This is a genomic window from Pseudomonas sp. 300, assembly GCF_055803035.1.
Genome location: NZ_JAVLRV010000002.1, coordinates 1730322 through 1787992, shown reverse-complemented (window position 1 = coordinate 1787992; position 57671 = coordinate 1730322). Strand labels below are relative to the sequence as shown.

49 protein-coding genes and 3 pseudogenes (1 of these 52 only partly in view) are annotated in these 57671 nt (G+C 58.5%); 39 read left to right on the top strand and 13 right to left on the bottom strand.

What is annotated here, in order from left to right; genetic code table 11:
- The 6 genes from Q7W83_RS14690 to Q7W83_RS14665 all read left to right on the top strand — a co-directional run.
- Positions 1 to 1946, top strand: the 3' portion of a protein-coding gene (locus Q7W83_RS14690) for a xanthine dehydrogenase family protein molybdopterin-binding subunit (protein ID WP_473656260.1). 1054 nt of this gene lie to the left of the window's left edge; 1946 of the gene's 3000 nt are visible here — the last part of the coding sequence; its start codon lies off the left edge, out of view; its stop codon occupies positions 1944 to 1946.
- Positions 1943 to 2749, top strand: coding sequence for an FAD binding domain-containing protein (locus Q7W83_RS14685; protein ID WP_429528917.1), 807 nt, complete (start codon positions 1943 to 1945; stop codon positions 2747 to 2749). The genes Q7W83_RS14690 and Q7W83_RS14685 overlap by 4 nt, the downstream gene beginning before the upstream one ends.
- A 2-nt stretch (positions 2750 to 2751) precedes the next feature.
- Complete coding sequence (locus Q7W83_RS14680) at positions 2752 to 3252, top strand: (2Fe-2S)-binding protein (RefSeq protein WP_064596717.1); 501 nt, start codon at positions 2752 to 2754, stop codon at positions 3250 to 3252.
- A 5-nt stretch (positions 3253 to 3257) separates the two neighbouring features.
- Positions 3258 to 4796 (top strand): AMP-binding protein, encoded by a 1539-nt coding sequence (locus tag Q7W83_RS14675; protein WP_473656259.1) that lies wholly within the window; start codon positions 3258 to 3260, stop codon positions 4794 to 4796.
- Between the two features lie 19 nt (positions 4797 to 4815).
- Positions 4816 to 5619, top strand: a complete 804-nt coding sequence (locus Q7W83_RS14670; protein WP_102615846.1) for an enoyl-CoA hydratase/isomerase family protein — start codon at positions 4816 to 4818, stop codon at positions 5617 to 5619.
- Between the two features lie 181 nt (positions 5620 to 5800).
- On the top strand, positions 5801 to 7153 hold the full coding sequence (locus tag Q7W83_RS14665; protein ID WP_102615845.1) for an MFS transporter: 1353 nt from the start codon (positions 5801 to 5803) through the stop codon (positions 7151 to 7153).
- Here the strand turns inward: Q7W83_RS14665 and Q7W83_RS14660 are convergent.
- A complete protein-coding gene (locus Q7W83_RS14660; protein WP_473656258.1) occupies positions 7146 to 7931 on the bottom strand; it encodes an alpha/beta fold hydrolase in 786 nt (261 codons plus the stop codon). The two genes, Q7W83_RS14665 and Q7W83_RS14660, sit on opposite strands and share 8 nt — an antisense overlap.
- Before the next feature lie 90 nt (positions 7932 to 8021).
- On the opposite strand from Q7W83_RS14660, the gene Q7W83_RS14655 reads away from it, so the two are divergent.
- Both Q7W83_RS14655 and Q7W83_RS14650 read left to right on the top strand, forming a co-directional pair.
- Positions 8022 to 8993, top strand: coding sequence for an XdhC family protein (locus Q7W83_RS14655; RefSeq protein ID WP_150653367.1), 972 nt, complete (start codon positions 8022 to 8024; stop codon positions 8991 to 8993).
- A gap of 188 nt (positions 8994 to 9181) precedes the next feature.
- Positions 9182 to 10036, top strand: a complete 855-nt coding sequence (locus Q7W83_RS14650; protein ID WP_150636601.1) for a helix-turn-helix transcriptional regulator — start codon at positions 9182 to 9184, stop codon at positions 10034 to 10036.
- Between the two features lie 102 nt (positions 10037 to 10138).
- On the opposite strand, the gene Q7W83_RS14645 is transcribed toward Q7W83_RS14650, so the two are convergent.
- Together Q7W83_RS14645 and Q7W83_RS14640 are read right to left on the bottom strand one after the other, a co-directional pair.
- On the bottom strand, positions 10139 to 10429 hold the full coding sequence (locus Q7W83_RS14645) for a DUF6388 family protein (RefSeq protein ID WP_183681695.1): 291 nt from the start codon (positions 10427 to 10429) through the stop codon (positions 10139 to 10141).
- Between the two features lie 69 nt (positions 10430 to 10498).
- Positions 10499 to 11113 (bottom strand): SPOR domain-containing protein, encoded by a 615-nt coding sequence (locus tag Q7W83_RS14640; RefSeq protein ID WP_224792435.1) that lies wholly within the window; start codon positions 11111 to 11113, stop codon positions 10499 to 10501.
- Between the two features lie 715 nt (positions 11114 to 11828).
- On the opposite strand from Q7W83_RS14640, the pseudogene Q7W83_RS14635 reads away from it, so the two are divergent.
- Positions 11829 to 13610 (top strand): annotated as a pseudogene (locus Q7W83_RS14635) (monovalent cation:proton antiporter-2 (CPA2) family protein).
- 3 nt (positions 13611 to 13613) lie between these two features.
- Here the strand turns inward: Q7W83_RS14635 and Q7W83_RS14630 are convergent.
- The gene (locus Q7W83_RS14630; protein WP_150636608.1) at positions 13614 to 14522 is read right to left on the bottom strand and encodes a LysR family transcriptional regulator; all 909 of its coding nucleotides are present in this window, start codon (positions 14520 to 14522) and stop codon (positions 13614 to 13616) included.
- Positions 14523 to 14631: 109 nt separating this feature from the next.
- On the opposite strand from Q7W83_RS14630, the gene Q7W83_RS14625 reads away from it, so the two are divergent.
- Complete coding sequence (locus Q7W83_RS14625; protein ID WP_150636610.1) at positions 14632 to 15639, top strand: zinc-binding alcohol dehydrogenase family protein; 1008 nt, start codon at positions 14632 to 14634, stop codon at positions 15637 to 15639.
- A 109-nt stretch (positions 15640 to 15748) separates the two neighbouring features.
- On the opposite strand, the gene Q7W83_RS14620 is transcribed toward Q7W83_RS14625, so the two are convergent.
- On the bottom strand, positions 15749 to 16732 hold the full coding sequence (locus Q7W83_RS14620) for an LLM class oxidoreductase (protein WP_150636612.1): 984 nt from the start codon (positions 16730 to 16732) through the stop codon (positions 15749 to 15751).
- 750 nt (positions 16733 to 17482) lie between these two features.
- On the opposite strand from Q7W83_RS14620, the gene Q7W83_RS14615 reads away from it, so the two are divergent.
- Together Q7W83_RS14615 and Q7W83_RS14610 are read left to right on the top strand one after the other, a co-directional pair.
- A complete protein-coding gene (locus Q7W83_RS14615; RefSeq protein ID WP_150636614.1) occupies positions 17483 to 18790 on the top strand; it encodes an OprD family porin in 1308 nt (435 codons plus the stop codon).
- 319 nt (positions 18791 to 19109) lie between these two features.
- Positions 19110 to 19925, top strand: a complete 816-nt coding sequence (locus Q7W83_RS14610) for a CmcJ/NvfI family oxidoreductase (protein WP_150636618.1) — start codon at positions 19110 to 19112, stop codon at positions 19923 to 19925.
- Between the two features lie 14 nt (positions 19926 to 19939).
- On the opposite strand, the pseudogene Q7W83_RS14605 reads toward Q7W83_RS14610, so the two are convergent.
- From Q7W83_RS14605 to Q7W83_RS14595, 3 genes and pseudogenes are all read right to left on the bottom strand, one after another.
- Positions 19940 to 20107: pseudogene (locus Q7W83_RS14605) on the bottom strand (LLM class flavin-dependent oxidoreductase); the annotation flags it as partial.
- 3 nt (positions 20108 to 20110) lie between these two features.
- Positions 20111 to 21211, bottom strand: coding sequence for a low temperature requirement protein A (locus Q7W83_RS14600; protein WP_473656257.1), 1101 nt, complete (start codon positions 21209 to 21211; stop codon positions 20111 to 20113).
- Between the two features lie 466 nt (positions 21212 to 21677).
- Positions 21678 to 21983, bottom strand: a pseudogene (locus tag Q7W83_RS14595) (TolC family protein); the annotation flags it as partial.
- A gap of 428 nt (positions 21984 to 22411) precedes the next feature.
- Here Q7W83_RS14595 and Q7W83_RS14590 point away from each other — a divergent pair.
- The 3 genes from Q7W83_RS14590 (at position 22412) to Q7W83_RS14580 (ending at position 26236) form a co-directional block, all read left to right on the top strand.
- Entirely contained in the window at positions 22412 to 25177 is a 2766-nt protein-coding gene (locus tag Q7W83_RS14590) for an ATP-dependent Clp protease ATP-binding subunit (protein WP_410017349.1), read from the top strand.
- 192 nt (positions 25178 to 25369) lie between these two features.
- Positions 25370 to 25804, top strand: coding sequence for a phosphate-starvation-inducible PsiE family protein (locus tag Q7W83_RS14585; protein WP_191630115.1), 435 nt, complete (start codon positions 25370 to 25372; stop codon positions 25802 to 25804).
- 228 nt (positions 25805 to 26032) lie between these two features.
- Positions 26033 to 26236: a hypothetical protein gene (locus tag Q7W83_RS14580; protein WP_133839504.1), complete on the top strand. Its 204-nt coding sequence runs from the start codon at positions 26033 to 26035 to the stop codon at positions 26234 to 26236.
- 189 nt (positions 26237 to 26425) lie between these two features.
- Here the strand turns inward: Q7W83_RS14580 and Q7W83_RS14575 are convergent, their stop codons facing one another.
- Positions 26426 to 26926: a cupin domain-containing protein gene (locus Q7W83_RS14575; RefSeq protein WP_150634314.1), complete on the bottom strand. Its 501-nt coding sequence runs from the start codon at positions 26924 to 26926 to the stop codon at positions 26426 to 26428.
- A 68-nt stretch (positions 26927 to 26994) separates the two neighbouring features.
- The gene (locus Q7W83_RS14570; protein WP_150634318.1) at positions 26995 to 27501 is read right to left on the bottom strand and encodes a transporter suffix domain-containing protein; all 507 of its coding nucleotides are present in this window, start codon (positions 27499 to 27501) and stop codon (positions 26995 to 26997) included.
- A 117-nt stretch (positions 27502 to 27618) separates the two neighbouring features.
- Here Q7W83_RS14570 and Q7W83_RS14565 point away from each other — a divergent pair, with 117 nt between their 5' ends.
- From Q7W83_RS14565 to Q7W83_RS14555, 3 genes are read left to right on the top strand one after another with little or no spacing between them, the layout of a single operon-like run.
- Entirely contained in the window at positions 27619 to 29145 is a 1527-nt protein-coding gene (locus tag Q7W83_RS14565) for an efflux transporter outer membrane subunit (RefSeq protein WP_473656256.1), read from the top strand.
- Positions 29138 to 30262, top strand: a complete 1125-nt coding sequence (locus tag Q7W83_RS14560; RefSeq protein ID WP_473656255.1) for an HlyD family secretion protein — start codon at positions 29138 to 29140, stop codon at positions 30260 to 30262. The genes Q7W83_RS14565 and Q7W83_RS14560 overlap by 8 nt, the downstream gene beginning before the upstream one ends.
- A complete protein-coding gene (locus Q7W83_RS14555) occupies positions 30252 to 31277 on the top strand; it encodes a DUF2955 domain-containing protein (protein WP_473656254.1) in 1026 nt (341 codons plus the stop codon). The genes Q7W83_RS14560 and Q7W83_RS14555 overlap by 11 nt, the downstream gene beginning before the upstream one ends.
- Here the strand turns inward: Q7W83_RS14555 and Q7W83_RS14550 are convergent.
- Together Q7W83_RS14550 and Q7W83_RS14545 are read right to left on the bottom strand one after the other, a co-directional pair.
- Positions 31262 to 31714: a hypothetical protein gene (locus Q7W83_RS14550; protein WP_473656253.1), complete on the bottom strand. Its 453-nt coding sequence runs from the start codon at positions 31712 to 31714 to the stop codon at positions 31262 to 31264. The genes Q7W83_RS14555 and Q7W83_RS14550 overlap by 16 nt on opposite strands.
- 64 nt (positions 31715 to 31778) lie before the next feature.
- Complete coding sequence (locus tag Q7W83_RS14545; protein ID WP_150634309.1) at positions 31779 to 32690, bottom strand: helix-turn-helix domain-containing protein; 912 nt, start codon at positions 32688 to 32690, stop codon at positions 31779 to 31781.
- A 161-nt stretch (positions 32691 to 32851) separates the two neighbouring features.
- On the opposite strand from Q7W83_RS14545, the gene Q7W83_RS14540 reads away from it, so the two are divergent.
- From Q7W83_RS14540 to Q7W83_RS14495, 10 genes are all read left to right on the top strand, one after another.
- On the top strand, positions 32852 to 34210 hold the full coding sequence (locus Q7W83_RS14540) for a glutamine synthetase family protein (protein WP_473656252.1): 1359 nt from the start codon (positions 32852 to 32854) through the stop codon (positions 34208 to 34210).
- Between the two features lie 155 nt (positions 34211 to 34365).
- Positions 34366 to 35454, top strand: coding sequence for a polyamine ABC transporter substrate-binding protein (locus Q7W83_RS14535; RefSeq protein WP_473656251.1), 1089 nt, complete (start codon positions 34366 to 34368; stop codon positions 35452 to 35454).
- Complete coding sequence (locus Q7W83_RS14530) at positions 35451 to 36752, top strand: NAD(P)/FAD-dependent oxidoreductase (RefSeq protein ID WP_473656250.1); 1302 nt, start codon at positions 35451 to 35453, stop codon at positions 36750 to 36752. The genes Q7W83_RS14535 and Q7W83_RS14530 overlap by 4 nt, the downstream gene beginning before the upstream one ends.
- A 223-nt stretch (positions 36753 to 36975) precedes the next feature.
- Positions 36976 to 37572, top strand: coding sequence for a paraquat-inducible protein A (locus Q7W83_RS14525; RefSeq protein WP_150634305.1), 597 nt, complete (start codon positions 36976 to 36978; stop codon positions 37570 to 37572).
- A complete protein-coding gene (locus Q7W83_RS14520) occupies positions 37569 to 38219 on the top strand; it encodes a paraquat-inducible protein A (protein ID WP_150634304.1) in 651 nt (216 codons plus the stop codon). Before Q7W83_RS14525 ends, Q7W83_RS14520 begins: the two co-directional genes overlap by 4 nt.
- Positions 38200 to 39855 (top strand): PqiB family protein, encoded by a 1656-nt coding sequence (locus Q7W83_RS14515; protein ID WP_150637052.1) that lies wholly within the window; start codon positions 38200 to 38202, stop codon positions 39853 to 39855. Before Q7W83_RS14520 ends, Q7W83_RS14515 begins: the two co-directional genes overlap by 20 nt.
- 17 nt (positions 39856 to 39872) lie before the next feature.
- Positions 39873 to 40433: a PqiC family protein gene (locus Q7W83_RS14510; RefSeq protein WP_150634302.1), complete on the top strand. Its 561-nt coding sequence runs from the start codon at positions 39873 to 39875 to the stop codon at positions 40431 to 40433.
- A gap of 141 nt (positions 40434 to 40574) precedes the next feature.
- Positions 40575 to 41588: an iron ABC transporter substrate-binding protein gene (locus Q7W83_RS14505; protein ID WP_150637057.1), complete on the top strand. Its 1014-nt coding sequence runs from the start codon at positions 40575 to 40577 to the stop codon at positions 41586 to 41588.
- Between the two features lie 3 nt (positions 41589 to 41591).
- Positions 41592 to 43190, top strand: coding sequence for an ABC transporter permease (locus tag Q7W83_RS14500; protein ID WP_473656249.1), 1599 nt, complete (start codon positions 41592 to 41594; stop codon positions 43188 to 43190).
- Positions 43187 to 44257, top strand: coding sequence for an ABC transporter ATP-binding protein (locus Q7W83_RS14495; RefSeq protein ID WP_150634299.1), 1071 nt, complete (start codon positions 43187 to 43189; stop codon positions 44255 to 44257). The genes Q7W83_RS14500 and Q7W83_RS14495 overlap by 4 nt, the downstream gene beginning before the upstream one ends.
- Here Q7W83_RS14495 and Q7W83_RS14490 read toward each other — a convergent pair.
- On the bottom strand, positions 44254 to 45144 hold the full coding sequence (locus Q7W83_RS14490) for a site-specific integrase (RefSeq protein WP_150634298.1): 891 nt from the start codon (positions 45142 to 45144) through the stop codon (positions 44254 to 44256). The two genes, Q7W83_RS14495 and Q7W83_RS14490, sit on opposite strands and share 4 nt — an antisense overlap.
- A 401-nt stretch (positions 45145 to 45545) precedes the next feature.
- Between Q7W83_RS14490 and arnB the strand changes: the two genes are divergently transcribed.
- From arnB to Q7W83_RS14435, 11 genes are all read left to right on the top strand, one after another.
- Positions 45546 to 46694 carry a UDP-4-amino-4-deoxy-L-arabinose aminotransferase gene (gene arnB / locus Q7W83_RS14485; protein ID WP_150634297.1) on the top strand — a complete coding sequence of 383 codons (1149 nt, stop codon included), beginning with the start codon at positions 45546 to 45548 and terminating at the stop codon, positions 46692 to 46694.
- Positions 46691 to 47710, top strand: a complete 1020-nt coding sequence (arnC, locus tag Q7W83_RS14480; RefSeq protein WP_150634296.1) for an undecaprenyl-phosphate 4-deoxy-4-formamido-L-arabinose transferase — start codon at positions 46691 to 46693, stop codon at positions 47708 to 47710. Before arnB ends, arnC begins: the two co-directional genes overlap by 4 nt.
- Positions 47707 to 49698: a bifunctional UDP-4-amino-4-deoxy-L-arabinose formyltransferase/UDP-glucuronic acid oxidase ArnA gene (arnA, locus tag Q7W83_RS14475; RefSeq protein ID WP_150634295.1), complete on the top strand. Its 1992-nt coding sequence runs from the start codon at positions 47707 to 47709 to the stop codon at positions 49696 to 49698. The genes arnC and arnA overlap by 4 nt, the downstream gene beginning before the upstream one ends.
- Positions 49698 to 50582, top strand: a complete 885-nt coding sequence (gene arnD / locus Q7W83_RS14470; protein ID WP_150634294.1) for a 4-deoxy-4-formamido-L-arabinose-phosphoundecaprenol deformylase — start codon at positions 49698 to 49700, stop codon at positions 50580 to 50582. Before arnA ends, arnD begins: the two co-directional genes overlap by 1 nt.
- Positions 50579 to 52228, top strand: coding sequence for a lipid IV(A) 4-amino-4-deoxy-L-arabinosyltransferase (arnT, locus tag Q7W83_RS14465; protein ID WP_473656248.1), 1650 nt, complete (start codon positions 50579 to 50581; stop codon positions 52226 to 52228). Before arnD ends, arnT begins: the two co-directional genes overlap by 4 nt.
- Complete coding sequence (gene arnE, locus Q7W83_RS14460) at positions 52225 to 52569, top strand: 4-amino-4-deoxy-L-arabinose-phosphoundecaprenol flippase subunit ArnE (protein WP_473656247.1); 345 nt, start codon at positions 52225 to 52227, stop codon at positions 52567 to 52569. Before arnT ends, arnE begins: the two co-directional genes overlap by 4 nt.
- A complete protein-coding gene (gene arnF, locus Q7W83_RS14455; RefSeq protein ID WP_150634291.1) occupies positions 52566 to 52967 on the top strand; it encodes a 4-amino-4-deoxy-L-arabinose-phosphoundecaprenol flippase subunit ArnF in 402 nt (133 codons plus the stop codon). Before arnE ends, arnF begins: the two co-directional genes overlap by 4 nt.
- Complete coding sequence (locus Q7W83_RS14450; protein ID WP_150637075.1) at positions 52964 to 54343, top strand: UDP-glucose dehydrogenase family protein; 1380 nt, start codon at positions 52964 to 52966, stop codon at positions 54341 to 54343. Before arnF ends, Q7W83_RS14450 begins: the two co-directional genes overlap by 4 nt.
- A 281-nt stretch (positions 54344 to 54624) precedes the next feature.
- Entirely contained in the window at positions 54625 to 56625 is a 2001-nt protein-coding gene (tssI, locus tag Q7W83_RS14445; protein ID WP_473656246.1) for a type VI secretion system tip protein TssI/VgrG, read from the top strand.
- Positions 56622 to 57488: a DUF4123 domain-containing protein gene (locus tag Q7W83_RS14440; protein ID WP_150634288.1), complete on the top strand. Its 867-nt coding sequence runs from the start codon at positions 56622 to 56624 to the stop codon at positions 57486 to 57488. Before tssI ends, Q7W83_RS14440 begins: the two co-directional genes overlap by 4 nt.
- On the top strand, positions 57485 to 57671 hold a 187-nt coding region (locus tag Q7W83_RS14435), incomplete at its 3' end, for a hypothetical protein (RefSeq protein WP_473656245.1). The genes Q7W83_RS14440 and Q7W83_RS14435, both read left to right, overlap by 4 nt.

Sequence of the window (57671 nt, the reverse complement as noted above, 5' to 3'; positions counted from 1 at the left end):
AAGTGCGCAACCGAGTGGTGCTGACCAACAAAACCCCTTCCGGCCTGAACCGTGGTTTTGGTGGCCCACAGGTGTATTTCGCCCTGGAGCGTCTGCTGCAACACATCGCCGTGCAGTTGAAGCTTGATCCGTTGGACGTGATCCGCCGCAACCTGGTGCCGGCCGATGCCTTCCCTTATCGCGCGGCCGCCGGTGCGTTGCTCGATTCCGGCAATTACCAGGCAGGCATTGCCTTGGCGGCGGCTGACGGTGGACTCGACGAGTTGCTCGAACGTCGTGATCAGGCGCGTGCCGAAGGCCGGATCTACGGCATCGGTTATGCCGCCGTCATCGAGCCTTCGATTTCCAACATGGGATACATCACCACCGCGATGACACCCGAAGAGCGGCGCAAGGCCGGTCCGAAAAACGGCGCTGTCGCCACCGCCACCATCAACGTCGGCCCATTGGGTGACGTCAGTGTGCACGTGTCCTCGGCACCGCAAGGGCAGGGCCATCAAACCACCGTCGCTCAGGTCGTCGCTGAAGTGCTTGGGGTTGCGCTGGAATCCATCGTGGTCAACGTCGAACTGGATACCCAGAAGGACGCTTGGTCGATTGCCTCGGGCAACTATTCCAGCCGCTTCGCCGGCGCTGTGGCCGGTGCCGTCTACAAGGCGGCGCTGAAGATCCGCGATCGCCTCGCCGCGATTGCCGCCGAGCAATTGCAGGCCAGCCCCGAAGATATTCGTTTCGCCGGCGGCAAGATTTTTGTGGTCAATGGCGGAGCGGTGGCGCCATTCCATCGGATTGCCGGTGCGACCCACTGGTCGCCGGGCCTGCTGCCGGAAGGTGAAAGTGGCGGACTGCGCGAAACCGCGTTCTGGAGCCCGCCGCAATTGGTGGCCCCGGACGACCAGGATCAGGTCAACAGCTCGCTGTGCTACGGCTTTGTCTTCGACATCTGTGGTCTGGAAATCGACCGCATGACCGGCGAGATCCACATCGATCGCTACGTCACCTGCCATGACGCCGGCCGCCTGCTCAACCCGGCGCTGGTCGATGGCCAGATTCGTGGTGGCTTCACCCAAGGCCTCGGCGCGGCGCTGATGGAAGAGTTCGCCTATGGCGAGGACGGCAGTTTCCTCTCAGGGACCTTCGCCGATTATCTGGTGCCGACCGCACCGGAAGTGATCGAACCGGTGATCCTGCACATGGAAACGCCATCGCCATTCACCCCGCTGGGTGCCAAGGGTGTGGGCGAGGGCAACAATATGAGCACGCCGGTGTGCATTGCCAACGCGGTGGCCGACGCCCTCGGTCGCTCGGACATCCGTCTGCCGCTGACGCCATCGAAAGTACGCACGCTAATCGGGATTGACGAGCCGCCACGGCCCGCAGGTATGGAGCCCGATGAAGACCTGGACGCAGCACCTGCCGGTGGACCGGCACTGCGGGCCAACGACTCGGTGGTGATTCCTGCTTCGCCGCAACAGGTGTTCGATACCTTGCTCGACCCGCAGACGCTGGCGGCGATTATTCCCGGTTGTCACGACCTCGTGCTTGAAGGCGAAAACCGTTATCGCGCAGACGTCACCGTCGGCGTCGGCATGATCCGTGCGCGCTTCGAGGCCAAGGTCGCCCTGAGTGATCTGGACCCACCGCATTCATTGCGTCTGTCCGGTTCCGGCAGCAGCTCGATGGGCTCGGCTCAAGGTCAGGCCAAGGTGCGTTTCGTCGAACTGGAAAATGGCCACACACGTCTGGAATACCAATACCAGGTGGCGGTCAGCGGCAAAGTCGCCGCGGTCGGCGGCCGAATGTTGCAAGGGGCCTCGAAAGTGATCATCGGACAAATCTTTACTCGCTTGTCGCAACGGGTCAGCGGCCAAGCCATCTCCACCGGCTGGTGGGCGCGACTGCGGGCCTCGCTTGGCGCGCTGTTTGGCAAGGGAGGTGCGCAATGAAACCGGCTGCTTTCGATTACGTTCGGGCTGACACCCGTCGTCAGGTGGTGGAGTTGCTCGCCGAGTACGGCCAGGACGCTCGCATCATCGCCGGTGGTCAATCGCTGATGGCGGTGCTGAACATGCGCCTGGCTCAACCCAAGTTGCTGATCGACATCAATCATGTGGCTGAGCTGGCCTATATCGAACTGCGCAAGGATTGCCTGGCGGTAGGCGCCGGGGTACGACAGGCGCAACTGCTGGCGCGTTCGACCCTGATGGACGAGGTGCCTTTACTGGCACTGGCGATGCCCTGGATCGGTCACTTCCAGACGCGTAATCGCGGCACGGTCTGCGGTTCGGTGGCTCACGCCGACCCCAGCGCCGAGTTGCCGCTGTGCCTGGTGACGCTGGGCGGCGAGATCGTTCTCGAGTCGAAAAAAGGCAAGCGCATCGTCAAGGCTGCCGATTTCTTCCAAGGCATTCTCACCACCGACAAGCGTGCGGATGAACTGGTCGTCGAGGTGCGTTTTCCGCTCAAACGCGAAGGCATCACCTATCGCTTCCGCGAAATCGCCATGCGCCACGGCGACTTTGCGATTGTCTCCCTGGCCGCGGCCATCGGCGCGGATCAGGTCGAGCTTGGCATCGGCGGGGTCGCTGACCGTCCACAACGTCGCAGTCTGCCTCGTGGTGCGGGGCTGCCGGACGCGCTCAATCAAACTGCCTGGTCGCTCGACGCACAAGACGATGTGCAGGCCAGCGCTGCCTATCGCCGCCAACTGATTCGCGAGCTGGGTCATCAGCTGATCGAAGGAGTCTGAACATGCGTGTAACTGCCGACCAAACCTTTCCGATTCGCCTGGAACTCAATGGCCGCTCCCGCGAAGCCCTGGCTGAACCGCGAACCCAACTCTGCGACTTCCTTCGCCACGACCTCGGTGCCACCGGTGTCCATGTCGGATGCGAACACGGTGTCTGCGGTGCCTGCACGGTGCTGGTGGACGGAGTCGCCATGCGCTCCTGCCTGATGCTCGCCGTACAGGGGCACGAGCGGCGTATCGAGACCGTCGAGTCCTTGGCCGACGACGACACACTGAGCGACCTGCAACAAGCCTTTCGCCGTCATCACGCCTTGCAGTGCGGCTTTTGCACTGCGGGCATTCTCATGTCCTGCGTGGATTTCCTGGAACGGGTACCCAACCCGGACGAGACCCAGGTACGCGACATGCTTTCGGGGCATCTATGTCGCTGCACGGGCTACACCGGCATCGTCCAGGCCGTGCTCGAAGTCGCTGCCCAGCGCCAAACGAACGAAGGGGTATAACAACAATGTTCGATCTCGGACGCAGTTTCCTCGCTGCCGTTGAACGCCGGCCGCACGCCGTGGCGGTCAGTGACGGTGCGTTGAAGAAAACCTATGAAGACTGGTTCGTCGATATCCAGAGTGCCGCTTGGGGCTTGCAATGCCTTGGGCTGCAACGCGGTGATCGACTGCTGGTTGCGATGCAAAACCGCTGGCAGATGGCAACCCTGCATTGGGCCTGTCAGTTTGCGGGCATCGTCATGACCCCGTTGAACTGGCGTTCGACCGCCGATGAACTGGGCTACTGCATCGAAGATGCGCAAATCCGTGCAGTGGCTTACGACGATGCTACCGTGACCGCCGTGGCCGGTTGCAGTGCCGCCACAAGGCTGCCACGGATCGCCACAGGTCTGCGTGCTGCCAACACCGACCTGAGTTTCGAGGAACTGTGTTCGCAGACCCCCTCCGGCATCATTTTGCAGGCCGACGCCGAAGACTTTTCACTGCTGCTGTACACCTCCGGAACCACCAGCAAGCCCAAGGGCGTGCCCCGTCGGCACCGTTGCGAACGTGCCGCGGCGGTGGCCCACGTCGCGCAAAACCTTTACCGCCAGGGCGAGTGCACGCTGGGTGTCATGCCGCTTTACCACACCATGGGCGTGCGTTCGTTGCTGTCCATGGCGCTGATCGACGGACATTTCGTCTGTGTGCCGAAGTTCGACGTGGAAGCGACGTTGCAGGCCATCGAGCGGGAAAAGGTCAGCAACCTGTACCTGGTGCCGACGCTCTACCACATGCTCATCGAACACCCGGCCTTTACCCGCGAGCGAGTCGCCAGTGTGGAGAAAATCGGCTTTGCCGGTGCACCGATGAGCGACGGTTTGATGCGTCGCGTCGAGCAGGCGTTCCAGCCGCAATTGTTCGTCAATCATTACGGCAGCTCGGAGATCTACACCTTCACCATCGACCAGCAAGCCAGCCGCAAACCCGGTTCGTCAGGGCGCAGTGCAATGAACCAGCGCGTGCGCGTGGTGCCGATTGATGCTGAAACGGCAGACGTGCAGGTCAACCCCTTGGAGGAGGGCCAGATCATCGCCGACCTGGCGAGTGACGAGGCGTTCGAAGGCTACCTGAACCGTCCCGAAGCGACCGCCAAGGCATTGCGTGACGGATGGTATTTCACCGGTGACATCGGCTACTTCGATCTGGAGGGCGATCTGTTCGTCACGGGTCGTGTCGATGACTTGATCATCACCGGCGGCGAAAACGTCAGTCCGGCAGAAATCGAAAACATGCTCTCTCTGCACCCGGCAGTAGAAGAGGTGGTGGTGGTCGGTCTGCCCGACGAGCAGTGGGGCAAGATCATTGCCGCATTTATCAAGCCGCGCGCCGAGGTCTCGGAAAGCGAGCTCGATGCACATTGCATCGCTTCGGGCCTGGCCAAATTCAAGCGGCCACGGCGTTACCAGTTCATCGATCAGATTCCCAAATCTCCAGTGGGCAAGGTGCTGCGGCGCGTGCTGCTGGCCGAATTTCAGGAACAGGCCTTGAAGGCCATCAGCTAATCATCCAGAGGACACTCTCATGCAACAACAAGCGATCCAGCAATTTCTCGACACTCAGTTCGATGGCTTCCAGGTTGAAGTCGATGTGTCCCGCGAGCGCGCTGATATCATCCTCAACCGGGCACCGTTGAATGTCATTTCCATGGGGCAGCGCGATCAACTGCGCCTGGTCTTCGAAGCCCTCGATGCACACAAAGATGTGCGTGTCATCGTGCTGCGTTCGGTGGGTGAACATTTCTCCAGTGGCGGCGACATCAAGGGGTTCCTCGAGGCATCGCCAGAGCACGTTTCGAAGCTGGCCTGGAATGTCGCGGCACCGGCACGTTGCGAAAAACCGGTGATCGTTGCCAACCGTGGCTACACCTTCGGCGTCGGTTTCGAACTGTCCCTGGCCTGCGATTTCCGCATTGCTTCGCAAACCACTCGCTACGCCTTGCCTGAGCAGAACCTCGGTCAGATCCCGGGCTCGGGTGGCTCCGCGCGTCTGCAGAAAATCATCGGCATCACCCGCACCAAGCACATGGTGATGCGCGCCAAACGCATCACCGGCGACCAGGCCTACGCCTGGGGTATCGCGACCGAGGTCGTGCCGGATACCGAACTGGAAAGCACCGTCGACGCGTTGGTCGATGAACTGCGGCGCTTCTCGCCGTTGGCTCAGCGCACGGCGAAAAAACTGATCAACGACAACGAAGATGCGCCGCTGACCGTCGCGATCGAAATGGAAGGTCACTGCTATAGCCGTCTGCGTAGCTCCAAGGACTTCAAGGAAGGCGTTGAAGCGTTTCACAGCAAGCGTACGGCCGTGTTTATCGGCGAGTAAATCGTACTGGCGAGCGGGCCCGGGAGTATGTTGGTAACAGCGTACGCCTTACGGAGCAGGGCCTGCCGCCCCTTCAATGCAACTGAAAGGGCACATCAAGGTTTCACCGCTGACCTGCTGATTACTCGCAACCCGTGCACCGGGATGCAGAACGTTCGATCACCGTTTGTGTGAGGCAACCATGACTACGACAACAACAATAACTGCATCACCCTCCAGCGCCGCTTGCGATACACCACAGATTCCACCGGGCAAGGCCTTGCTCGCGGCATTTGCCTCGACATTCGGCTGGGCGCTGGATTTGTTCGACCTGTTCATTCTGCTCTACGTGGCGCCCATCATCGGCCGCCTGTTCTTCCCCTCGGACACCCCGACCCTGTCGCTGGCCGCGGTATATGCCTCGTTCGCCGTGGCCTTGCTGGTGCGTCCGCTGGGCTCGGCGATCTTCGGCGCGTATGCCGATAAACACGGCCGCAAGCGTGCGTTGATGGTGTCGATGGTCGGCGTCGGTATTTCCACGGCACTGTTTGGCGCGTTGCCGACCATTCATCAGGTCGGCATATTGGCCCCGATACTGTTTTTGGTCTTGCGGGTGATACAGGGCATTTTCGTGGGTGGCATCGTTGCCTCCACTCACACCATCGGCACCGAATCCATCTCGCCGCGCTATCGCGGCTTGATGTCCGGGTTGATCGGTGGTGCCGGCGCCGGTATGGGCGCGCTGTTGGCGTCATTCACTTATCTGGTGTTGTCGGAGATCTTTCCCGGGGAAGAATTTGACGTCTGGGGCTGGCGCTTCATGTTCTTCTGCGGCCTGCTAAGCACGTTTTTCGGTCTGGTGATGTTCCGTTACCTGGAAGAGACCCCGGTCTGGCAGCAACTGCAACAAGCGCGCAAAACCAAGGGGCCGGCGGTAGTTGTCGTGTCGCCGCTCAAGCGTCTGTTCGGTCGCGAGTACCGCGGCGTGATGCTGGTCAACCTGCTGATTACGTTCGGAGGCGGTGCCACGTATTACCTGGCCTGCGGTTATCTGCCGACGTTGCTCAACGTGGTCGCCAAAGTGCCTCATGCGCAGACTTCGCAGATGCTCATGTACGGGTCGGTGGCAACCATTGTCGGAGCACTGGCCTTCGGTTACCTGAGCGACCTGATCGGTCGCAAGAAGACCTTCATGCTGCTGGGTGTGATCAACCTGGTGAGCCTGCCGATGATGTTTCTGGGTGTCGCCGAATCGGGTTCGCTGACCCGTACTGCGCTGTATTGCGTGGGTATAGGCTTCATAGGTGGGGCGATCATCGCGCCGATTCTGATCTTCCTCAACGAACGCTTTGCCACCGAGCTGCGAGCCAGCGGCACCGGATTGTCCTGGAACATCGGTTTCGCCCTCGGCGGAACCATGCCGACCTTTGTGTCCCTGGTCAGCGGCAGCCCGGCGCAGATCCCCATGGTGTTGGCGATGTTCGCCGTCGGTCTGTCGGTGATCTACCTGATCGGCAGCGTGGTGATTCCAGAAACCCAAGGCAATTTCAAGTAAAGGCGGGGAGGCGCTTCAGGAATTCGCAGATCAGCTGCAAGGTCTGCTCGGTCGCTTCGGTCTGGGGAAAGTGCCGACAGTTATCCAGCAACACACAGCGGCACGGTCCAGCGACCTGTCGCTGGATGACCACCAGTTGCTCGGGCGTGGCGTAGTGGTCTTCGCGACCCTGAATGACCAGCAACGGCTTTTCGATATAAGCCAACTGCGCTTCGAGATCATCCAAGGAAAAGTCCGGGTGCAACCAACTGTCGCTCCAACCGTGAAAAGCGCCATCGACATTTGTCCCATGGTGGCGTGCCAGGCGCTCGCGCAGTTCGCCCAGATGCCAAGCCTCGGTGGTGTGGCGAATGCCATCGAGGCTCTCGGCCTCGACAATCACGTGAGGGGCCAGTGCGATGCTGCCCAACACGCGTGGATCGTTGGTGGCGGCATAGGCAAGGACGATGGATGCGCCGTCACTGTGACCGAGCAAGACCACTTGCGGCAGTTGCAAGGCATCGAGCAATTGCCGCAGTTCCCGAGGGCCGTCGCTGCTCAGGTAGTTCAGCGGACGCGGCAGGGTTACCGGGCTCGATTGCCCATAACCCTGACGGCTGTAAGTGACCACACCGTAACCGCTGGCCTGGGCCAGGCGCAGGGGGAAGTCTTTCCATTGGTCGGCGCTGCCGAGGCCTTCGTGCAACAGCACCAGTGTCGGTCGCGATGGGTCAGCCGGAGGCAGTTGGCGATATTCCAGGCGCAGCGCCGCGAGTTGCAAAAACTGTTGTGGCGACATGTTGAATCAACGATTGAACAGGATTGCTAGCAGGTTACCGTAAACGTAACCCTGCATGCAGCACCACGCTTTGCTTGAGGTACAGAAAATATGCGTCATCTCGATGTTCAGGTGATCGACCAGGCACTGCAATGGGCTCGCGCCGGGCAGGCCCAGTGGCTATGTACGGTGCTCTCCACCTATGGCTCGGCACCGCGTGCGCCGGGTGCGATGCTGGTGACCAATGGCACAGGCGAACACGTCGGCTCGCTGTCGGGTGGCTGCGTCGAAGAGGAGTTTCTCGAAAGCCTGACGCGCGGTGAATTACGCGAACCGGCACAGATCGTCAGTTATGGCGACAGCGTCGAGCAACGCCACCGTCTACGATTGCCCTGTGGCGGCGTGCTGATCGTGCTGGTCGAGCACCGCGCTGCCAGTCTCGAATGGATCGCCCACCTGGAGAGTCTGCAAGCAGCGTTGCTGGGTCAGCGTCGTCTGCTGCGTCACGTCGAACTGAGCAGTGGTGCCTTGCGCCTGGACCCGGACACCGGACACGGCAGCGAGCGGGTGCTAGTCGTCGACGAAAGCGTGCGCATCAGCGTCGGCCCGGCGTTACGACTGATTCTGGCGGGGCTCTCGCCGGTCGCCGAATTCTGCGCCAGTTTTGCCCGCGCCATCGGCTGCGAAGTCATCGCCTGCGATCCCCGGGAAGAGATGCTGCAAGTACAACTCGAAGGTGTGGAGATGCAACGCGTGCTGCCCTCGATGTTCATTGCCGCCGGAGGTTGCCACGCGGCGACCGCGGTGGTGGCGCTGACTCACGATCCGCGAATCGATGACCTGGCGCTGATGGAAGCGGTGCACACTCCGGCGTTTTACATCGGCGCCATGGGATCTCAGGCAACGTCGGCCAAGCGCGCTGAGCGGCTGAAACGCATCGGTGGTCTGACGGATGAACAGATCGCCCGTTTACACATGCCCATCGGCCTCGATCTGGGCAGCAAGGCCCCGGCGGAAATCGCTCTGGCGGTGGTGGCCGATATCCTGCGCGTTTATCACGGCAAAGAACGCCATGCCTTGTAAGGCGGTTTTTCCGACGAACGTGGGGGCTGCGAAAGTCGAGGTAGACGCTCGGTCATTCGCGCGCGATAGTGGCCAGCCAAGTGTTGCTGAACCATGGACCGATCGACGGGCTTGAGAAATAGATACGCGCCCCGATGATATGCATTGAGGCCGATAACAATATCGCTTCAAGCGAGCGGAGGAATCTGATGTCGATTGCCCAACGGGTGTTCCACGGCAGGTTTGGCCGGGTCGCCTTGCTGAATATGGATCATTCGCTGGTCACCCATACCCATTCCGAATGCCATGTGCTGGTCAAAGTGTCCGGCGAGGACACTTACTTCAACGTTAACGGTCGGCGGGTTCCGCTCAGTGATCGCACGGCGGTGCTGGTCAACGCCTGGGAGCCGCATTTCTACGATCCGCAGCCGGGTGCGGGCGCCACCGTCATCCTGGCGCTCTACATCGAGCCCGCCTGGCTGGCCACTGCCCAGCAGTCGCTGGCGCTCAGCGGTCGGCCGGACTTTTTTGCCCAATCATGCATCGAGCTGTCGAGTCGAAATCGCACCCTGGCCGACATCCTGGTCGCCGAAGCGCATGGTTGTGGGATCGTGCCGAAAGAGCGCTTGGAGTTCATGCTGTTCGACTTCCTGATCGAACTGATCGAGGACTTTTCCAGCTGGCGGCATTTGTCGCTGCTGGGTGCGCCGAACTCAAATGAGTTTCGGGACGCGCGCGTGCGCCGTGGCACCGCCTGGTTGCTTGAGCACCTCGATGATCCGAACCCGATCGACAACGCCGCGCGGGCTTGTGGTCTGTCTCGGGCACACTTCTTTGCGCTGTTCAAGAAAGACACCGGCATGACGCCGACCCTTTTGCTGAACGACGCGCGCATGCGCCGCGCTTTTGCCTGGCTTGAGCGTGAGCGCAGTGGAACGCTGGGTCTTTTGTCGGAGAACCTCGGGTTCTCCGAGCAAGGTCATTTCACACGGTTTTTCCGTCAGCACATCGGAGCTTCGCCCAGCCAGTATCGGCGTGTAGTGGATAGTTACGCGGCGGTTTGAATCGAGAGGAGGGCGGGGTATTGGGCAATACTCCCGCCGATGAAGTTAGTCTTTTATCTTGAAACTGGCGGCTTGTATAGGCTACGAAAGTTGTAGGATCTACTAATCGTCCAGAAAATCATAAATCTCTTTCATGCGTTCTTCACGCATCAACTCAAGCTCTTCCTTAGTTTCAGCCACCCACTGCAGAATGAAGTCCCAGCAATCGCAGTCGTGAGCATCCGCTTCTGCTTCAAATGCTTCTTGTAGAAATTTCAGGCGATATTCTTCTGGCGAAAGCCCGCAGTTTTCAGCGAGGTTGTAGTTCAGCTCGCTGAGTTCAAGCTGGATCCATAAGTTGGCGTCCAGGAATTTCTTCAGGGCGAGTTCGGCTCTAAGTTCTTTTGCGATCATGAATACACTCTCGTGTCATAAAACAGGTAGACATTTTTTTCGAGATCAGTAGCGCTACACAGGATTATGTCAATTTCCCGCCATCATCCATCCTCTAACACCATGACTTTCACTCAACTCTTTCACGACTCGAGCCGCGTCCTGCTTTTGTTTATACGGGCCAATGACGACAAAGTTGTTTTCTTTACGCGCTACCGGCAACTCCAACTGCTGAATGGCTTTTACTGCGCGATGGCGGCTAGGTGTATTCAATGCAATTTCGACCACCCATAGGCCGGATGAAGGCGTGATTGAAGCTTCTTTTTTAGTGTGGAAAATGTAGCCGCCACATGTCAAGCACGGGCGTTCCAGCGTGATCAGCGAGCCTGGTACTGTGCGAAAGGCATGCCATTGCGGATCAATGGTTTTTTTGCGGGCGAAGAGTGCCAGAAGCAGGCCGATAAAAGTAGTCAGACCGCTGAGAATAATTGTCCATTTGTGTGCCTGTGTGGGCAATGAAGTCAGCGTAAGTACGGGTGTTTCGCCTGGCTTTTCGAGCAAAAACTGTACGGCGTCAGCCTCCGTTGAGTCGGGTATGCGGGATTCGTTTTTCGTAAGGTGTGCGAGCTCGTCAGAATGTATCGTACCGAGCTCTGTCGCAACTTTATTAGCGGTGTCATCGAGTAGTTGTTCGAACTTTGTCACTTTTTGCTGGATGTATGAATTGTCGACGTTATTTTGACAAATGGGTCCTGTGGACGAGTAGGTCCATAGAAGTGCTGATAGTTGCCCAAAAACGCCAGTTAACAGGAAGCCCAAGCCAAGCTTTCGCACAGCGGCCGTCTCCAAAGCAAGTGAATAGTTATTTGCCCCGTTTATTTCTGATAAACAGGGTTCTTTTGTTGATCCTGGGATTGTCTAAATTCTTGAGCGCGTCAGTGTGCTCAAGCGCCAAAACTAGTTGGCTGCTTTATTGTTGTTGAAAGAACATCGGGCTTGCACTTTATAGACTGTTGGTAGACGAAAAAGGCTCAGGTGATCGAAAAAAAACCATATCAGATGGATTGCAGAGCGATCCATTAATTACTTGTATTCAAGGTGGATATCGTGGCCAAAGTTGCCTTTTTCAAGATTCAAGCCATGCCTACTCGCTTGGTATAAATGAAAGGATTGTTAGCCAGCCCTTTCCGGTACGGACAGGGAGAAGCTACTGAATTTTTTGTCTCCCTTTCAAACGATGCCAGTGTCTGCACTACACTTCAGGTGTCATTCCTACCCTGGAGAGTTCCTGGTGAACCCTCCAGATATTGTGCTTGGTCCTGAAAAAATTGCGGGACTGAGCGCTGAGCTTTAAAGCTCTACTCGACACGCCTGGCCGTGAACGCATTACCGGTCCTGATGTGGGATGAGGGTCAATGCCATGGCTGTTGAAGGCAATGCAGGTCAATTATTTGCTGTCGTCACTTTGCTTGCCGCCGCCGTGGTGGCAGTGCCGCTGCTCAAACGCATCGGGCTCGGCTCAGTGGTCGGTTACCTGGCGGCGGGGCTGATCATTGGCCCCTTCGGACTGCAACTGATCAATAACCCCCACACCATCATTGAGGTGGCCGAGCTGGGTGTGGCGATGTTTCTTTTTGTGATTGGACTGGAGATGAAACCCTCGCACCTATGGGATCTGCGTCGGCAGATCTTTGGGCTGGGCAGCCTGCAGGTGGTGGTCTGTGCTGTTCTGCTCACTTCTGTCGGCATGGCTTTTGGATTCCCTTGGCAGGTGTCATTTGTCTGCGCAGCGGGTTTTGTACTCACCTCCACGGCCCTGGTTATGCAAGTTCTCTCGGAACGCGGTGACATTACCGAGCCGAGAGGGCAGCACGTCGTGTCCATTTTGCTGTTTGAAGACCTGTTGATAGCCCCTTTGCTGGCGGTGGTGGCATTTCTGGCGCCCACTGAGTTGGCGAATGGACCCACGTCTCCCCTTTGGCAACGCATAGGTACCGCAGCGCTGTCCCTGGGTGCATTGGTGGCCATCGGATTGTGGCTGCTCGATCCCCTGTTTCGAGTATTGGCCCATGCCAAAGCGCGCGAGGTAATGACTGCCGCTGCGCTGCTGGTTGTGTTGGGAGCAGCGCTGCTGATGGAAATCGGCGGTCTTTCAATGGCGATGGGTGCTTTCGTTGCCGGTGTGCTGCTGTCGGAATCCACATTTCGCCACCAGTTGGAGGCCGACATAGAACCGTTTCGTGGCCTACTGCTGGGGCTGTTTTTCCTCGGCGTCGGCATGTCGCTGGATCTGCAAACGATGGTCAGCGCGTGGAGGCTCATCATCTCTGGTGTGCTGGCACTGATGCTGGTCAAGGCCCTGTGTATTTATGCAGTTGCGCGTCTGGCGAAAAGCGGTCATCGCGACGCGCTGGATCGCGCCGTGCTGATGGCGCAGGGTGGCGAATTTGCTTTTGTGCTGTTTGCCGAAGCGCTCAAACTCAGGGTCATCGGTCCTGACGTCAACGCCAACATGACGGCTATCGTGGTGCTCTCCATGGCGTTTACACCGGTGACCTTATTGCTGTGCAAACGGTTTACTCGCCCACAGCCCGTGTCCATGGACGGTGTGGAAGCCGCACACAATCTGCAATGCAATGTACTCATCATCGGTTTTGGCCGTGTGGGGCAGATTGCCTGCTAGGTGCCGCTCGCTCAGGGAGCAAAAATTTCAATCATTGATATAAATCCGGAGGTCATCCGCGCCGTGACACCCTACGGTTTCAAGGTCTATTACGGCGACGGCGCCCGCCATGAAATATTGCACGCTGCCGGTGCCCATCACGCCCGCGCCATCATTATTTGTGTGGATGATAAAAAAGCCGCGACACGCATTGTCGAAAGTACGCGGCACTACTGCCCGCAGGTGAAAGTGCTGGTGCGCGCTTTTGACCGCGAACACGCGCTGGAACTGGTCGAACACGACGCCGACTACATAGTGCGGGAGACCTTTGAGGCCGCACTGCTGCTCGGCCGTCAGGCCGTGGTGACGCTGGGTGCGTCTGAGCACGAAGCCGACGCGGTGATCGACGAAGTGCGCAAACGCGATGCCGAACGTTTTGCCTTGGAAACAGCGGGCGGCCTGTTTGCCGGACGAGCGTTGGTGTTGGGGAATATTGAGCGCATTGATCCGCCGAACAATGAAGCGCGGGATGCTCAGTGAGCATCAATCGCAGTCATTCGGTTCACGGCGCTCCAGCGCAGAAAACTGATCACTCAGCCACGTATAAAGCTGGGAAACGGCAGGGCTGATCTGCTTGCGATGCGGGCACACCAGACTCAACGGCGAAGCTTCGCCAGGATAATCTGGCAGCAGCACAAGCAGGCGCTCAGCGGCGATATCGGCACTGACATCCAGCCAAGATTTGTAGGCGATACCTTCACCGTCCAACGACCAGCGTCGCACGACATCGGCGTCATCGCTGAACAGTGGCCCCGAAACCTGCACGGTTTGCCCGCCCAGGTTCCACTTGTCGTAGACCCGGCCATTTTGCAGATAGAGCAGGCAGTGATGCTTGCTCAAGTCATCCGGCGTTTGGGGAGAACCGCAGCGTTGCACATACTCCGGCGAGGCAACAAGCACCCGCTGGTTCCACGGTGCAAGCGGCAGTGCCACGTAGTTGGCGTCTTCATTCGGGCCGTATCGAATCGCCACGTCCACCGGGTCGCGAAACAGATTGGCCATCTGGTCCGACAGGAAAAAACGCAACGTCAATTCTGGATGCTGACGGCGGAACAGCGTCAGCCACGGCAGCAGTATGTTGCGCCCCAGATCGGACGGCGCTGTCACTTGCAGTACGCCCCGCAGCGTGGCGTTCTCACCACGCAGGTTTTCCTTGCCTTGCTTCAGGGTCTCAAGCACTGAGTGGGCGGTGGGCAGATATTGCTCGCCCTCGGCAGTCAATCGCAGGCTGCGAGTGGTGCGGGCGAACAGGCGTACGTCCAGCTCGCGCTCCAGACGTTTGATGGCGGCGGCGACCTGACCAGGCAATAGATCAGCCTCCAGCGCCGCTGCGGTGAAACTGCCCAGCGCGGCGCTGCGGATGAATAAACCAAGATCATCGATGCGGATCATTTTCACTCCTGCAGTGAAAGTGTTGGCGCATTCTGCTTGTTTTTCTTTGTACTTGGGAAGTCGAAGATGGCTGCAAACGAGTGCATCACCCTTCAGACAGCGAGTGTCCATGAAAGCCATCACCTTTACCGAACACGCTTTGCCCATCGACAATCCACACGCATTGATCGACATCAGCCTCCCGGTGCCCACGCCTGGTCCACGGGATCTGCTGGTCGAAGTTCGCGCGGTGTCAGTAAATCCGGTCGATACCAAGGTGCGCGCCGGAACTTTCACAAAAGAACCCAAAATCCTCGGCTGGGATGCCACAGGCATTGTCCGCGAGATCGGCTCTGAAGTGACGCTGTTTCAGCCGGGCGATGAAGTGTTCTATGCCGGCTCGATTGCCCGCACCGGCAGCTACAGCGAATTCCATCTGGTCGATGAGCGGATCGTCGGGCACAAGCCTCGGTCATTGAGTGCCGCCGATGCGGCAGCGTTGCCGTTGACCTCGATCACTGCCTGGGAATTGTTGTTTGACCGGCTTGGTGTCGTCGAGGGTTCGGGGGAGGGCAAGTACCTGTTGATCACCGGAGCGGCTGGGGGCGTCGGTTCGATGCTGGTGCAACTGGCCCGACAGTTGACCCGCCTTACCGTCATCGGAACTGCCTCACGCCAGGAAACCGCTGATTGGGTGCGGCAGTTGGGCGCGCATCACGTGATCGATCACAGCCAGCCACTGCTCGCACAGTTGCAAGCGCTCGGCGTGCCGGAGATCGACTATGTCGCCAGCCTGACTCACACCGAACAGCACTTTGCACAACTGATCGACGTGCTCAAGCCGCAAGGGCGTCTGGGTGTGATTGACGACCCCGACAGCCTCGATGTGATGCCGCTCAAGCGCAAGTCGCTGTCGTTGCATTGGGAGCTGATGTTCACCCGCTCGCTGTATGAAACCCCGGACATGATCAACCAGCATCATCTGCTCAATCGGGTCAGCACTCTGATTGACCAAGGTGTTCTGCAAACCACTGTGGGCGAGCACTTCGGTGCGATCAATGCGGCAAACATGCGTCGTGCCCATGCGCTGGTCGAGAGCGGCAAGGCCCGGGGCAAGATCGTTCTAGAAGGTTTCTGACTTCACTCCTCGGGCGGGCTCGCTTGCGGGCCTCTGAACCGCCTGCGGCATCACTGCCATTCTTTATGTCGCAGAGTTGACGATGAATCCGTCCAGTAACGTATTGGTTTCAGTTCGCTTCGGAACGAGGCTGTACTCCGAATTGCGGAACGATGTGAGTGCCCAGCTCCTCAATAACTTGCGCAGCAGGGCGCTTACCGTATTTGAGATTCAGGATAACGTGGTCCACCCCGATTTCCTGAAGCACCTCCAGCAAACCCCGGAGGTGGTCGCGTCCAAGCCTGAACCCCAAATGAATACGAGTGGGCGGCGTTGACGGGTTCTCAGCGAGGTCGATGTATAGCGACTGAGCGAAGGGCTTATAGACGGAACCACATTGCTTCATGACCTCCAGCCGCCAATCTTCCACGATCAGTCGCTGCATTTTCGGTTGGCGTGGATAGTTGATCCATCCGGTGCTTTCGCGCGCGATCCAATCCAGTGACTGGCGACTATTCCCGGTCACGAGCATTGGAATAACTTGGGTCGTAGGTTTCGGAATGAGGTCTGCGCCCTGCATCTCACCACCGCTCCAGCGGATGGGTTCAAAGCTGGTGCTGTGGGCTCTGCGAATCACCTCGTAGTACTCTCGAAAAATGTCTCCGCGCCTTTCGGCATCGACGCCAAAAGCCGAAAACTCCACAGGGCGATCGCCGGAAGCTACCCCCAGAATCAAGCGACCTGCGCTCAACTGATCGACGCTGGCCGATGCCTTGGCCGTGTGCAGCGGATGGTGTAACGGGATGGCAATGGATGCGGTGCCAAGCGCTATCTCTGACGTATGAGCGGCTATATATCCCAGGTAAACCCAGGGGTCGAAGACTTGGCCGACATCGCCGAAACCAGGGTCGCGAAGAGGCACGTCGCGAAACCAGAGCGCGCAGAAGCCCAGCGCCTCTGCTCGTTTGGCCAATGCGACTTGGTTGAGCATGCTCGGAGTGTCCCCATCGAAGGCCTCCAAAGGAAAGAACAATCCAAGGCTCAAATGACCCTGAGTGAAGGTTCGGCTGAACCCTCGATGCTGCTGATAAGGAATCGTGCTCGGCCGATACATACTCATCTTCCTCAATGGGAGAAACGTGAACAGCGCCCCTGTTTAAGAAGTGCTGCGGCATCGGTCGCTTGGGAACGACAGGTGGGTAGTGCGTGCAGCCTTTATCCGTTGCGCCATACATGCTGGTCGGGTCGACCGGGTGAGGGGACAGCTGCTGACAAAACGCGTGGGCAGGCCCGGATTGGCGATGAACGGACGGTCAAAATAAATTAGATCGTTCCGGCCCGATACATCGCCTGAGCAAAAGCAGGGAGACCATCCAGCAAGAATAGGCGGCGTTGCGGGGAACCGCCATGTTCGTCGTCCGTCCCGGTACCTGACGCAGATTGGTTACACCGCAGTCTAGGCCTTGGGCGTCGTGATCGGCGCGCCGCGGGTTGCTATAGAGGACAGTCGTCAGGTCAGCCCGCTGAGCCTTTGGGTACTCGACCGACAATTGTGTCCGGCCCCAGTCCTGAAATTCAGACGATAAGATAAATTTTCAGACCGCAACGCAGAACTCCATTTCCCCAGGCAAGGCACTCCCTGCGCCTTTCTCACACAATCCGCTCTAACGCTATCGCGCTGCATAACAGAAACAGGTGCGATGAGCGACTTTGGAACTTGCATTAACAATATTAACTTGATGCAGGAGGGGAGGTATCGTCGACTTCTCGTTTTCAGCAGGGTATTAAGAATAATAAAAAACGCACACCTGAAAATTTTGCGTTGCTTCTATCACTTTAAAATAACAAATGGAGCGCTATATAAATGAGTGGAAAAACAATAACTGCAAGTTCGGTGTTTCTTAGTATCACCCTGAGTGCCCAGGTGCATGCTGACTTCCTGAGTGATAGCAAAGCCACCTTGGGAATGAGAAACTTCTACTTCAATAACGACAACCGCGATGGCGTTGCCGCACCTTCCAAAACCGAAGAATGGGCGCAGGGTTTCATGCTGGACTTCAAATCGGGCTATACCGATGGAATGGTTGGCTTTGGTGTCGATGGCCTGGGGTTGCTGGGAGTTACCTTGGACAGTGGCAAAGGACGGCATGTCGGTAGCAGCATGATGCCTTCTGACAGTGACAACCGTGCCGTCGACGAGTGGAGCCGGCTCGGGCTGACCGTAAAAGTCAAAATGTCGAAAACTGAACTTCGCTACGGCACTTTGATTCCGAAACTCCCAATTCTGGTCGCCAACGATGGGCGCGTGCTTCCACAAACCTTCGAGGGCGGTCAAATCACCTCGAGCGAGTTCAAGGGGCTGACCTTGACTGGAGGTCGGATCGAACATGCAACAGGACGTGGTTCGAGCGATCAGACGGGGTTGGCCGTTGCTGGTGGTACGCGGGAAAGCAATCAGTTTGACTTCGCCGGGGGCGATTGGAACGTCACCAAGGATCTGACAGCTCAGTACTACTACGCCAGCCTCGACAACTACTATACGCAGCATTTTATGGGATTAATTCACACCCTTGCCCTCTCGGACAATCAGTCCCTTAAAACCGACCTGCGCTATTTCAAAACTGACTCGTCAGGGGCAAATAGCTCCGGGACGTCAGGCTACAGAATGAGTGGCTACACCAAAAACGGTAGTGGAGAGATCGACAACCGTACCTGGAGTGCCGCGTTGATTTACACACTGGGTGGTCACGCGATTACTGCGGGGTACCAAAGTGTGTCGGATGGCAGCAACTTCACTCAACTCAGTCAGGGTAGCCTGACAGACAAGGGCGCCGGTGGAGCAAGCCTGTATCTGTATACAGACCGCCTGATCCAAACTTTCACCCGTGCAGGCGAGCGCACAGCTTTCGGTCAGTATGCTTACGACTTCGCCGCTCTGGGTGTCCCTGGCCTGAAAGGCTCGGTCATGTACCTCTCCGGCGATAATATTAAAACTACGTCAGGCAACAACCAAAAGGAATGGGAAAGAGACATTAGTCTGGACTACGTCCTTCAATCCGGAGCGCTCAAAGGCGTCGGGTTCGGCTGGCGTAACGGCAAGTCCAACAGCGAAGCATCTCGAAACGTAGATCAGAATCGAGTTTTTGTAAGCTATAGCATTCCGCTTCTCTAGATAGTGGTGCGGGAAGTTTGATTTAACCAACGTCCGAACCCGTTATGGCAGACAAACGATTGTAAAGGGCGGGCCGGGATATCGGATGCTCATGATCGGCGCAGACCCGGAGTGCGACACGCCAGTCATGGTCAAGCTGGTCGTCGATGCTGAGGTAAGAGTGGTCCTTTTCTACCGGTCGGGTGCCATGCACCTCGGGCTACATTTGATAGTGTCCATTCGAAGGCATACGATTGAGCGGGATGGTGTCTACGTACAAGTTACAGATCCGCCACGGTGACACCACGCCGGAAGCGGTCAGCAGACCGGGAGGTGTTACTTGAAGCACACAACTGATACGCCCGCTAGCGTCATCACGACACTGACCTACCTGGTCAAGCACGATGCGAAGCCCTATGTGCATACCGAGGCTCTGACCGGTGACAGTGAACCGCACTACTTTGCCGAGCAGGAGGAGCGCGAGGTCACGATACACAACGGTCGTCCGTTGGCAGGCAGCCTGTCTCTGGACAAGCAGGGGTTTGAGCTCCATCGGCGGGATACGGTGGTCGACGACCTCTACGACGATGCTTTGGTGGAAAGCGTCTACTATGACGAGGTCAAGGCCTTGATCAAGGAGCTGACGGGCGCGAGCCGGGTCGTCATCTTCGACCACACCAGGCGCAGCGACGCCGAGGGGCGGGATATTCGCGGCCCAGCCAGCCGTGTGCATAATGACTACACCGAGCGCTCGGGTCCTGAGCGTATTCGCGACGTGCTGGGCCAGGATCTGGCCGCCGCACTGGTGTCGGTGGCCCAGATTAACCTCTGGCGCCCGATGAGCGGGCCCGTCAAGCGCTCGCCGCTGGCCGTGCTGGACGCCTCGACGCTTGACTCCAATGACCTGCTGGCCACCGACTTGGTCTATCCGGATCGTATCGGTGAGATCTACCACCTGGCCTACAATCCGCAACAGCGCTGGTACTATTTTCCGGACATGCGCCGTGACGAAGTCTTGCTGATCAAGGGGTATGACTCACGTCACGACGGCCGTGCCCGCTTCACGCCCCATACCGCCTTCAAAGACCCCAATACGCCGCCGGGAGCCCCGCCGCGCGAGAGTATCGAAGTTCGCACCCTGGCCTTCTTTGATTAGGTTTTGCCACTTGTTGGTGTCTGCGAGTTATCTGTTAGGTCGATGTATAGCGACTGGGTGAAGGGTTTGAACAGCTCACCACATTCGGCACGAACCGCAGTGCGCCAGTCCTCGACAATCAGCTGCTGAGTCTTTGGTGCGCGCGGATAGCTGATCCACCCGTGATATGGCCTAATTATAAAGATTCAACGATATCTGAAATTTAGAAAAACATAACAGATCATGGTTGCTGTTAGGCCGACCAATATGTACTCGACGCGGGGTAGGAATATAACCAACCCACCCAAAGAAAACACGATCAAGGTGTTTTGTAGTATGTATTTCCTTATTCTAGGTACGGCTATGAAATAGCCATATTGCTTACCTAGGAAAAATAAGACCATGCCGATGATTGACGTAATCTGGAAATCGCGCATCGCAATGTCATTCAAGATCGCATGCCTGATCAAATTTGCGAGAAGTGCTAGCCCCATAAATAGAAAAAGGTGCGAGTAGATTAAGGAGTGTCCACTCATACTACTTTCATTTTTGCTCAGTAGGTAAAAGCTATCAAAATAGATCCACCAGATACTGCAAATCATGATAAATCCGGTGATTGCCGCCATCACATTATAACGATCCCATTGAATGTCAGATAACCCTCCAGAAAGGCTAATTACCGACTCGCCCAATAAGATGAGGGTGAGTAAACCTAGTCGTTCAACCAAATGTTCTGTATGTGCGGGCAATGGCTTTAGCTTACCCCAAGAAAATAGAGGGAGCAGAATGTCAAGTAAAATCCCAATGTAAGCGACAAGGTAACGCATAGGTGGGTCAAAAAGAATGGATGAAAGACTAACAACTGCGCTAACTAACAGGGCGAAGCCAAGCCTGGAGGAGAATTCGCTACGGTGATCGAATTTATTTATGGACGTAATGTACATAATACTGATGATGGCACGTATACCAAAATAGCAGGCAATAACAAGCGCATAGTTTACTTTCAATTCTTCCCCAATCCGTGCAGACAGCACAATGAGCAGCAACATTAAAAATAATGTTGCCAAGCGGTGAAGGTTACTGTCTGTATCAAACCTGTTTGAGTAAATCGTGTGGCTGGACCAGATCCACCATAATGGAACAAAAAGCAGTAAAAATGTCCATAATTGCTCCTGTTCAAAGTGGCCGTGATGAAGATGTCCGAGAGTATGCGTAACCTTGCCAATTGCAACAACAAAAATCAGGTCAAAAAACAACTCTAACCATGTGGCGTGTCGATTTTTTTCATAATACTTCAAAGATTTCATTCGCTGCTTGCTCCGTGTGCACCTCTTTAATGTAGAAGGAAACTAACGGATAAGCGAACGGGTGGACGGGTATAGGCGTCAACCTTTGGGGGCGGTCGCAAAAACTGAGTGCAACACCTGACCTAGTCCACCACCACGTCTGTTAGTACGGTCAATACAGAATCCAGCGTGCCATCGGGCCGATAGCAACATTGCGCACGGGCGGACCTTAGCGGGCAACTGGGCTGCTGTTCCGCCAACCATTCATTCAGCGCCTCGACCAGGACACGGGCCTCGACTATGGAATCTTCCGAGCTGTCAAAAATTAACATCGCCAATTTTTTATGTCCTCGGTTCGCTGGGCTGATATTTTCGTGCCACTGCTTTATGAGCGATGCTTGTCGCTGGCAGCACCGTGGATTCTTCAATCATCCAATTCTGAAGTGTGCATGGCTTGAGCCCTTATAGATGGGCGGTTGGGGTCTGCTCAGCGGGATACGACTTGCCCGGGGGGATAACTCCATCCACCGCCAAGTGATTTATAAATGGCGACGATGCCTCGATACACCTCGTTCGAGGTCTGAGCCTGAGTGTCTTCGGTTGCGAGACGTTCACGATCCGCATCAAGAAGCACGAGGAGATCCGCCGTGCCTTCGCGGTATTGGATTGAGGCCAGGTTGGTAGCGGAAAGGCTGGATTCGCTCTGACGCACCATTGACTATAGTCGTTGTTGGCGCTTGCCGTAATCGCTGAACGCGTTCTCCGTTTCCTCCAGCGCAGGCAAGACCTCGCGCGCTCGTTCTTTTGCTGTCATTTTCGGCGTTTTTTTTATCCGATGGTTTTGGTGCGAACCGCAATCATGTCCTTGCTGATCGATTCGCCCCTGCGAATTCCGACATCGAATCGTTGCTCGATCACGCTGGTGATTCCATAGCCTCATTTGCTGATGAGTAGGTGGTTTACGACTGGCGGTATTTTTGAGCACGAATTTATCAGACGTCGTTCGTCGGTATCCTGGGTCGCCCATAGCGTGTTTTGATGAGATCCGACTATCGTTATTGGACGGCGTCGTCTGCCGAGACTGCCATTCCCTCCAACGTAATCGTCTTCCTGAGCAATCTCAGCGTATTGCGGATCTCATGCCCCTGTTGCTTGAGCATCGTTTATGGGGACGTAGATCCATCTGAATGAGTCCGTGTTATCCATCTTTGGAGACAACTCATCATGGCTACTCTCTGTGAAATATGTAATGCGAGACCCGCTGTAGCGCGAGTGACCGTATCGCAAAATGGCCAAGCCAGGACAATGTCCATTTGCGACCACGATTACCGTCAACTCTTACGCCATCAAAGCATGTTGAATCCATTCGACTCTCTACTGGGCGGGGGTGTGTCCCGCTTTTTCGACAGCATGGGCGGAGCAAAGGATCAAGCGGGTGATGACTTCAGGCTCTCTGCGCAAGTGCCTCGAGAATCTGTCGATGCAACCGATGCATTCAGTTCCCAGACGCTGGAAATCCTGCAACGCGCGGGTGAGAAAGCCCATGAGCTCAACCGTAGCGAGCTCGATACTGAGCATTTGTTGTATGTGCTTGCGGATACCGATGTGGGTACGGCGTTGCTTAAGGAGCTGAAGCTTTCTCCGGACGAGATCAAAGGCTACATCGATCAACATGCTCAGAGGGGCACAGCGGAGGCCCAGGCCCCGGTGGACCAGATGAGCATTTCGCCACGGTTAAAGAAAGTTTTCAATTTTGCGTTCCAGGCATCTCGTGATTTAGGACATTCGTACGTTGGCCCAGAGCATTTGTTGATCGGGCTTGCCTCTGTACCAGAAAGTATCGCCGGGACATTGCTTAAAAAATACGGCGTAACGCCTGAAGCCTTGCGGCAGAAGGTGGTAAAGGTGGTGGGTAAGGGGGCTGAGGATGGGCGAGTCGACACCCCGACGGGAACACCGACACTCGACAAGTTCGGTCGCGACCTGACGTCACTGGCTCGTGAGGGCAAACTCGATCCCGTACTGGGGCGCGCGCAGGAAATCGAAAATACCATCGAGGTGCTGGCGCGGCGCAGAAAGAACAATCCGGTTCTTATCGGCGAACCTGGCGTCGGTAAAACAGCCATCGTTGAAGGGCTTGCACAACGAATAGTAAAGGGCGATGTCCCTGAGATTCTGCGTGGCAGACGGCTTGTTGAAATCAATCTGAACTCAATGGTTGCGGGCTCTAAATATCGTGGTGAATTCGAGGAGCGAGCCAAGCAACTACTTGATGAAGTCGCCGCAAAAAGCTCGGAGCTTATTCTGTTCATCGACGAGCTGCACACGATCGTTGGCGCGGGGCAGGGTGGTGAGGAGGGCGGCCTGGATATTGCCAACGTACTTAAACCCGCATTGGCACGCGGGGAGCTTAGTTTGATCGGTGCGACGACACTCAATGAGTATCAAAAGCACATCGAAAAAGACGCAGCGCTTGAACGACGTTTTCAGCCTGTGCTGATATCCGAGCCCACCGTCGAACAGACCATCATTATCTTGCGTGGGCTGCGCGATAAGCTTGAGGCTCATCACCAGGTCACATTCGCTGATGAAGCATTTGTGGCGGCAGCTGAGCTGTCGGATCGTTACATCACCTCGCGCTATTTACCGGATAAAGCCATTGACCTGATCGATCAGGCCGCGGCCCGTGTTCGAATCAGTTCCTCCTCAAGGCCGGCTGGCATCCAGGAGCTGGAAGCCGAAATCACGCAACTTAAACGTGAACAGGACTATGCATCTTCCCGTAAACGTTTTGATGAATCCAAAGGCTTCGAAGAACGCATTGGTCAAAAACAAGCGCAACTGGGAGAGGAAACAGAAGCCTGGCAGCGCAAGACAGGTTCCGAAACCCTTGAGGTGACCCTGGAGTCAATTGCCGAGGTGCTGTCCCGTCTCACCGGTATTCCTGTGACCGAGCTTACGCAGGAAGAGCGTCAAAAGCTGTTGAACATGGAAGACACGTTGCGTGAGCGGCTGGTTGGGCAGGAAGACGCTGTTCTCGCGGTCAGCGATGCCGTTCGTTTGTCTCGAGCCGGCCTTGGCCAGGCGAACAGACCTATTGCCACGTTTCTCTTTCTTGGCCCTACGGGCGTTGGCAAAACTGAACTTGCCAAAGCGTTGGCGGAAACGGTGTTTGGTGACGAGCAATCGATCATTCGTATTGATATGTCGGAGTACATGGAGCGGCATGCGGTTGCTCGTTTGATCGGCGCGCCACCCGGTTATGTGGGATATGACGAAGGCGGTCAGTTGACAGAGCGTGTCCGCCGCAAGCCCTACAGTGTGATTCTGCTCGACGAGATCGAGAAAGCGCATCCCGATGTGAGCAACGTATTGCTGCAGGTATTCGACGATGGGCGTCTAACGGACGGTAAGGGACGTGTCGTGGACTTCAGCAATACGATCATCATTGCCACCAGCAACTTGGGCTCTCCCATTATCATGGAGAATCTTGAGCGCCCCGAAGATGAACGCCTTACGGATAAAGCGTTACGCGATGAACTAATGGGCGTCCTGAAAGGGCATTTTCGTCCCGAATTCCTGAACCGTATTGATGACATCATCGTGTTCCATGCCCTTACCCGTGACAACATCCGATCGATTGTGAGCATTCAGCTTGATCGGGTCATTCGAACCGCAGCTGCACAGAACATCACAGTGAAAATTGATGGCTCACTCATCGATCATCTGGCGGATGTTGGTTATCAGCCTGAGTTTGGCGCGCGCGAGTTGAAACGTCAGATTCGCCAGGCCGTCGAAACGCGGCTTGCGAAGGAAATGCTCGCAGGCAAGCTGCAAGCCGGCGACAGTGTTGAGTTGGGATACGACACGGAACGTAGGGAAGTGGTCTTCAATAAGGTGGAGGTGGATGCGCCAAAGACCTCCGGAAAGAGTAGTCCGCCAGACCAGCCAGATGATCTGGCACCTACTGCGGAGACTGGGACTTAGGCTCAACACACTCACGTAACCTGGGAGCAGGCCTGTTGATCACGACGTGCAGTGGTGTACTGGATCCTCAAATGCCTGGACGAGCCCGGCGGACCGAAGACGCAAGTGTGGAGGGTTATCGTGTCAAAGCCTGATTCTGAAAGGCGTGAGCGCAACTCGACGCTGAAAAATTTCAGACTTCAGTGGGCGCTGATGAATGCTTACGAACGTTTCGAACAATTGGTTGTTATTGCGCTCAGTCTCATCATCGCGTCTGTGATTTTGATGGCGCTACTGCAGCTCTGTCGCAGGGTTGTGCCGTTGGTGATCGGTGGTGCGATTGACCCTCTAGATCACGATGTTTTCCAGGCCCTCTTTGGCTCAATCTTCACCGTGCTGATAGCCCTGGAGTTTAAGCATTCGATTGTGCGCCCGGCCCTACGACGCAACAGCATCGTTCAGGTTCGCACAGTGCTGTTGATCGCCTTGCTGGCGCTCAGCCGGAAGTTCGTTATTCTCGATTCTGCCGCTACTCCTGCGCTCACCATTGCCGCACTGGGATTTGCCACCCTGGTGCTCGGCATCGTCTGCTGGCTCTTACGGGAGCGTGATAAGGATAACTTACGAGAGTGTGGTAAGGATGAATAGCTACGAGGGCTTCGCAATGCCAACAATTTTCCACCGAGAGAACATCAAGGCCAGCGAGATATTTCTATGTTGCGAGACGGTTACAGCGCGTTCATCGCATTCTGAGATGGCGGTGCGCCATCATCCGCAATACTTGTATAAATACGTATAGCGCTGACTGTAGATTTTAAGTAATGAACATTTTAGCCGGTTCCCCCGGACAGCCTTTCAGCGGCATAGGAGACAGGGATGTTCCGTCGTTTAGCTCAGGTGTTTTCTTCGAAGGGCGAGTACGTCAGCTCGTTCGTGAATCATGCGATAGGACAGTACAAACGCTACAGAAAAGCCGCCGACAAAGCCGTGGCCGCCGCACGTGAATACTTGGCGGTACCCAGCGGTAAAAATGTCTTCGAACTTTCATCGGCAGCCACCTCATTCAATGACTTGCCATGAACACGAAGTACATGGCCCGTTGAGAGAGTGGACGCCAGAAGCGGGTTTGTCGAATCAGTGGCTTGGGCAGCTCATGAACATCTATGACATGACCTGTCGTTTAACATAATATACATTATACGTAACTAGATGTTTCTAGGCTGGCCCCGTTGCACGCAGATCTGGCGGTGCTGATTTCACCCTCAGCTCTCATTCTATTGTCAGCCGTTCAATCAGCGCCGAATGCTCGGGAAACTCCGCACAGAGCTTTTGCCTGTCGCCCATCTGCATATCCGCGAAATCAAACCCTGGCGATACTGCCTCACTGATCAAACCGAACCCTGCTGAGCCATTCAAAAGCTGCGAAGCTTTCCAGATGCCGCCTGGCACATGTAGCTGTAATAATTCTCCAGCGATGACGTTGCTGCCCATCACGACAGTTCTCAGTTCGCCATTAGGAAAAATCAGGCTGTACCGAATGGCATCGCCCAGATGGTAGTAATGCACGATGTCGGATTGGTTAAAGTGAAACTGGCCGATCGGAGAATCTGTGGTCAGCAAGTAATAAATGGACGTCATCAAGTAACGTGGACCACCAACCGTCTCGATCAGAGGTTGCTGATCCGCCTGAAAAGTTCTTCGGTAAAAGCCACCCTCGAGATGTGGTTCCAGGTTAAGCGCCGTCACTATTGCTTCACTGATAAGCCGCAATTGTTGCTCCAGATACCATGATGGCAAATAGCTATACTAAATAGCTCTTTAGTTAAGTTATTCAATCATCACACCGCACTCGTGTTCACGACCCGTGCGGTGCGAATGAACAATGCACGCACTTTTTCCCAGAAGTTTCCGCCGAGTACAAAAAAGCTGCCGATCAACATCAAGTCGCCCAACAATTGCAACTGCCAGAGATTCGGCCTGAGTCCAGGCCAGATACTGTCGACGTAGGGCTCTAGAAATGCCGACACCAGCGGCAGACAAAACATCACCACGCCGATCCGATGACGCCACGGCCCAACTTCAGTGTCGACTGTCGGCGCCATTGAAGACACGTAGCCAAATACCCGGCTTTTAAGTTGCTGAAACCCCGCCTTGCCCATGACCGCAATCACGATAATCAACAGCACTTTGTTACTGATAAAAAGGACGCCTGTCAGTGCCGCGATCCTGGAACCCGGCATGCCCGCTGCCGCCAGGATGGGCACCAGTAGCCATGAGCCGAGCATCAGGCAAATGATCGCAATACCCAGTTTGAAGCGCCATCCAGCGGTATGGGGTGCATTCATGGCTGTCGTTCCTTTTTGACGGGTCATATTGAATGTGATGACGCTTGAGAAGCTTAGCAGTCAGTTGATCATCAGGGCGTCTATGCTCCTGTGAGCTGACTGGAATGGAAAACATGCATGCATTTGACGCGATCAGGCCAATTGCTCCTGCTGGGTGTGCTCGGCTTGAGTGGTTGCGTGCGCCTCGGGCCGGATTTTCAGTCGCCGAAGCCGGCGTGGATCGACCGTTGGAGCTCCCCTGCCCTTGAACAATCCAGCCAGCGCAGCCTGAATCCCGATTTGCGGCAGTGGTGGCAAGTCTTCGGCGATCCGCTGCTCGATCGTCTGATCGCCGAGGCGGATGCCCACAATTCGGATCTGAAAATCGCCGGTCTGCGTGTGATGGAGGCCCGGGCTCAACTGGGCATCGCTCAAAGCGGACGCTACCCGCAGCTGCAGCAAGCCAGTGTCGACAGTCTGTACTTCAACCGCAGGCAATCCGGCGGGAGCAATCCACAGGACAGCCATTTCTGGCAACACAGCGCCGGGTTCGACATAGGCTGGGAGCTGGATTTCTGGGGGCGCTTCGCCCGTGCCATCGAATCGGCCGATGCCGGTTACTTCGCCGCACAGGCCAACTACGAAGACGTGCTCGTCCTTCTGCGTGCCCAAGTGGCGGACACCTACTTTTCGTTGCGCACCACCGAGGCGCGTTTGCGCGTTGCGAGGGGAAATGCCAGACAGCAACAGCGTAATTTCGAGATCACCGAAAAGCTGTTCAACAGCGGCCAGCAAGCCGAACTCGACCTGCAACAGGCCAAGACTCAATACCTGGGCACCCTGAGCACCATTCCCAACTTCGAAGACCAGGTGCTGCGTACCCGGAATGCGTTGGCTGTGTTGATCGGCCAGCCGCCCGGCGCGCTGCCGCAGTTACTTGAGAATGAAGGATTGATCCCGTTGGTAGACCGCGCGGTACTGCAGGATGTGCCCGCCAATCTGCTGCTTCGCCGGCCCGACGTGCGCGCGGTCGAACTCAATGTCGCGGCCCAATCGGCGCTGATCGGCGTCGCCGAAACCGATTTCTACCCGTCGTTGACCTTGCTCGGCAGCATCGTCTGGTCGGCCGACACCCTGAACGGCACCTCCAGAAGCCTGGACTTCATCGGTGGCCCCAGTCTGCGCTGGAACCTGTTCGACCATGGCCAGATCAGCAACAACGTGCGTATCCAGGATGCGCGGTTGCAGCAGTTGATCGAAGCCTACCGCGACAAGGTTCGCCAGGCGGCGCGCGAGGCCGATGACGCGGCCAGCGGATTGATCAAGTCCCTGGAACGTGAACGCATCCTGCGTGAGGCCGAAGTCGCCGCCAAACGTTCGTTGGTGCTGGCCAGTGCGCAATATCGTGAAGGTTATTCGGACTTTCAGCGGGTGCTGGATGCGCAACGTGCCTTGCTGGAGCAACAGGACAACTATCTGGTCAGCCGCAGCAATGCCGTGAGCAATGTGATTGCCCTGTACAAAGCCTTGGGTGGTGGCTGGTACAGCGCGCTGCCGAAAATCGATGCGGCCACCCGCCGACAGATGGAGCAAAGAACGGACTGGGGCGAACTGCTGGATGAGCCTTCAGCTGCGCAAGCCAAAAAGGTAAAAGACCATGAGTGAAGCCGCCCCGCCCTCCCCCCAAACGCCCGAGCAGCCCGCTGATCCGGCGAAAAAAGGCATCAAATGGGTGTTGCTGGTCATCGTCCTGAGCCTGGCCTGGTACCTGTCGGCGGACCGGTTCACGCCTTACACCCAACAGGCCCGGGTAGGCGCCTTTGTCATTCCGGTGGCCGCGGAAGTGGCCGGTCGGGTCATTCGCGTCAACGTACGCAACAACCAGGACGTCAAGGCCGGAGACGTACTGTTCGAAGTGGATCCCCAGCCGTACCAAATCGCCGTCGACCGCGCACGCGCGGACCTCGAATCGACACGTCGACAAATCGGCGCCAGCACCGCCGGCATTGCCTCGGCACAAGCCAACTTGCGCGCAGCCCAGGCCAATGAACTCAAGGCGCGCCAGGATAATAAGCGCCTTGAGGGACTGTACCGCGATGACCCCGGAACCATTTCCGTGCGCCTGCTCGAAGTGTCTCGCGCCAACCGCGAACAAGCCGTCAGCCAGGTCGCCGCCGCCCGTGCCGAAGTCCAGCGCGCTCGTGAGCAGGAAGGAGGTAGCGAAGAAGATAACGCTCTGCTGCGCAGTGCCGCCACGGCGTTGTCGAAAGCCGAACTGGACCAGGCCAACACGCAGGTTCGCGCACGTTCGGCAGGTTTGATCACCGACTTGCGCACCGATGCCGGACAGTTCGCCGCCGTCGGCAGTCCGGTCATGACCCTGATCGCCATCCACGATGTATGGATCAGTGCCGACATGACCGAGAACAACCTCGGTCTGGTCAAGGTCGATACGCCGGTGGCGATCGTTTTGGATGCGCTGCCGGGCGAAGTATTCGACGGTCGCGTACGCAGTGTCGGCTACGGCGTCAGTGTCGGTCAGACGCCGGCACCCGGTACGTTGCCCAGCGTGCAGAACAGCCGCGACTGGTTACGCCCGGCTCAGCGTTTTCCAGTGATCATCGAGCTTTCCGACGACGCCAAAGCGCGGCTGCGCGACAGTCGAGCGTTGCGTGCCGGCGGCCAGGCTGAAGTCATGGCCTTCCCTACTCAAGGCAATCCGCTGAACCCGCTTGGCCGTCTGTTTCTCGGCCTGATGAGCTGGCTATCCTATGCCTACTAAACGCACGCCCCGGGCTCAACGCGCACTGCGTCTGGCCACGGGCACCGCGTTGTGTCTCGCAGCGAGTTTCGGTTTGGGCTTGCCGATTCCCTTTATCGCACCGGTTCTTGCGTTGTTGCTCCTCGCCACCGTCAACCGGCCATTGCCGTTCAAGGCCGGCATTGCTCTGGCCGTCATTGCGATGTTGACCACCGGCGTCGGCCTGTTGTTGATTCCGATTCTGCGTTATTACCCGGTCAGTGGCGTGCTGCTGATCGGCGTCAGCCTGTTCCTGGTTTTTCGTTTTGGATTGCGCGGCGGCAACAACCTGATCGTCACCTTTCTGGTGATCGGTCTGACAATGATTTCATCAGCCGGCGTCGCCGAGTTCGACCTCGCGGCGATGGTTATTGGTGCCCTGGTCAAAGGATTACTCCTTGCCGTGATGGTGGTGGCGGTGAGTCACTGGCTGTTTCCCGACCCGCCCAACGCGCCGTCGCCACCCGCCGCACCGCTGTTGCCGGCGGAAGAAGTCAGCCGGGTTGCGCTGCGTGCAACCCTGATCGTGCTGCCGGCTTTTTTGCTGGCAATGGTCGATCCGGCCAGCTACCTGCCGATCATTTTGAAGGCAGTCGGCCTGGGTCAGCAGAGTTCCACCACGGCCCGGAACGCCGGTCGCGAACTGGTCGGCTCGACCCTGCTGGCCGGCGTGCTGGCGGTGCTGTTCTGGAGTGCGCTCAGCCTGTTCGTGCACCTATGGATGTTTTTTCTGTGGATGCTGCTGTTCGGTCTGGTCCTGGCGCGCAAGTTGTACGCCCTGAGCCCGACCCGGTTCAGCCCGGGGTTCTGGCTCAACAGCCTGATCACCATGATTATCCTGCTCGGTCAGTCGGTGCAGGACAGCCTCGCGGGCAAAGATGTCTACACCGCATTTGCCGTGCGCATGGGGCTGTTTATTCTGGTGACGCTGTATGCGTGCCTGATGGTTTATCTGCTGGATCAGCAACCGCCAAAACGCGTTCAGGGATTGACCTGATACCCCTTGCCTTGCAGGCAACTGCTGTAGGCGGTCGAACTGGTGGATGCGGCGGTTTTCTGCTGCGCACGACGCTCCTGACGTTGACGCGATGCACCCACCATCGCACCGGCGGCGGCCGTCTCTTTGGCCCGGTTCTGCCGATAATCCTGCTTCACATCGTCATCCACACGGTCATAAAACTCATCGTGCTGGCGCCCGCGAACCTGAGCTCCAGCCGCTCCGGCAGCAGCACCGACCGCCGCCCCTTTCAGGCGGCCACCGGATGCCGGCGGCGTCGCTGAACTCTGACTGGCGGCGATGTTGTGGCAGGCGTCGATGTCCAGTTGGGTTTGTTGCGAAGTCTGGCCCTTCATCGGGACCACCGTTTCGGCCCATGCCTGCGTGGCGGCAATCGACAGCGCGGCACACAGACCAAGGGAAGACAAGCTGTTCATGATGACCTCCGGGCAATTCTCAGCCATCAAAAGTGTAGATCACCCACGCTCGCCCTCCCCCGACTTATGACTGACGGCCAACGCGCTTGAGCGTTTCGCTCGGCAGCTCTTTGAACAGCGCGCGATAACTGCTGGAAAATCGCCCCAAATGCCAGAACGACCACTGCATCGCCACTTCGGCCACGGTGGTTTCCATGGGTGAGCGGCTGAGCAGTTCGCGGTGGGCGCTGTTGAGCCGGCGCAGGCGCAACCAGTGCGTCGGCGTCATGCCGGTATACGCCTTGAACGCGTGCTGCAACTGACGCAGCGAAACCCCGGCGACCTGGGACAGCTCGAGCAAATTCAAGGTTTCTTCCGGGGAATCGGCCGCCCATTCGCCGATGCGTTTCATCACCGCCCGCTCTTCGGCGCGACGCTGCAAACCGCCGCGGTCCAGGCAGACGCACGCGTTGTCGAGGATGTACAGACAGTCTTCCAGCAATTGCTGGGTCAACGCCTCTTTGCTCGGCGGATCGAGGGTCTGCGCCAAACGAGTCAAGGTTCCGCTCAGCCAGCGACTGAACAGCGCGTTCTGCCCCGAATTCAGCGGCGCCATGAACAACCCTTCGAGCCTGGCGACATTCAGGCCGTGGCGCTGAACGAACTCAGGCCCGAACACCACGGCAATTTCCTGGTAGTTCTCCGGGGTGATCCAGATGTTGCGGCTTTCTTCATTCAACACGTACAGCGCGTTGTCGCTGCGATCGAAACAGAACGCCAGTGAACCCTCGGGCGCGCTGAAATTCTGTTCGACCCGGGTGTTCATGTGTTCCTCGTAAATCTCTACGCCTTGCAGGTCCAGATATCGCACCCGCCCGGCGAAATGCCCCGGCGACATCTGCTGGTACTGCTGGACCCAACCGGGTGTGGCGCGGATTTGTTCGGCGACATCGGCGGTGTTGAACGCTTGGACCTGCAATGGATTGCACGCTGTCATGGGTGACCTTACGCACTCGTTTGGTGCGTTTTGGTGCTGCTGAAAGTGGATAGATGGAACGTCAAGGCTCGCCCAAGATAGTCGTCAACGCGTCCCAGGGGAAGTGTGTGGCGGATGAAACCACCCTCCCCGGCGTTAATAAAACCAATAACGAGGTCTTTATGAATGTCCCTTTCGATCAGCTGCTCACGTGGCTGAAAGATCACAAGATTACCGAAGTCGAGTGTGTCGTCAGCGACCTGACCGGCATTGCACGCGGCAAGATTGCACCCACCAACAAGTTCCTGCATGAGCGAGGCATGCGCCTGCCGGAAAGTGTGCTGTTGCAAACGGTAACCGGGGACTTTGTCGACGACGACATCTACTACGACCTGCTCGACCCGGCCGACATCGACATGGTGTGCAAGCCGGTTTCCGACGCGGTCTACGTGATCCCATGGGCCATCGAGCCTACCGCGATCGTGATCCACGACACCTTCGACAAATTCGGGAACCCGATCGAACTGTCACCGCGCAACGTGTTGAAGAAAGTCCTGCAGCTTTACACCGATAAGGGCTGGAAGCCGATTGTCGCGCCGGAAATGGAGTTTTACCTGACCCAGCGTTGCGAAGACCCGGACTTGCCGCTCAAGGCGCCGCTCGGCCGTTCGGGCCGTGCGGAAAGTGGCCGTCAGTCGTTTTCCATCGACGCCGCCAACGAGTTCGATCCGTTGTTCGAAGACGTCTACGACTGGTGCGAATTGCAAGGCCTGGACCTCGACACGCTGATCCACGAAGACGGCCCGGCGCAGATGGAAATCAACTTCCGTCACGGCGATGCGCTGGACCTCGCCGACCAGATCACCGTGTTCAAACGCACCATGCGCGAGGCCGCGCTCAAGCACAACGTCGCGGCGACGTTCATGGCCAAGCCGATTGGCGATGAGCCGGGCAGCGCGATGCACATTCACCAGAGCGTGGTGGACATCGCCACCGGCAAGCCGATTTTCGCCAATGCCGACGGTCAGATGAGCGAACTGTTCCTGCACTACATTGGCGGCCTGCAGAAATACATCCCCAAAGTGCTGCCGATGTTTGCGCCCAACGTGAACTCGTTCCGCCGTTTCCTGCCGGATACCTCGGCACCGGTGAACGTCGAGTGGGGCGAAGAAAACCGCACCGTGGGCCTGCGTGTGCCGACCTCCAGTCCCGAGGCGATGCGCGTGGAAAACCGCTTGCCGGGCGCGGATGCCAACCCCTATCTGGCGATCGCTGCCAGCCTGCTGTGCGGCTACCTCGGGATGGTCGAGCGCGTCGAGCCGAGTGCTGCGGTACAAGGCCGCGCCTATGAACGACGCAACCTGCGCTTGCCGATCACCATCGAAGACGCGCTGACGCAGATGGAAGAATGCGAAACCATCGAGCGCTATCTGGGCAGCAAGTTTGTCCGCGGTTACGTGGCGGTCAAGCGAGCGGAACACGAGAACTTCAAGCGGGTGATCAGCTCCTGGGAGCGGGAATTTTTGTTGCTCAGCGTCTGAGCCCTACACACATCCCCTGTGGGAGTGAGCCTGCTCGCGATAGCGTCGGCACAGCCAACCTCTGTATCGATTGGCCCACCGCTATCGCCAGCAGGCTGGCTCCCACAGGAATAGCGAAACACCTGAATAACCCAATAATTCCAAGAGGTGTCGATATGCGTCTATTGAAATCCGTGGTTCCGGCCGCGCTGGCAGTCCTGTTCAGCGCTGTTGCGCACGCTCAACCACAGGTCAGCGTCTACAACTGGACCGATTACATCGGCGAAACCACCCTCGCCGACTTCCAGGCGAAAACCGGGATCAAGGTGATCTACGACGTCTTCGATTCCAACGAAACCCTTGAGGGCAAACTGCTCGCCGGCCGTACCGGGTATGACGTGGTGGTGCCGTCCAACCACTTCTTCGCCCGCCAGGTGAAGGCCGGCGCGTTCCTAAAACTGGATCGCGCACAGCTGCCGAACTTCAAGAACCTCGACCCGAAACTGCTGGCGCTGCTGGAGAAGAACGATCCGGGTAACGAGCATTCGGTCCCCTACCTGTGGGGCACCAACGGCATCGGCTACAACGTCGACAAGGTCAAGCAAGTGCTCGGCATTGATCACATCGATTCATGGGCCGTGCTGTTCGAACCGGAAAACATCAAGAAACTCAGCCAGTGCGGCGTGTCGATGATGGACTCGGCGGATGAAGTGTTCCCCGCGATCCTCAATTACATGGGCATGGACCCACGCAGCGAGAACCCGGAAGACTTCAAAAAAGCCGAAGCCAAGCTGTTGAGCATCCGCCCGTACATTACCTACTTCCACTCCTCCAAGTACGTGTCGGACCTGGCCAACGGCGACATTTGCGTGGCCTTCGGTTATTCGGGTGATGTGTTCCAGGCCGCCAACCGCGCCAAGGAAGCCAAGAACGGCGTGAACATCGCTTACGCGATCCCCAAGGAAGGCAGCAATTTGTGGTTCGATTTGCTGGCCATTCCCGCCGATGCCAGCAACCCGAAGGAGGCTCACGCCTTCATCAACTACCTGCTGGACCCGCAAGTCATCGCCAAGGTCAGCGCCTCGGTCGGTTACGCCAACCCCAACCCGGCCGCCAAGCAATACATGGACCCTGAGCTGGTGAACAATCCCGAGGTTTACCCGCCTCAGGAAGTCCTCGACAAGCTCTACATCTCGACCACCCCGCCCCAGGCGATCATGCGGCTGATGACCCGTTCCTGGAGCAAAGTGAAGTCCAACAAATGAATCAGTACAGCAACGAACATGCGCGCTCCTATTACGCCGCATCGGCTCATACGCTGACGCCCTTCCCTGCGCTGGAGGAGGACCTTGCAGCCGATGTCTGCGTGATCGGCGGCGGGTTTACCGGGGTCAACACCGCCATCGAACTGGCGCAGCGCGGGCTCTCGGTGATTTTGCTGGAAGCCCGTCAAATCGGCTGGGGCGCCAGCGGGCGCAACGGTGGTCAGTTGATTCGCGGCATTGGCCACGACGTCAGCGGTTTCGCCCGGCACGTCGGTGCAGAAGGCGTGCGTTATCTGGAGCGCGCCGGGACCGAATCGGTCGAGCTGGTGGGCAAGCGCATCCGCGAGCACGGCATCGATTGCGACTTGCGTTGGGGTTTTTGCGAACTGGCCAACACCAAGGCACAGTTCGCGGCGTTCAAGGCAGAGCAGGAAGGCCTTGTCGGCTCGGGTTACGCCCATGAAACGCGCTTGGTCGGGCCGGAACAGATTCGTGAACAGGTGGTGAACTCGGGGGTGTATGCCGGTGGCTTGGTGGATATGGGCTCTGGGCACTTGCACCCGCTCAATCTGGTGCTCGGTGAAGCGCGACTGGCGCGTTCGCTTGGGGTGCAGATCTTCGAGCAGAGCCCGGTGCTCGAGTTGATGCATGGCCACACCGTGCAGGTGCGTTGTGCCGGTGGCACGGTGCGCGCCGGCAGTCTGGTGTTGGCGTGCAATGCACATCTGGACGAACTCGAACCGAAGCTCAGCGGCAAGGTGCTGCCGGCAGGCAGCTACATCATCGCCACGGAGCCTTTGGCGCCGGAGGTTGCAAAGCAATTGATCCCGCAGAACCTGGCGCTGTGCGACCAGAAAGTCGGCCTGGATTACTACCGGCTCTCGGCGGACCGGCGTTTGTTGTTCGGCGGTGCCTGCCATTACTCCGGGCGTGATCCGTCGGACATCGCCGCCTACATGCGCCCGCAAATGCTCAAGGTGTTCCCGCAACTGGCCGATGTGCGCATTGATTATCAGTGGGGCGGCAAGATTGGCATCACGGCCAATCGCTTTCCGCAGGTCGGGCGCTTGAGCCAGCATCCGAACGTGTTCTACGCCCAGGGTTATTCCGGTCACGGCCTGAACGTGACCCATTGGTGCGCCAAACTTCTGGGCGAAGCGATTCATGCCGGGCACAGCCAAGGCTTTGACGTATTCAGCGCCGTGCCACACATGACTTTTCCTGGTGGCCCGAAGCTGCGCTCGCCGTTGCTGGCACTCGGCATGTTCTGGTATCGCCTGCGTGAAGTGCTCGGTTAAAGCGCAACCGTGTTTGAGCTACCGCTTTCGCGGGCAAGCCCGCACAGGATCTTCAGCGGACACAGCATTGGTGAACGACGATGATCCTTGTGGGAGCGGGCTTGCCCGCGAAGAACGATGACACGGACTATCGGTCGTTTGAGCCTTTCGATTTGCTCATTCACAAGGCACTTCTATATTGAGGAGGTGCTCTGACTTTCCTGTGTCCTGGCGAGTGCGGCCTATGGCTACGACTGACCAACTGATCATCTGCGAGCACTGCGACTGCGTGTATCAAAAAGTCACGCTCGCCAAACATCAGAAAACCCTCTGTACGCGCTGCGGTGGCGTGCTTCAGCGCTATAACGGCCTGACGGTGGAGCAGCGGCTGGCACTGACTGTCACCGCACTGGCGCTGTGGATGTTCGCCAATTTCTACCCGGTCATGAGCATCAGCCTGAAAGGCTTGAAAAACAGCGCGACACTGTGGGATTCCGTGCTGGCCCTGAGTCTGGGCCCGATTACCTTCATCGCTATGGTGGCGGCCATCGCCATGATCATCGCGCCGATTTTCCAGTTGCTGCTGCTGATCTGGGTCCTGAGTTTCGCCCTCGCCTCCCGTCGCTCGCCGGGTTTCAGGTTCTGTATGCGCTGGCTGGAAACCCTGCGGCCCTGGAGCATGCTGGAAGTCTGCCTGCTGGGGGCGATGGTGGCGGTGATCAAGCTTGCCGGGCTGCTCGACGTTCTGCCCGGCATCGGCCTGTTTGCCCTGGCCATTCTCAGCCTGATGATGATCCGCATCGCCGGGCGCGATGTCCGTGAACTGTGGGATGTCTTATGACCACGCCCCCAGTCGCCAGCGAGCTCAACCTGTGCCTTTGCCACAGCTGCGGCCTGGCTTGCGACATGACCGGCGAACCTCACGAATGCGAGCGTTGCGGCGCACCGCTGCATCGGCGCAAAACCAACTCCCTGACCCGCACCTGGGCCTATTTGCTCACGTCTCTGGTGTTTTACATTCCGGCCAATCTGTTGCCGGTGATGAACACCAAAATGGTCGGCAACGGCGCCGACAGCACGATCATGGGCGGTGTGCTGGATTTCTGGCAGCACGGCGCCTGGGACATTGCCCTGATCATTTTCATCGCCAGCATCGCCGTGCCGGGGATCAAGTTCGTCGCCCTGACGCTGCTGCTGGTGACCGTTCAACGCGACAGCCTGTGGGCGCGCAAGGAGCGGTCGAAAATGTTTCGCCTCGTTGAACTCATCGGTTATTGGTCGATGCTCGACGTCATCGTCGTGGCCCTGGTGGCTTCGCTGGTGAAGTTTCAAGCCCTGGCCGATATCGAACCGCGCGCGGGCATTCTGTTCTTTGGGCTGGTGGTGGTGTTTACCATGCTCTCGGCCATGAGTTTTGACCCGCGTTTGATCTGGGACCAACACCATTCGAATCACGAGGAGGTCATGGATGAAGTCGCAAGCCACTGACGGGCCGCAAGCTCCCGGGCAGGCCCCGATCAAGACCCGTCGTTTCAGCGTGTCCTTGGTATGGATAGTCCCGATTATCGCGGTGCTGGTGGGTATTTCGCTGGTGGTGCACAGCATCCTGCAGGAAGGACCGACCATCACCGTCACATTCAAGACCGGCAGCGGCCTGACCGCCAACAAGACCGAGGTCAAATACCGTAACGTGGTGATCGGGCAAGTCTCCGGGGTAGAACTGAGCAACGACCAGAAAAGCGTCAACGCCACCATCAAACTGGCCAAGCAGGCGGAAAGCTTCACCCGTGAAGACTCGCAATTCTGGGTGGTGCGGCCACGTATCGGTGCCGGCGGCGTGTCGGGTATCGATACGCTGCTGTCCGGGGACTACATTGGCGCCGACATCGGCCAGGCCAATGCGCGGGCGAAGAACTTCAAAGGCCTGGAAAACCCGCCGCCGATCACTTATGGCGAGCCGGGCAAGCGCTTCATGTTGCATACCCCGGACCTCGGCTCACTGGACATCGGCTCGCCGGTTTACTACCGCAAGATTCCCGTCGGGCAGGTCGTCGCTTATGCCCTGGACGCCGACGGCAAAGGGGTAAACATCGAAGTCTTTATCCATTCACCCAACGACGCCTACGTCACCGAAAACACCCGGTTCTGGAATGCCAGCGGGATCGATGTGAATGTCGGGGCCAACGGTTTTGCAGTAAAGACCGAATCGCTGTCCTCCATACTGGTGGGCGGCATCGCTTTCCGCGCCCCGGAATACAGCCCCAACGATAAATCGGCTACCGAGGAAAAAGCCTTCGAGCTGTTCGAAGACCAGCAAACCGCCCTCGCCCCGCCCAACGGCAAGGCGCAATACCTGAGTTTGCGTTTCGACCAGGCACTGCGGGGGCTGAAGGTCGGTGCGCCGGTGGAATTCCTTGGCATCGAGTTCGGCAGAGTGGTGTCAGTCAATCTGGATTTCGATGCAAAAAAGCGCAGCTTTCCGGTCAACGTCGGCATCGTGATCTACCCGCAACGGCTCGGTCAGGCTCACGCCAAAATGCTTGAGGCGTTGAAGCACGACCCCAATGACGAAGCCGCCGGTGTCAGGCTTATGGGCTCCTTCATCGAAAACGGCCTGCGGGCACAGGCCCGAAGCGGCAACCTGTTGACCGGTCAGCTCTATGTAGCGCTCGACTTCTACCCGAAGGCAGAGAAAGTCGTGTTCGATCCAACCGCTCGGCCGGTGTCCATCCCGACCATTCCCGGCAGCCTTGAACAGTTGCAGGAAAAACTCGAAAGCATGGTCAACAAAATCAACGACCTGCCCATCGGACGCATAGCCGGCAACCTCGACAGCAACCTCGTCGAGCTGCGCAAAGGCCTCGCGCAATTCAACGCCAAGACCTTGCCCGGCGTGCAAACCACCCTAGCGGACGTCAGCAAGACCCTGCAATCGGCCAGCTCGACCCTCGCCGAGGACTCGCCGCAACGCGAGCAATTGACCCAGACCCTGGACGAACTCGGACGCATGTCGCGCTCCTTGCGTGAACTGTCGGATTACTTGGGCCGGCATCCAGAGTCGCTGATTCGCGGTCGGCCCAACAACGCAGCACCGGCTGATCTGCAGGGTCCACCACGCAACTGACCACAGGAGCAACACCCATGGCTTTTTCGCTGAAGATTGGCTTGGTCACTGCGTGTGTACTGCTTGTCGCCTGCCGCAGTGACCCGATTCAGTTCCACACGCTGACACCGACTCAATTGAGCGGCACCGCACGCGGCAACGGCGCAGACATCCAGATCGAAGGCCTCAGCGTACCGCCTCAGGTCGATCGCCCGCAGATCGTCATTCGTCAGGGCAACAGTGGTTTGGCGATTCTCGAGACCCAATGGTGGGCCGCGAGCCTGGTGGACGAGTTGCGCAGCGCATTAGTCGATCAACTGGCCAACAGCAATCCGCAACGTAAAGTCTCGGTGCGCCTCGATGTGCAACGCTTCGACTCGATACCCGGGCAGTACGGTTTGATCGACGTCAAATGGCGTCTGCGCAATCCCGGTGAAGGTGATAACACGCTGATCACCTGCCGCAGCACGTTGCAGACACCTTCAGGACCGTCCATTGATGACTTGGTGGTGGCCCAGCAAAACAACGTCAGGCGCCTGGCCGCGTTGATCAACCAGGCCGCGAGCGGCACACAGAAAGGTTGCCCGGTGGCGCAATGAATTGACGTTTTTTTCTCATTCCATCCCTTACATTTGGCGCCGCCTCAAAGCTGCAAATGATTCGTATTGACCTACAATCATTCACAGACCCTTCCGGTCTGTCAGCGTCCAAGATTCTAAAATAACGGGAGCCGCCACCGCATGAATCGCCATTTCCCCTCTTTCCTCAAAAAAGCCCTGCTGGCTACTGCCCTGCTGAGTGCTGGCCACGTCTACGCTGCGGATGCCGACGGCATCGTGGTCTACAACGCCCAGCACGAAAGCCTGACCAAAGCCTGGGTCGAAGGCTTTACCAGGGAGACCGGGATCAAGGTCACGGTACGCAATGGCGACGACACGGAAATGGGCAATCAGATCGTGCAGGAAGGCGCAGCCTCCCCGGCTGACGTGTTCCTCACCGAAAACTCCCCGGCCATGGTACTGGTGGACAACGCGGGGCTGTTTGCGCCCGTGGCGCCGACTACCCTCGAACAAATCGACGCGGCCTATCGTCCGGCCCATGGCAAATGGGTCGGGATCGCGGCGCGCTCCACGGTGTTTGTCTACAACCCGGCCAAACTGCCCGAAGCCGAGCTGCCGAAGTCGTTGATGGACCTCGCCGATGCCAAATGGAAAGGCCGCTGGGCAGCCTCGCCCGCCGGTGCCGACTTCCAGGCGATTGTCGCTGCCGTTCTGGAGCTCAAGGGCGAAGCCGCCACCCTGGAGTGGTTGAAGGGCATGAAGAGCAACTTTACCGCCTACCGGGGCAACAGCTCCGTGCTCAAAGCGGTCAACGCCGGGCAAATCGACAGCGGTGTGATTTATCACTATTACCGCTTCGGTGATCAGGCCAAGACCGGCGAGAACAGCAAGAACACCGCACTGCACTATTTCAAACACCAGGATCCGGGCGCCTTCGTCAGTATTTCCGGTGGCGGTGTCCTGGCGTCCAGTAAACACAAGGATCAAGCCCAGGCGTTCCTCAAGTGGGTGACCGGCAAAGACGGCCAGGCCATCCTCAAGACCGGCAATTCGTTTGAATACGCGGTCGGCAAGAACGCGCAATCCAACCCAAAACTGGTGCCCCTGCAGCAGCTCGACGCGCCGAAAGTCGACGCCTCGAAACTCGACAGCAAAAAAGCCGTTGAGCTGATGACACAGGCCGGACTGCTCTAATTGATGCCTGAAACATTACCGGCGGTCGTCGCTGAGGTGATACCCGCACATTTGCGCCGCCGCTCCCGCGGAGTGTTCGTGGGTCGCGGCGGTGCATGGGTGATCGGTTTGTCGGTGCTGGTTTCGCTGCTGGCGCTGCTGCCAATCGCTTTTGTCATCGGCGCGTCCGTGCAAACCGGCTGGACAACCTTGCTCGCACTGGTGTTTCGGCCACGGGTCGGCGAGCTGTTCATCAACACAGTATTGCTGGTGCTGATCACGATTCCCCTGTGCGTCGCGCTGGGCGTGACACTCGCCTGGCTGACCGAGCGCAGCGATCTGCCGGGGCGGCGCTGGTGGTCGTTGCTGGCGACCGCGCCGCTGGCGGTCCCGGCATTCGTTCACAGCTATGCCTGGGTCAGTCTGGTGCCGCCGATTCACGGGCTGTTTGCCGGGGCTCTGGTGTCGGTCATCGCCTACTTCCCTTTCCTCTACTTGCCGATTGCGGCGACGTTGCGTCGGCTCGATCCGGCCATCGAAGATGTCGCGCAATCGATGGGGCTCAAACCTTGGGCAGTGTTTTTTCGCGTGGTGCTGCCGCAGCTGCGTCTGGCCATTTGTGGCGGCACCTTGTTGGTCGGGCTGCACCTGCTCGCCGAATACGGCCTGTACGCGATGATCCGCTTCGACACCTTCACCACGGCGATCTTCGATCAGTTCAAATCCACCTTCAACGGGCCAGCCGCGAACATGCTGGCGGGTGTGCTCGCGCTGTGTTGCCTGGCGATGCTGACCGTCGAATCGGCGGCGCGTGGCAATGCGCGGTATGCCCGCGTTGGTTCCGGGAGCGCCCGGGAACAGCAGGTCGTGCGCCTGAAAAAACTGCCAACCGTGCTCGCGCTCACCTTGCAGATCGTGACCTGCGCCCTCGCGCTGGGGGTGCCGTTGATCACCTTGGGCAAGTGGCTGATCGCCGGTGGCTCGCAGGTCTGGCAGATGGCCGAGCTGATGCCGGCGCTGCAACAGACGCTGCTGCTCGGGGTTGCCGGAGCGGCTCTCACCACCTGCGCGGCGATTCCGATTGCGTGGCTGTCGATCCGCTCGCCGGGTCGGCTGCAACGGGTCCTTGAAAGCTGCAACTACATCACCAGTTCGTTGCCGGGCATTGTGGTCGCCCTGGCGTTGGTGACGGTCACGGTGCATTTCGCCCGGCCGATTTATCAGACCACGATCACCGTGCTGCTGGCGTATTTGCTGATGTTTTTGCCCCGTGCGCTGGTGAGTTTGCGGGCGGGCATCGCTCAGGCGCCGGTTGAGCTGGAGAACATCGCCCGCAGTCTCGGCCGCTCGCCCGGTCGTGCGTTGTGGTTGATTACCCTGCGCCTCGCCGCGCCTGGTGCTGCTGCGGGTGCCGCGCTGGTGTTCCTGGCGATCACCAATGAATTGACCGCCACCCTGCTGCTCGCCCCGAACGGCACGCGCACGCTGGCGACCGGGTTCTGGGCGTTGACCAGCGAGATCGACTACGCCGCCGCGGCGCCTTATGCCTTGCTGATGATCCTGCTGTCACTTCCTTTGACCGGGCTCCTCTATCACCAATCCAAACGAACGGCTGGCCGATGAACGCTCTTGAACTGCATTCGATCTGCAAATCCTATGGCGCGCATCGAGCCCTGGAAAACATCAGCCTGTCGGTGCCCACGGGTAGCCGCACGGTGATCGTCGGGCCTTCCGGTTCGGGCAAAACCACCTTGCTGCGCATGATCGCCGGTTTCGAGTTTCCGGACTCGGGCCGCCTGACGTTCAATGGCCAGACGTTGGTGGACGACACCCACGAAGTCCCGGCGCATCAACGCCAGATCGGTTATGTCCCGCAGGACGGCGCCCTGTTTCCGCACATGACCGTGGCCGCCAACATCGGTTTCGGCCTGTCGACCAAGGGCGCCATGAAACACGAGCGTATTGCCGAACTGATGGACAGCGTGGCACTGGATTCCAGCATGGCCAATCGTTGGCCCCATGAGCTTTCCGGCGGCCAGCAACAACGTGTGGCACTGGCGCGAGCGCTGGCGCAACAGCCACGCCTGATGTTGCTGGATGAGCCATTTTCCGCGCTCGATACCGGCTTGCGCGCCGCCATGCGCAAACTGGTTGCGCGGCTGCTGGCCGATGCCGGTGTCACCACCATTCTGGTCACCCATGACCAGAGCGAAGCGCTGTCATTTGCCGATCAACTGGCGGTCATGCGCGAAGGGCAACTGGTGCAGTCAGGTCATCCACTGGATCTTTACCGCTATCCCGGCGACGAACAAACCGCACTGTTCCTCGGCGATGCGGTGGTCATGCCCGCCAGGATCGAGGCCGGCTGGGCGCATTGTGATCTGGGGCGGATCCCGGTCAACAACCATCGCAACAACCGCTGCGCGCAGATCATGCTGCGGCCCGAGCAGTTGCAACTGATCGGCATCGTGTCAAACGACGTAGAGGTCGCTGGATGCCGCGCGGTAGTGACCGAGCGGGATTTCAGCGGCAATACCTGCACCTTGACCGTGGAGCTGGAGTCTTTGCCTTCAGCGCAACAGCCTGGCCGCACACTCATGGTGCGCAGTTCAGGCTTGTACGCGCCACCTACCGGCAGTGCGGTTCAGGTCTCGACCATCGGGCATGCCCATGTGCTGAGTGAACCTTAAAGATCGAAGCGGTCCACGGCCCGTCGCCGCTCGTTGTCATCGCGCACGTCGTAGTTGGCGGTCGTCTGGATATTGCTGTGATGCGCGAGTTTCTGCGCGATCGACAAATCGTGCTCCTCAATCACGCGGGTAATGAACGAGCGTCGAAAATCATGCGGCATGATTTTCACCCCGACCTGCGCACCCCGCTGGCGGGCGATGTAATAGATCGCGTGTTTGGTGATGCGCTCGCGGGTGATGTGACTGCCGCGACGGATGCGATTGAACAGAAACGGATCGTCCACTTCGCCGTCCTTGAGCTGCGAACGGCGCAGCTCCAGCCAGGCATCCAGTTTGGCGAACGCCCAGGCCGGTGCGTACTTGATCAGTTGTTTGTTGCCTTTGGCGGTCACCCGCAGGCTGCGCTCGGTGAAATCCACCTGATTCAGGTCGAGGTTCACCGACTCCGATTTACGCATGCCCGAGCCGTACAAAATCCCGATGATCGCCGCGTCGCGCAAACCTTGTGGCCGTGGGTCGGCGGCACAAACCGCCATCATCTCCTGAATCAGTGAGCGCCGCAGATTGCGCCCCTGCGACAGCCGTGTGCCGGCAATGCCTTTGACCGAGCGCATTTTCAGCAAGTGCTCCTGACTGATCAGGCTCATGCGCCACGCTTCGTTCATCACCCCACGCACAGCGTTGACGTACAGCGACGACGTATTCGGTGCGTAGCCATCCTCGCGCAAGGCCGCGACCAGCGCGATCACATCCTCGGGCTGCAGCTCGTGCCAGGGAATGTCCTCGACGTTCATGTCTTCGAAGCCCAGGCGATCGGCGGCGTCCTGCAACACATAGCGCATGGTCAGTTGGCTGGACGGCGCCAGTCGCGCCAGATACACGGTCATCGGGTTCTTTGCAGCAGTTGAATCAGCAACAGGTAAGTCAATCAAAACAAAACGGCCTTGAGTGGAAACAGTTCATTAAAACAACTAAGGATTGAAACATTCTTCATATAAAGCGGGACACTTCTGTAGGACTTTTCTACGCAATAACGCGATGAACGGCAGAAGTCTGAACACAGGCTTAATAGACTTCGGATAAACGATTCGCCCACCGGTTTTTCATGTTCCTTTCACAAAAACGCGCCTAACCTCTTATATGTCCGGTGAGCCGCGATGGGCACTCAACCTGCCGCCCATGGCCGCAAAAGTCAAATGCGGTTCGTGCCAGACAGGTTACTAAACCACTGAAACTCTGTTTCTTTCGGCCCTTTGGCTGAAGGACTTCCTACGCCCTGAGGTTCTCCATGAGTCAGGCTTTTCTCCCCTTCTCCCGCCCCAGTATCGGCGATGAGGAAATTGCGGCCGTAGAGCAAGTTTTGCGCTCTGGCTGGATCACTACCGGGCCGAAAAACCAGCAACTCGAAGAACACTTCGCCAACTATGTTGGCTGCCGCCATGCCGTGGCACTGTCCTCGGCCACTGGCGCCATGCATGTCACGTTACTGGCGTTGGGCATTGGTCCCGGCGACGAAGTCATCACGCCGTCCCAGACCTGGGTCTCCACCGCCAACATGATCTGCCTGCTGGGCGCGACGCCGGTGTTTGTCGACGTTGACCGCGACACGCTGATGAGCAGCGTCGAGCACATCGAAGCGGCCATCACCCCGCGCACCCGGGCGATCATTCCGGTGCACTACGCCGGCGCGGCGTTCGATCTCGATCCGCTCTACGCGTTGGCCGACAAACACGGCATCCCGGTGATCGAAGACGCCGCCCATGCGGCGGGCACCGTTTACAAAAACCGTCACGTCGGCGCGAAAGGCACGGCGATCTTCTCGTTCCACGCGATCAAGAACATGACCTGCGCCGAGGGCGCGATGTTCGTCACTGACGATGAAACGCTGGCCAGCCGAGTGCGCATGCTCAAGTTTCACGGCCTCGGCGTCGATGCCTACGACCGCCTGACCCACGGCCGCAAGCCCCAGGCGCAGGTGATCGAGCCGGGGTTCAAATACAACCTGGCCGACATCAATGCCGCCATCGCACTGGTGCAACTGCAGCGTCTGGACGACATCAACGCCAAGCGTACAGCGCTGGCAAAAGCTTACCTGCAACGGCTGGAAGGCTCACCGGTGCAACCGCTGGCCATTGCGGCCTACCCGCAACAGCACGCCTGGCACCTGTTCATCTTGCGTATCGACGCCGAACGCTGCGGACTGGACCGTGAGGCGTTCATGAAGTCCTTGCAGGAACACAACATCGGTACCGGCATTCACTTCATCGCCACGCACCTGCACACCTACTACCGCCAGCGATTCCCCAACATCTACCTGCCCAATACCGAATGGAACTCGGCACGCCTGTGTTCGATCCCGTTGTTCCCCGACATGACGCTCGACGACGTCGACCGAGTGGTCAGCGCCATTGAAAGCACATTGGACAGACGCCTGTGAAACCTTACCCGATCCGTTGCGTGTCGATAGTCATCCCGGTCTACAACGAACAGGACAGCCTGCCTGAATTGCTCAGGCGCACCGAAACGGCGTGCCAGCAATTGCACCATGACTACGAAATCGTGTTGGTTGATGACGGCAGTCGCGACCACTCGGCGCACATCCTCGAGGAGGCCGCCAGTCGCGATTGCAGTCCGGTGGTGGCGGTCATTCTCAACCGCAATTACGGCCAGCACGCGGCAATCATGGCCGGTTTCGAGCAGTGCAAGGGCGATGTGGTCATCACCCTCGATGCCGATCTGCAAAACCCGCCCGAAGAGATTCCGCGATTGGTGGCTCAGGCTGAACTCGGCTATGACGTGGTCGCCACGGTGCGCAGCAATCGTCAGGACTCGGCCCTGCGCCGTTGGCCGTCGAAACTGATCAACCTCGCGGTCCAGCGCTCCACCGGTGTCGCCATGAGTGACTACGGCTGCATGCTCCGGGCTTACCGCCGGACCATCGTCGACGCCATGCTCGCCTGCCGCGAACGCAGCACCTTTATTCCGATCCTGGCCAACAGCTTCGCCCGACACACCACGGAAATCCTGGTGACTCACGCCGAGCGCGAACACGGCGAATCCAAGTACAGCCCCATGCGTCTGGTCAATCTGATGTTCGACCTGATCACCTGCATGACCACCACCCCGCTGCGGTTGCTGAGCATCGTCGGCTTCGCCATGGCCGGATTGGGTGTGGCGTTCGCCACGGCACTGATCGTGTTGCGGCTGGTGTTCGGCGCGAGTTGGGCGGGTGACGGCACGTTTGTGCTGTTCGCCGTGCTGTTCGTGTTTACCGGTGGCCAGTTCATCGGCATGGGTTTGCTGGGTGAATACCTCGGGCGCATGTACAGCGACGTCCGTGCGCGTCCGCGCTTTTTCATCGAAAAAGTCCTGCGTAGCCAGCCGGCCACCCCGGCGCCTGTGGTCACCGTCGACGGTCTCACTTCCACTTCTTCAGATCAGGTTCTCTCATGAGCGCAAACGCTGTTGTCTTCGCCTATCACGATATTGGCTGTGCCGGCATCGAAACCCTGCTCGCCAGCGGTTACGAGATTGCCGCCGTGTTCACCCATGCCGATGATCCGCAGGAAAACACCTTCTACGGCTCGGTTGCGCAACTGTGCGCCCGCCGGGGGATCCCCGTGCACGCACCGGAAGACGTCAATCATCCACTGTGGATCGAACGCATCCGTCAACTCAACCCCGATTACCTGTTCTCGTTCTACTACCGCCACCTGCTCAGCGAACCGTTGCTGGCCACGGCCCGTAAAGGCGCGTTCAACCTGCACGGTTCGTTGCTGCCGCGCTATCGCGGACGTGCGCCAGCCAACTGGGTGCTGGTCAACGGTGAAAGTGAAACCGGCGTGACCCTGCACCGCATGGTCAAGCGTGCCGACGCCGGCGCCATCCTTGCTCAACAACGGGTGGCGATTGACCGTAGCGACACGGCGCTGAGCCTGCACGGCAAGTTGCGCGTGGCCGCTGCCGATCTGTTGCGCGACACGCTGCCGGCCTTGCTTCAGGGCAAAGTCAGTGAAACCGCGCAGGACGAATCCCAAGCCACCGTGTTCGGTCGCCGCACGCCCTCCGACGGCAAGTTGATTTGGCAAAAACCGGCCGAAGAACTGTTCAACCTGGTGCGTGCCGTGACCCAGCCGTACCCTGGCGCGTACTGCGCCGCTGGCGAACACAAACTGATTGTCTGGAGCGCTGAAGTCGTCAAGGGCAACGAAGGTCAGGCACCGGGCCGGGTCATCAGCGTCGATCCGTTGCGCATTGCCTGTGGTGAAGATTCGCTGGTGATCCGCGCCGGTCAACGCAACGACAACGGCTTGTACCTGAGCGGCCCGCAACTGGCCAGCGAACTCGGTCTGGTCGACGGTTCCCTGTTGCGCGGCACCGAATCCGGGCGCGCACCACGGCGCACTCGCGTATTGATCCTCGGCGTCAACGGTTTCATCGGCAATCATTTGTCCGAGCGTTTGCTGCGCGATGACCGATACGAGGTCTATGGTCTCGACATTGGTTGCGACGCCATCGAACGTTTGCGCAGCCATGCGAATTTCCATTTTGTCGAAGGCGACATCAGCATTCACTCCGAGTGGATCGAATACCACATCAAGAAGTGCGACGTGGTCCTGCCGCTGGTGGCGATTGCCACGCCGATCGAATACACGCGCAACCCGCTGCGCGTGTTCGAACTGGACTTTGAAGAAAACCTGAAACTGGTTCGCTATTGCGTCAAATATAACAAGCGCGTGATTTTCCCCTCGACCTCGGAAGTCTATGGCATGTGCCAGGACGCCAACTTCGACGAGGACACGTCCAACCTCGTGGTGGGTCCGATCAACAAGCAGCGCTGGATCTACTCGACCTCCAAGCAATTGCTCGACCGCGTGATCTGGGCCTACGGCCAGAAAGGCCTGAACTTCACCCTGTTCCGCCCCTTCAACTGGATGGGCCCGCGCCTCGACCGACTGGACTCGGCGCGCATCGGCAGCTCCCGGGCGATCACGCAACTGATCCTTAATCTGGTGGAAGGCACACCGATCCGCCTGTTCGATGGCGGTGAACAAAAGCGCTGCTTCACCGACATCGCCGACGGCGTCGAAGCGCTGGCGCGGATCATCGATAACGAAAACGATGCCTGCAACGGTCAAATCATCAACATCGGTAACCCGGACAACGAAGCCAGCATCCGTCAATTGGGCGAAGAGCTGTTGCGTCAGTTCGAAGCGCACCCGCTGCGCGACAACTTCCCGCCGTTCGCCGGGTTCCGTGACGTCGAAAGCAAGGCGTTTTACGGCACCGGTTACCAGGACGTGTCCCACCGCAAGCCGAGCATCGACAACGCCAGGCTGCTTTTGGACTGGGCGCCGACCGTGGAGATGAGCAAAACCATCGGCAACACCCTGGACTTCTTCTTGCGTGAAGCGATGCTCGAAATCGCGGACAAACACTGATGCAGGCGGGCCTTCGGATTGATGTCGACACCTACCGTGGCACCCGTGATGGCGTGCCACGTCTGCTCGAGATGCTCGATGAAGCCCAGGTCAAAGCGACGTTTTTCTTCAGCGTCGGGCCGGACAACATGGGTCGTCATTTGTGGCGCCTGACTCGCCCGCAGTTCCTGTGGAAGATGCTGCGCTCCAACGCCCCCGGGTTGTACGGCTGGGACATCTTGCTGGCCGGCACCGCGTGGCCGGGTAAACCGATCGGCCGCGACCTCGGGCACTTGATGCGTCAGGCCCTCGCCGCCGGGCATGAAGTCGGTCTGCATGCCTGGGATCACCACGGCTGGCAGGCCAATGCCGGGCGCTGGAGCGACGCGCAGTTGATCGAGCAGATTCGCCAGGGCGTGGACACGCTCAGCGATATCCTCGGGGAAAAAGTCCAGTGCTCGGCCGCTGCCGGTTGGCGCGCCGACGCGCGCGTGATCGAGGCTAAACAGGGTTTCGGCTTTCGCTACAACAGCGATTGCCGTGGCCACAGCCTGTTCCGCCCGACATTGGCCGGGGGTGGGCTGGGCACGCCGCAGATCCCGGTGGACCTGCCCACCTTCGACGAGGTGGTCGGCCCAAGCCTTGCGGCCAAGGACTTCAACGCGTTATTGCTTGACCGGTTTTCCGCGGAAAAACTCAACGTCTACACGGTGCATGCCGAAGTGGAAGGGATTCTGCTGGCCGATGCTTTCCGTCAACTGCTGGCCGATGCGCGTGGGCGTGGGATCGGCTTTCAACCCTTGGGCGAATGGCTGCCGCAGACGCCAGACACTTTGCCGGCCGGTCGCGTGGTACGCGGTGCGTTCGCAGGTCGTGAAGGCTGGCTGGGAGTGCAAGGCGCATGAGCCAACGCTGGGCATTACCGCTACTGCTGGGCCTGTTTTTGCTGGGTTATCTGCTGCCATTGGGTACGCACGGCCTGTGGATTCCCGACGAAACCCGTTACGCGCAGATCAGCCAGGACATGCTCTTGAGCGGCAATTGGGTCTCGCCGCACTTCATGAGCCTGCGCTATTTTGAAAAACCGGTGGCTGGGTACTGGATGATCGCCCTCGGTCAGGCGCTGTTTGGTGACAACCTGTTCGGTGTGCGGATTGCTTCGGCGCTCAGCACCGGGCTCAGTGTGATGCTGTGTTACTTGATCGCCTGCCAATTGTGGAACGAGCCGCGCAAAAGTTTTGCCTGCGCGCTGCTGTACATGAGTTTCACCGTGGTTGCCGGCGCGGCCGGTTACGCCAACCTCGACCCGCAATTCACTTTTTGGGTCAACCTGAGTCTGGTCGCCTTGTGGTTCGCGTTGGACAGTGCCACCCGCCCTCGGCGCCTGATCGCTTGGGCAACCTTGGGCCTGGCCTGTGGCATGGGTTTTCTGACCAAGGGCTTTCTGGCCTGGCTGCTGCCGGTGCTGATCGCCCTGCCCTGGATGCTTTGGCAAAAACGCGGGCGTGAATTGTTGATCTATGGCCCGGTTGCGATTGCCGTGGCCCTCGTCGTGAGCCTGCCCTGGGCCTTGGCGGTGCACGCGCAGGAACCCGATTACTGGCGGTTTTTCTTCTGGCACGAGCACATCCGGCGGTTCGCCAGCGATGACGCTCAGCATGACGCGCCATGGTGGTTTTATCTGCCGTTGCTGGTGGCATTCAGTCTGCCGTGGATGGCGCTCTTGCCCTCGGCGCTTCGCCAGGCGTGGCAAACCCGCAGGCAGGCAAACATTGCTTTTCTGTTGCTGTGGCTGCTGATGCCGCTGCTGTTTTTCAGCATCAGCAACGGCAAATTGCCCAGCTACATCCTGCCGTGCCTGCTGCCTCTGGCCTTGCTGCTGGGCCACACGCTGGCTGATCGCCTGCGCCTGGAGCAAGGCCGGGTGCTGGGTTTCAATGGCCTGCTCAATTTGATTCTGGGCATCACCGTCCTCCTCGCGCTGGTCTATCTGCAACTGAAAAAGCCGCTGTACGACCATGAACTGCACAACCTTGTGCTGGTATTCATCTGCTTGATCGGCTGGATCATGGCCAACGTGCTGCAAGCCTTTCGGCCCTTGCAATGCTGGGCGGCGCCGGCGTTTGGCAGCCTGCTGCTGATCGGGATCCTGCCGTCCGCCATGCCCGAATCGGTGGTGGCGAACAAAATGCCCGACCAGTTTGTCCTTGAACATGCCCGGGAACTTGGCGAGACCGGCACCTTATTGAGCAACGATCTGGGCGCTGCCTCGGCCCTGGCCTGGCGCCTGAAACGCCCGGACGTGGCGCTGTACAACACGATAGGCGAACTGAAATATGGCCTCGCTTATCCTGACGGCGCGTCGCAGCGCGTCGACCCTGATCGCGTTCAACAGTGGATGCACGACGCCCGCCAGCGTGGCTCGGTGGGCGTGCTGATGCGGGTCAAGGGTGAAGACGAACTGCGTGAAATCGACCGCTTGCCCAAGGATGGCAAACGCTATGAACAAGGCAACCTTGTGATTCTGATTTTCCCTCAGGGTGCGTCATGAGCCTGTTGCTGGTATTGGCGGCCTGCCTGCTGACCTGTCTGGGCCAGATCGCCCAGAAATACGCCGTGGAGAGCTGGCGCGTCACGCCGTCGGGTTGGGGCAAAAAACTGCGTTCGCCATGGCTGTGGCTGGCCCTCGCTGCGTTGGGCGCGGGTTTGCTGGTGTGGCTGCTGGTGTTGCAGCGCCTTGAAGTCGGCGTCGCCTATCCAATGTTGAGCCTCAATTTCGTGCTGATCACCCTGATCGCCCGCTTTCTCTTCCACGAAGCCATCGACTGCCGCCACTGGATGGGCGTGGCGCTGGTGATCGGTGGCGTGATTCTGCTGGGGTTGAACACATGATCCTGCGCCGGGGCATCTCCTTCGCGCTGGGCAGTGTGCTGCTCGGCAGTGCCGCGCAGCTGGGCATGCGCTGGAGCATGACGCGCCTGCCGCCACCGGAACACGTGCTGGCCGCCAACATCGACCCGACCGCGGTCGCGGTGGTGCTGGCCGCGATCCTCGCCTACGCCCTGTCGATGCTCAGTTGGCTCGTGGCCCTGCGCGATGTACCGCTGGGCCGGGCGTACTCGGTACTGAGCATCAGCTACGCGCTGGTGTACCTGCTCGCCGCCGTCCTGCCGGTGTTCAACGAAGACTTCAGCCTTTGCAAAAGCCTCGGGGTGGCCCTGGTCATTCTGGGCGTCATCACCATCAACGCTCGACCCGCTCACGCGCCCACACTCAGGAGTGACCTATGAAAATCAGTGTATTTGGTAGCGGTTACGTTGGCCTGGTGCAGGCCGCTGTCCTGGCTGAAGTCGGCCACGACGTGGTCTGCATGGACATCGACGAGAAGAAAGTCGAATTGCTGCAACAAGGCCACGTGAGCATTTTCGAGCCGGGGCTGGCCAGCCTGGTGCGCGAAAGCCTTGAGGCCAAGCGGTTGCAGTTCACCACCGATGAAAAATTCGCGGTGCAGCACGGTCAGGTGTTGTTCATTGCGGTCGGCACACCGTCCCGGGACGATGGTTCGGCGGACTTGCGGTACGTGCTGTCGGTGGGCGAAGCGGTGGCCCGTCATCGCGAACATCCGGTGATTCTGGTGGAGAAATCCACGGTTCCCGTGGGCACCGGCGATACCCTGCGTGCGCACATCGACAAATGCCTGATCAAAGTTGGCCGATTACTGCAGTTCGAGATCGTCTCCAACCCGGAGTTCTTGAAAGAAGGTTCGGCGGTCGCCGATTGCCGGCGTCCGGACCGTATCGTCATCGGCTGCGAAAACGATGACGTGCGCGATGTCATGCGCGACCTTTATGCGCCATTCAACCGTAACCATGACCGAATCATGTTCATGGACCTGCGCAGCGCCGAGCTGACCAAGTACGCCGCCAATTGCATGCTGGCGACCAAGATCAGTTTTATCAACCAGATCGCCGAACTGGCCGAACACCTGGGCGCCGACATCGAATCGGTACGCCTGGGCATCGGCGCCGATTCGCGCATCGGCTATCACTTCATCTACCCCGGCTGCGGTTATGGCGGTTCGTGTTTCCCCAAGGACATGCGCGCCCTGATCCACAGCGCCGAAGAAGCGCATTGCTCCAGCGATTTGCTGCAAGCAGTGGAAGCCATCAACCAGCGGCAGAAACACAAGTTGTTCGAACGCATCAACGCGTTCTACAAAGGCGATTTGCAGGGCAAGACGTTCGCTGTGTGGGGGCTGGCGTTCAAACCCAACACCGACGACATGCGCGACGCGCCCAGCCGCGTGCTGCTGGAGTCGCTGTGGTCCGCGGGTGCGAGCGTCCGGGCGTTCGACCCCGAAGCGATGCAGGAAACCCAGCAGTTGTACCCGGACGAAGCGAAATTGATGCTGATGGGCACCCCGGAATCGGTGTTGGCGGGCGCCGATGCCTTGATCATTTGCACCGAGTGGCAGCAGTTCAAGGCGCCGGATTTCAACCTGATTCAGCAACGGTTGAAGGCGCCGGTGATCTTCGATGGACGCAATCTGTATGACGCAGACCGGTTGGCGCGCAGCGGGTTTATGTACTTTCCGATGGGGCGCGGTGAATCGCGCAAGTTGCCGATTCCGCATCAGCAATGGCCGGTGGCTTCCGACGTCGCTTGATCGTTAACTCGCTGAGCATTTGTCAGCAGTCCCTGGGGATGGGGCTGCTGGCACTGATGTTGTTCAGTGCCGGGGTTTGCCAGTCGTTTCCTGCGCTTAGCGCCCCCGATACAACGGAGTTTCACGCCCTCCCTACAGACCCCTCCTACAGCCATGCGTCGCTGACCGTAGATTGCAACTTAACGGACTCGCCCTACGCCAAATAGCGATTCGTCTGACATTCATCAATGAGCCGATCCACGCAAAGTCCTGTGTCTTGAAATAGACACAAGGAAATGTGGATGTTCAGCGCCGTTAAACCCGTCGTTTTCACCCTCGACATTCAAGGTTTTCCCCGCGACTTGCAGGTACTCGAATTCCGCGCCAGGGAAGCGCTGAATCAACCCTATGAAGTCAATCTCGAACTGGTCGGAGAACGCCGCGACCTGGACATCAAGTCGCTTCATCATCGCTCGGCTTTTTTGCGCTTCGGAGCTGACGGTTCCGGCATCCACGGCCAAGTCTATACAGTTGCCGAAGGGGATTCGGGCAAGCGTCTGACCCGTTACCAGATGACCCTGGTGCCGCACCTCACCTATCTCTCCCATTGCCACAACCAGCGCATTTTTCAAAACCTCAGCGTGCCGCAGATCATTGCAAAAGTACTGAAAGATCAGGGAATGCAGGCCGATACCTGGCGCTTTCAACTGAATGCCGAGTACCGGCCCCGGCTGTATTGTGTTCAGTACGAGACGGACATGCATTTTCTTCAAAGGCTGTGTGAAGAAGAAGGTTTGCACTTCCACTTTCAGCATAGCGCCGAGGGGCATGTGCTGGTGTTCGGTGACGATCAAACCAGTTTTTCGAAACCAGAACGGTCAACCGCCTACAGGCAAGCCAGTGGCATGGTCGCGCATGCGCCAGTGATTGACCAATTCAAGCTACAACTGAATACCCGCCCGACCCACGTCAGCCGTCGTGATTACAATTTCGAGAAACCACGCGTGCAACTCGACAGCGAGTCTGAAAACCCTCTGCTGCCGCACCTTGAGGACTACGCATTTCCAGGGCAATTCATCCATCGTGACCGCGGCCAACAGCTCACCCATCAGGCACTTGAGCGCCACCGCGCCGATTACCAGGTGGCCAACGGCCGCAGTGACCAAAGCGCCCTGCGCAGCGGCCACTTTGTCGAGATGACGGAGCACCCATGCCCTGAACGCAATGGCCTGTGGTTGTTGACGCAGGTCGAGCATGTCGGCTTGCAACCCCAAGTGCTGGAAGAGCAGACGAGCGACGTTACTGCGCAGGATGGTTTCAGTCAGGGCTACCGTAACCACTTCGTCGCCACACCCTGGGACGTGATATTCCGACCAGCCCTTGAACACCCCAAGCCCCATATGAAGGGCAACCAGCACGCCGTCGTCACCGGTCCACCCGGTGAAGAGATTTATTGCGATCAGTACGGTCGAGTGAAAGTCCAGCTGCTGTGGGACCGCGACGGCCAGCAAAACGAACAATCGAGCTGCTGGCTACGAGTCGCTACCGGCTGGGCTCATGACCGTTACGGCAGCGTGCAGATCCCGCGCGTCGGCATGGAGGTGCAGGTAGGTTTTACCGATGGCGATCCGGACAAACCCTACGTCTTGTGCTGTCTGCCCAACGCCTCGACCCCGGTGCCACTGGATTTGCCCGCGGAACAGACCCGCAGCATTTTCCGCAGCCACAGCAGCCCCGGCGGTGGTGGTTACAACGAACTGCGCATCGAGGACAGAAAAGGCGCCGAGGAAATTGCCCTGCGTGCGCAGCGCGACTTCGTGCAGCACGTTCTGAACGATGAGCGCATTCAAGTCGACAACCAGCGCAACGTGGTGGTCGGTGGCATAAGCAGTCATGACCTGCGCGGCGAAGAGCGCCACTTGACCCATGGCAACCGCCTGACCGAACTCAAACAGGATGACCACCTGTTGGTCCTTGGCGATCAGCATGTGCGCGTCGCCAATCAACGACTCAGCGCCACACAACAGCTCCACTTCAGCGCCGTTCAACAAGTCGCCATCAGTGGCGGGACGTACCTGGCGCTCATGGGCGGCGGACAATGGCTAACGCTGGGGCCGGAAGGCATTTTCAGCAGCGTGCCGATTCTGGTGGGCGGCGCTCCGCCCGTGAGCTTGCCGGCGGAGCCGCTGATGCCGGGCGCCCTGCCCTTGCTGAAAGTGACGTTTGATGCGGCCCAACAACGTCATGCGCTGATTTCAACCCGCGCCTCGCGTTGCCTGATTTGCGAGGCTGCCCAAGCATGAAACTCTCGACTTCCCTTCCTGAAAACCTGCCGTGGAGTGAGCAGCACGCGTTCCTGTTATTGGACGGCGCGACCCTGAGCGATTTGCCGCAGCGCCTGAAGACACTGAGCCCCGGCGCCAGCATCCTCGCCCTGTATGACAGCACGCCCTTCAATGCGCTGCGCGATATCTCACCGCTGCTGGTGGCGATGGAACAACCTGACGCGGATTTTTTTCAGTTCTTTGTGCCACGCGCGCAGGAAGAATGGGGCGTGCTGTTGTTCAGCCCCAAACCGGCGCATGAGGTGGCGCAGCACTTGCGCAAACTGCTGACCGTTGAGTTACCAGACGGGTTGCAGGTTTTCCTGCGACTGGCCGATGCCGCCGTCGCGAAGGCTTTGTTCAGCAGCAACGATCAGCGCTTGTTCGGCCCGTTGTCCTGTGTGGTGACCGCCGATAGCGTCGGCGCCACATGGCATCGTCATCAGCCTCGCCAGCCGGAATGCCCGGACTTGCCAATACCCTATCGTCTGAGTGCTGAGCAGAGCTTGGCGCTGGACCTGGTTGACCGTCGACGCGTACTGCTCGAACTCGACGCGCACCTGCTCAAGCACTTCCCCGAACGCCATGGCAGCGAAACTGTGGCCGAACGCTGGTCAATGCTGGAACAACTGGAAACCGAAGCCAGCGCCCTGGGCCTGGATAACCCGTCCGGGCTGTTCTATTACGCGAATGTCATGGCCCGGCTGGACGGGTCCCCCCTAGGCCAGCATCCCGAGATCAATCGACTGCTGCATAACCCTTCCCTGCAACCCGTCGGCGAGCGCATCGTGCTGGCCGCTGACCTGGCTCGCCAATGGACTAGCCAACGAGGCCGCCCATGAACAAGCCACACCCTGCCGACCTCGCTGCGGCTGCCGCGTCTAAATCGCCCATCGGCTCTCTCGGCGCCTGCCCTTTGCGGCAAACCCACGTGCAGCTGCTGCCCTTGCGTTACGGGCTGGTGGAAAAGCCCCTCGACCCGAGTGCCGAACTGAAGCTGTCGTATGCCCTCACCACGCGTCCTA

Coding starts and splice junctions, on each gene's coding strand:
- Q7W83_RS14685 (WP_429528917.1), top strand. CDS start 1,943: ATGAAACCGGCTGCTTTCGATTACGTTCGGGCTGACACCCGTCGTCAG.
- Q7W83_RS14680 (WP_064596717.1), top strand. CDS start 2,752: ATGCGTGTAACTGCCGACCAAACCTTTCCGATTCGCCTGGAACTCAAT.
- Q7W83_RS14675 (WP_473656259.1), top strand. CDS start 3,258: ATGTTCGATCTCGGACGCAGTTTCCTCGCTGCCGTTGAACGCCGGCCG.
- Q7W83_RS14670 (WP_102615846.1), top strand. CDS start 4,816: ATGCAACAACAAGCGATCCAGCAATTTCTCGACACTCAGTTCGATGGC.
- Q7W83_RS14665 (WP_102615845.1), top strand. CDS start 5,801: ATGACTACGACAACAACAATAACTGCATCACCCTCCAGCGCCGCTTGC.
- Q7W83_RS14660 (WP_473656258.1), bottom strand. CDS start 7,931: ATGTCGCCACAACAGTTTTTGCAACTCGCGGCGCTGCGCCTGGAATAT.
- Q7W83_RS14655 (WP_150653367.1), top strand. CDS start 8,022: ATGCGTCATCTCGATGTTCAGGTGATCGACCAGGCACTGCAATGGGCT.
- Q7W83_RS14650 (WP_150636601.1), top strand. CDS start 9,182: ATGTCGATTGCCCAACGGGTGTTCCACGGCAGGTTTGGCCGGGTCGCC.
- Q7W83_RS14645 (WP_183681695.1), bottom strand. CDS start 10,429: ATGATCGCAAAAGAACTTAGAGCCGAACTCGCCCTGAAGAAATTCCTG.
- Q7W83_RS14630 (WP_150636608.1), bottom strand. CDS start 14,522: ATGATCCGCATCGATGATCTTGGTTTATTCATCCGCAGCGCCGCGCTG.
- Q7W83_RS14625 (WP_150636610.1), top strand. CDS start 14,632: ATGAAAGCCATCACCTTTACCGAACACGCTTTGCCCATCGACAATCCA.
- Q7W83_RS14620 (WP_150636612.1), bottom strand. CDS start 16,732: ATGTATCGGCCGAGCACGATTCCTTATCAGCAGCATCGAGGGTTCAGC.
- Q7W83_RS14615 (WP_150636614.1), top strand. CDS start 17,483: ATGAGTGGAAAAACAATAACTGCAAGTTCGGTGTTTCTTAGTATCACC.
- Q7W83_RS14600 (WP_473656257.1), bottom strand. CDS start 21,211: ATGAAATCTTTGAAGTATTATGAAAAAAATCGACACGCCACATGGTTA.
- Q7W83_RS14585 (WP_191630115.1), top strand. CDS start 25,370: ATGAATGCTTACGAACGTTTCGAACAATTGGTTGTTATTGCGCTCAGT.
- Q7W83_RS14580 (WP_133839504.1), top strand. CDS start 26,033: ATGTTCCGTCGTTTAGCTCAGGTGTTTTCTTCGAAGGGCGAGTACGTC.
- Q7W83_RS14570 (WP_150634318.1), bottom strand. CDS start 27,501: ATGAATGCACCCCATACCGCTGGATGGCGCTTCAAACTGGGTATTGCG.
- Q7W83_RS14565 (WP_473656256.1), top strand. CDS start 27,619: ATGCATTTGACGCGATCAGGCCAATTGCTCCTGCTGGGTGTGCTCGGC.
- Q7W83_RS14560 (WP_473656255.1), top strand. CDS start 29,138: ATGAGTGAAGCCGCCCCGCCCTCCCCCCAAACGCCCGAGCAGCCCGCT.
- Q7W83_RS14555 (WP_473656254.1), top strand. CDS start 30,252: ATGCCTACTAAACGCACGCCCCGGGCTCAACGCGCACTGCGTCTGGCC.
- Q7W83_RS14550 (WP_473656253.1), bottom strand. CDS start 31,714: ATGAACAGCTTGTCTTCCCTTGGTCTGTGTGCCGCGCTGTCGATTGCC.
- Q7W83_RS14545 (WP_150634309.1), bottom strand. CDS start 32,690: ATGACAGCGTGCAATCCATTGCAGGTCCAAGCGTTCAACACCGCCGAT.
- Q7W83_RS14540 (WP_473656252.1), top strand. CDS start 32,852: ATGAATGTCCCTTTCGATCAGCTGCTCACGTGGCTGAAAGATCACAAG.
- Q7W83_RS14535 (WP_473656251.1), top strand. CDS start 34,366: ATGCGTCTATTGAAATCCGTGGTTCCGGCCGCGCTGGCAGTCCTGTTC.
- Q7W83_RS14530 (WP_473656250.1), top strand. CDS start 35,451: ATGAATCAGTACAGCAACGAACATGCGCGCTCCTATTACGCCGCATCG.
- Q7W83_RS14525 (WP_150634305.1), top strand. CDS start 36,976: ATGGCTACGACTGACCAACTGATCATCTGCGAGCACTGCGACTGCGTG.
- Q7W83_RS14520 (WP_150634304.1), top strand. CDS start 37,569: ATGACCACGCCCCCAGTCGCCAGCGAGCTCAACCTGTGCCTTTGCCAC.
- Q7W83_RS14515 (WP_150637052.1), top strand. CDS start 38,200: ATGAAGTCGCAAGCCACTGACGGGCCGCAAGCTCCCGGGCAGGCCCCG.
- Q7W83_RS14510 (WP_150634302.1), top strand. CDS start 39,873: ATGGCTTTTTCGCTGAAGATTGGCTTGGTCACTGCGTGTGTACTGCTT.
- Q7W83_RS14505 (WP_150637057.1), top strand. CDS start 40,575: ATGAATCGCCATTTCCCCTCTTTCCTCAAAAAAGCCCTGCTGGCTACT.
- Q7W83_RS14500 (WP_473656249.1), top strand. CDS start 41,592: ATGCCTGAAACATTACCGGCGGTCGTCGCTGAGGTGATACCCGCACAT.
- Q7W83_RS14495 (WP_150634299.1), top strand. CDS start 43,187: ATGAACGCTCTTGAACTGCATTCGATCTGCAAATCCTATGGCGCGCAT.
- Q7W83_RS14490 (WP_150634298.1), bottom strand. CDS start 45,144: ATGACCGTGTATCTGGCGCGACTGGCGCCGTCCAGCCAACTGACCATG.
- arnB (WP_150634297.1), top strand. CDS start 45,546: ATGAGTCAGGCTTTTCTCCCCTTCTCCCGCCCCAGTATCGGCGATGAG.
- arnA (WP_150634295.1), top strand. CDS start 47,707: ATGAGCGCAAACGCTGTTGTCTTCGCCTATCACGATATTGGCTGTGCC.
- arnD (WP_150634294.1), top strand. CDS start 49,698: ATGCAGGCGGGCCTTCGGATTGATGTCGACACCTACCGTGGCACCCGT.
- arnT (WP_473656248.1), top strand. CDS start 50,579: ATGAGCCAACGCTGGGCATTACCGCTACTGCTGGGCCTGTTTTTGCTG.
- arnE (WP_473656247.1), top strand. CDS start 52,225: ATGAGCCTGTTGCTGGTATTGGCGGCCTGCCTGCTGACCTGTCTGGGC.
- arnF (WP_150634291.1), top strand. CDS start 52,566: ATGATCCTGCGCCGGGGCATCTCCTTCGCGCTGGGCAGTGTGCTGCTC.
- Q7W83_RS14450 (WP_150637075.1), top strand. CDS start 52,964: ATGAAAATCAGTGTATTTGGTAGCGGTTACGTTGGCCTGGTGCAGGCC.
- tssI (WP_473656246.1), top strand. CDS start 54,625: ATGTTCAGCGCCGTTAAACCCGTCGTTTTCACCCTCGACATTCAAGGT.
- Q7W83_RS14440 (WP_150634288.1), top strand. CDS start 56,622: ATGAAACTCTCGACTTCCCTTCCTGAAAACCTGCCGTGGAGTGAGCAG.